We start from the raw sequence: 57,671 nt of genomic DNA on the forward strand, positions 1-57,671 counted from the left end.
ACACTTGTCAAAGTCCAAAGGCCAAAGGGAGAAGGACAATGACAGTCCCAAAGGTCAAAGCGCGAAGGTCCTTGGCCTTCTTCTCCCTTCTCCCTGCTCCTTCCGCCTTTGGGACTGTCCTTGTCCTTTTTCCCTTTACCCTTTGGACTTTGACGGTCTTGTGGGCACCATCACGCTCGCCATGAGGAGTCCCCCGGCGATCGCGACGGCCGTGAGGATCATCGTGAAGCCGGCGGTCACGCCGACGATGACGTTCTGGTCGAGCAGACTGGTAAGCGATCGGTAGCCGATGCTGCCGGGGAGCAGGAGCAGGAGCCCCGGCACGAGCGCCACCGATGCGGGGCCGTAGCCGCGTCTGTCGTACAGGTTCGCGAGCACGCCGACGACGAAGGCGCCGACCGAGGCGGCGATGGCCGGGGCGAACGAGAGCGCGGCGAGGCGCACCGTCGTGTAGCCGATCGCGCTCGACAGCCACAGCCACGGGAAGTCGCGCAGCCGCGCGCGCAGAAGGACGCCGAACGCCAGCGGTGCGACGCCGAGCGCGAGCGTGAGGCTCCATTCGGGCAGCCGTCGCGGCGCCAGCGAGCGCACCTCGCCGACGACCAGCTTGGCCACCTCGCCGCCGACGGCCACGCCGAACGCGATCGCGATGAAGACGAGGAACGCCCCGCTGAGTCGCGCGGTACCGGCGGCCAGGTGGCGGCGCGCCAGTTCCGTCATGGCCACCGTGACCGTGAGGCCGGGCAGCAATGCGACCACGCCGCCGAGCGTGGCCGTCGGGATCGACAGCCTGATGCCGCTCGTCGATGCCACGCAGTGGACGAGCAGCGACACGGCGAACGCCGCCACGAGCTCGAAGACGTGCGTGCCGTGCGGCAGCCTCCTTGACGCGAGCGAAATCGCACCGGTCAGCAGGCCCGCCACACCCGCGACAATGACTTCGTTGAGCCCCCCGGCCAGCACGCGACAGATCGCCGCCGATGACACGCCGTACGCCAGGATGCGCACGATCGGCTTCGAGATCGCGGGCATCGCCATGATCGCGTCGATGCGCGCCGATCCCTCGAGCACGCTGACCTGGCCGGCCTCGACCTCGCGCGCCACGGCATCGAGACGCGCGAGCTTGCCGAGGTCCACGTCGCCCGGATACACGCGAATGAGGTGCGTGCGCTGCCGTTCCTGCGCGCCGAACGCGGCGAAGATCGACGTCGGCGTGGTGAAGAAGGCGGCCTCGAGACCGAGCCGCTCGCACATCGCGAGGAGCGCGTGCTCGAGCGCGTCGGCAGACAGTCCGTACACGTGCAGCGCCCGACCCAGACGCAGCACGAACCCTACCGCTGCATCGTCTGTCACCGCCGGTGAAGTCGCCGTGTCGGTCATGGCTGCCGGGTGAACGCGCGGGCCGTCTCGATCGCGTCGCCCTCGACGATGTCGTCGATCGCGGAGGCATCGCCGACGATCGACCCGATGATCGTGTAGGCGAAGTCGAGGCGCGCGTTGTCGACGAGGTTGATGAAGATCTGGCCGTCGCCCGTGTCGGTACCGCGCGTGGAGATGCCGATGGTGCCGCGGACGTGGCTCAGGGTCGAGAACTCGTCGCGCGAGAATGCGTCAGCGCCTGCGTACTCGTTGGCCGACGGACTCCCGCCCTGCACGACGAAGCCGGGCTCCACGCGGTGGAACGTGAGGCCGTCCCACTGGCCTTCGCGCACCTGCGCGACAAAGCGCGCCACGGCTGCAGGAGCGTGAGTGCCATACAGGCGCAGCGTGAACGCGCGCCCGCCACGGAGACGCAGCGTGACTGTCGTCCTGTCGAGCGCATCGACGTCAGCGGCCGTCGGCACCGACACGCGCATCTCATGTGGCGGTCGCTGTGGTGGTCGTGCGCCGAGAAGCGTCGCCACGCGATCGACGACGAACGGATCGGCGTCCGCGAGATAGGGACGAAGCGTCGCGTCACGATCGGGATCGATCGCGGCAATCGCATCCACGAGCGCGACGCGCGGGTCGCGCGACGTCTCGCGATCCTGCGCGGTGATGCGTGCCAACGCTGCCCGCACCGCGGTCACCACCTTCGTCCCGCCCGTCGCGGACAGCATCGTCGCCGCTTCCAACACCAGCTGCCCGTCGTCGCTCGACAGCGCGGCGATTGCGGCCTCCGTCGCGCCAGGCAATCCGGCCTCGCGCCATGCGACGAGCGCCGCATGCCGCACATTGACGTGCGCGTCATCGGCCAGGCGCGTGATGACGTCGGCCTGCTTCGCGATCCCCGCAGCACGTGCCGCGTACATGCGCACCTGCCACGTCGCGTCGTCTGCCGCGCGCGCGATGAACTGCCGCGCGCGTGCGGCATCCGTCTTCGCGAGCGCGACGAGCGCATGCGCCCGCTCATGCCATTCGTCGCCGTGCCGAGTGTCCGGTTGCCGTTTGCCGGTTGCCGGTTGTCGACTGTCTTCGAATACACCGACTCCATTCAGACGTGTCGTACACGCGTCTGTGCACGCGTGCGCATCGCCGAGCGCGTCGATGGCGGCGAGTCGGATGTTGACGTGCGAGTCACCAAGCGCGGCTGTCGCGATCTCCGGCAGAGCGGCGCCGAAGCGCGACACGACGGCATGCCGCACGATGACGGCCGGATCATCGAGCAGCCGACCAACGGGCTGACTTGTCCGCCGAAGCCGGTTCGATCCATCTGGCGCCCCTGCCGCGCGCCGACTGTCCGGTTGCCGGTTGCCCGTTGCCGGTTGCCGGCGAGAGACCGCCATCACTCCCAGCCTTCTGACCTGCGCGTCTGGATCCGCCAGGGCGAGGTCGCCCTGCGCCGTCGACACGGCGTCGAGCGCGACGAGTCCGGAGACGGCAAGGCGCCTGATGCGCGCGCGCAGCAGATCCTCCCCGGCCCCACGCACGTCTGCCGGCGTGTACATCGACGCGAGCAGCGCCACGAGATCGGGCGCGTCGGCCTTGACGCGCGCGCTGCGCCGTGCGAGGGCCTCCGCACCCCGGGCGATGCCGAGGCCGACGAGAGCGGGCGGCCGGCCGTCCACGGCGAGTCGCGCGGCGAGGGACTGGAGCGCGCGCGCGGCCGAGGGGATGTCGGCGGCGTCGAACGGAAGACGGCCGTACTCCTCGGCGAGCGCCGCGCAGACGAGGATGTCGGTCTCGCGCGTCAATGCGTCGGCGAGCGCGCGCGATGCCGGCGCGAGTGCTGCGGGTTCGCCGGACCCGATGCTGGCGACGGCGAACGCGGCCTCGCGACGCACGTCCAGTGAGAGCGCGGTGAGTGCCGCGATCGCGAGCGGGAGGAACTCGGCGCGTCGGGTGCGGCCGATCGCGCGCAACGCGCGCACGCGGATGTCTGGAGCGTCGCTCGCGAGCGCCGCGTCGATCGTGGCGCGCTGTTCCGGCGTCGTGATGCGCGCGTTGTCGGCGCGCAGGATGGCCGTGTGCGGATCGGTGGATGTCGTCTGGGCCTGACTGCTCCCGAGCCCGGCCGCCATCGCCAGTGCCACGAGCAGTGCGCTACGGCGTGGCGGCGAAGGCATGACGGTCCTCGTCGGCCATGCGGTAACGGGCCGAGTATTCGAGCATCTGCGTCGCGAGGTCGAGCGGGTAGCTGACCGTGACGTCGACGATGGCGCCCGCGTCGTCGAGGACGGGGGTGAGGCGCGGCATGACCAAGCCGGTGTACGACGGCAGGTCGAGCCGATCCACGCGCGCGACGACTTCATCGCGCAGCGCCGGATCGAAGTGGATGCCGTACGCCTCGAAGAGCGCGACGGCCTCGTCGTACCGTCCTTCGGACTTGATGCGCTGCACGAGCGCGAGCATCCGTCCGACGCCTTCGTGGAACGCCTCGACGTCGACCACCACGTAGTACGTGCGCTCGTTGCGCGTGCGCCGTTCGATGGCGGAGGTGTGCGCCATCAGCCAGTGCACGATCGCCTGGCGATTGCGCATGTGGTCCTCTTCGAGGTGCGAGCCCTTGCGCACGCGGCGCAACTGCACGAGCGCGTTGCGTGCGTACGCCTCGAACTCGGCGCGCACCACGTCGGCATGGTGCTCGGCCTCGACGAGCCCCAGCTCCACCATCACGGGATCGGCCACGAAGTACAGCGCCACGAGATCGGACCGCGTTTCTTCGAGCGTCGAATACTGCTCGCGCAGCACGCTGTGCGGCGATCCGACGCCGGGCGCCATCCTGCCCGAGCCATGTCCGATCACTTCGTGCAGGCTCGTCGTCAGTTCACCGGCAAGCGCCTGCCAGCGACGCGATCGATCGCGCTCCTCCTCCGACCAGCAGAACTCCTCGCGCAGGCTTTCCGGCTGCGACTGCTCGTACGCGTGGGCGACGTTGGCCAGCGACACGGATTTGCTGCCGTACACCTCGCGGATCGCCTCGTCGTTCGGCAGGTTGATTCCGATGGCCGTCATCGGCCCCGCGTCGCCGCACTCCACGATCACGTCGATCGCGCGTGCCGACACGCCGACGACATCGGTGCGCCTGTACGCGACGTCGTACGGCATGTGCTCTTCGAACCATGCCGCGTGCGACGCGATGCGCCTGATGTCGGTCGTCTTCGCGCGGTTCTCGTGAAAGACGATGCCTTCCCAGGCGCCCTTGTGGCCGCGGGCGTCGAGATAGACCTCGATGAAACCGTTGATCGTGTCGATGGCCGAATCGGCGTCGGCCACCCACGCGATGTCGTATGCGCGCCGGTCTTCTTCCTCACCAGTCTCGTAGAAGCGGATGAGGGCGTCGAGCGCGGCGGCCGTTGCGCGCGGCGCCACGTCGCGCGCCGCGCGGAGGTGATGCACCACGCGCGCGAGGGTCGCACCATAGCGCCCGCCCACGCGGTAGACCTCTTCGCGAAGCTGGCCGTTGTCGTCCTTGACCAGGCGCGAATTCAGGACGTAGCGCTCGTCGAAGCCGTCGAGATCCGCCGATGCGACGTTGGCGTAGAGGTTGTTCGCGCTGGCGTCGAGGATGTCCTCGCCGGGGGCCGGGGTCTTGCTCGTGACCATCGGCCGATACGTCTCGTCCAGGAAATCGCGTTCGTCGAGCGGTCTGGCCCGGAGGGCCGACCCTGCCACCTCGAGGGCGTGGCGCCATTGGTCGGGCGTGATCTCCAGGACGAACTTGCGCGACGTGATGTGTTCGTACGGACCCGAGTTGATCCAGAACAGCTTCGTGTAGCGCGCGATGGCGTCGGCGACGTGGGCGGGAAGCGCATCGCGCTGCCGGTACAACGCCTCGATCGTGTCGCGCATCGCGAGCGCGTGCTCGTAGCGCTGGTCGTAGTAGATGTCACGTCCGGCGAGCGCGGCCTCGTACAGGTGCCACGCGAGCCGCTTGTCCTCGATCGCGAGATCGGCGAACGCGTCGACGTACAACTGCACGACGGCGGCCGGGCCAACGCGCTCGAGCAGGTACGTCCTGTTGCTCATGACCGTCCCTTCGCGCCGAGCGACACACGCTCGCGGTGCTGCGGGATGTGCACGGACCACCCGAGCTGTCCGCGGATCTCCGTGGCGAGCACTTCCATCGCGTCGAGCTCCCCGTGGACGAGGAACGTCTGCGCGGGCGGACGCGTGAAGCCGCGCAGCCATCGCAGGATCTCCTGCTGATCGGCGTGCGCAGACATCTGGTCGTTCTTCACGATTCGCGCGGCGACGGGCACTTGCTCGCCGTGGATGCGGACAGTCGTGGCGCCGTCGACCAGCGTCCTGCCGCGCGTGCCGGCGGCCTGGTAGCCGACGAACATGACGCTGTTGCGCGCGTCGGGGAGGATCTGCTTCAGGTGATGGAGCACGCGCCCGCCGGTCGCCATCCCGCTCGCCGAGATGATGATGCTCGGCGCGTCGGACCGCGTGAGCGCCTTGGACTCCTCGGCGTCGCGGATCACGTGCAGGCGGCGCACGTCGAACATCGGCCTGTGCGGGGCGTCGACCATGTCGGGATCGAGCTCCTGCGGCCGGTTCTCGTAGAACTCGAGCGCCTGTGCGGCCATCGGGCTGTCGACGTAGACGGGCACCGAGGGGATGCGACGGGCCTTCTCGAGCCGTTCGAGCCAGTACAGCACTTCCTCGACGCGGCCGATTGCGAACGAGGGGATGACGACGCGACCGCCGCGTTCGACTGTGTCGTTCACCACGCGCGCCAGTTCGGCGCCACCATCGTCGGCACCGTGCGTCCTGTTGCCGTAGGTGGATTCGAGCAGCAGGACGTCGGCCTCGGCAACGGGCGCCGGATCGGGCAGCACGGGGCGGTCGTAGCGTCCGAGATCGCCGCCGAACAGGATCGTCTTCGGGGCGTCGGCGAGCGTGACGCGCGCGAAGGCGGATCCGAGGAGGTGACCCGCACCGATGAACTCCAGCGTGACGCCCGGCGCAACGGGGACCGGTACGCCGTACGACACGGGCTGGAGGTGCATGAGGGCCTTGCGGGCCTCGTCTTCGGTGAAGAGCGGCAGCGCGGGATGGTGCTTCGAGTAGCCGTGCTTGTTGGCCTGGCGCGCGTCCTCTTCCTGGATGCGCCCGGCGTCGGGCAGGACGAGCGAACACAGCTCGCTCGTACCCGGCGTACAGAAGATGCGGCCGGTGTAACCGCTGGCGACCAGCTTCGGCAGCCAGCCGCAGTGATCGAGGTGTGCGTGGGTGAGGATGACCGCGTCGATGTCGGTGGCGGTCACGCCGAGCTCGTGCCAGTTGCGTTCGCGGAGGGCCTTCAGGCCCTGGAACATGCCGCAGTCGACGAGCACGCGACGGCCATCTGTCGTGCGCAGGAGGTGTCTGGAGCCGGTGACGGTGCGGGCGGCCCCGAGGAAGGTGATGTCGCTCATGTAAGGCAGTTCGAGGGCGAAAGTGCCCGTATTCTATACTTCGCGAGGAGGAGTGAGCAGTGATGCACGTTCGTATTGCGGGAGCGGTGGTCGGCCTGCTGGCCATGGCCGGCAGCGCGTCGGCAGACGTCAAGATGGTCACCCAGATGTCCGGCAGGATGATGGGCCGGAGCGTGTCCGGCGAAACCATCACGTACGTCAAGGGGAACAGGATGCGAACCGACCAGGTGATGGGCGGCGCGCAGCTCTCCACGATCATGAACGTGGATTCCGGTGAGTTGATCAGCATCAACCACAAGAACAAGGAAGCCGAGATCTGGAACGTCGTCCAGCTCTCGAAGACCATGAATGCCGCCGGCATCACGGCCGACGGCGTCGACGTCTCCATCACGCCGAACTCGCAGTCCAAGGAGATTGCGGGCTACAAGGCCACCGGCTACGACATGCGCGTGGCGGTGACCTCGGCGATGGGCGGCGTGCAGGGCATGACGATGACGGTGACGATCACAGGGCCGTCGTTCCTGTCCAGCGCCGCACCCGGTGCGCAGGACTACGCGGCGTTCTACGCGGCAGCAGCCGAGAGGGGCTTCTTCTTCGGCGATCCGCGCGCGGCCAAGGCGCAGCCCGGCAACGCGAAGGGCATGATGGAGCTCTATCGCGCGATGGCCGAGAAGGGCGTCCCGCTGGAGTCGCAGCAGACGGTCAAGCTGTCGGGCGACGGCCCGATGGCGGGCATCCTCGCCAAGACGGGTGGCAGCGAGATCACGAGCACCGTGAGCAGCATCTCCGATGCCCCGCTGGCCGACGACCTGTTCGCGGTGCCGGCGGGCTACAAGGTCAAGCGACAGCAGTAGGCGCGCCCTCCGACGTGACATCTTTCGCCGAGGCCCTGCGCGGGCCCTCGTCCGTCTACGCCGTCGAGCTCAGGCCGCCCCGCGCGGAGTTGAGCGCGGCGGCCGGGATGGACGCGTGGATCGACACCTACCACGCCGTCCGTCGCCTCGTGCGGCACGGCCATCACGTGTGCCTCACCGACAGCGCCGTCGGCGCGCAGGAAGAGGACAACCTGCGCCACCTCGTCCTCAATCTCGGAGACGATGTGCCGCGCGGGCACGTGGTGCCGTTCCTCACGTCGAAGCACACGCTGCAGTACTGCCTGACGTACGCCGATCGCGCGCACCTGCACGGGTTCCCGTCGCTGGTCGTCCTTGGCGGCGACAAGACGGTGGGGATCCCGCGCAGCGTCGAGCACGCATGGCAACTGCGCGCGGCGATTCGTCAGCGCCAGCCGTCGTTGCTGCTCGGCGGCTGGGCGAATCCGCATCGCCATCCCGAGCGCCAGGTGGACTTCCTCTCGGCGCCGGAGTTCACGGGTGAGTACTACCTGACGCAGGTGGCCACGCACCATCAGGTGGCCGACGTCGAGCGATTCCTGAACGAGGCCGCGCGCCGCGGCGTGACGATCCCCGGCGTGTTCGGCGTCTTCTACTACCGCAGCGCCCGCCGCCGCACGCTCGACATGCTCGCCGGGTTCATGCCCGTCCCTGTCGACGCCCTCGTCGAGGAGTTCGCCGGCGGCGCCACCCCCGAAGCCGTCTGCGCCCGCACCATCCGCACCCTCCTCGCCGCCGGCGTGCAGCACTTCTACATCAGCAACCTTCCACTTACGGATACAGACACGGTACTGCACCGCATACTGGACCTCAGTCAAAGTCCAAAGGGCAAAGGGTAACGGACAAGGACAGTCACAAAGGGCAAAGGGCAAAGGATCAAAGGGCAAGACGCAAGAGCCAAAGTGGTCGCTACCCCTTCGCGCGGAGGCCTTTGCCGTCCTCCTTCCTCCTTGCCGCTTCCGCCTTTTTCGCTGCCCTTGTCCGTTACCCTTTGGACTTTTGACTTGTCACCAATCGACCACCGACCCGTCTTCTTCGTCGTAGGTCTCCGGGTTGCGCCAGTCGTGGCCGATCTTGTCCTTCATCTGCTCCTTGTCCAGCTCGATGCCGAGTCCAGGCCCTCTGGGCAGGTCGACGTAACCGTTCTTCACGACGAACGGCGTCTTCAGGTAGCCCTCGCCGAGGCTCACCTGCTCCTGGCACGTGAAGTTGGGAATCGCTGCGGCGAGCTGGACGCCGGCCGCGAGCGAGATCGGGCCGAGCGGGTTGTGTGGTGCGATCGATGCGTAGTGGGCCTCGGCCATCCCGGCGATCAGCCGGCACTCGGTGATGCCGCCCGCGTGACAGAGATCGGGCTGCAGGATGACGGCGGCCTGCTTCTCAAGGATCTCGCGGAAGCCCCACTTGGTGAAGATGCGCTCGCCGGTGGCGATCGGCAGGTGCGTTCCGCGGGCGATGTCGACCATCGCGTCGAGGTACTGGCAGTTGACCGGCTCCTCGACGAACATCGGGCTGTATGGCTCGATCGCCTTGATGAGGAGTTTTGCCGTGGCGGGGCTGATGGCGCCATGGAAGTCGATGCCGATGTCGCAGTCGTCGCCGACCACCGCGCGCAGCTCGGCGAAGTTGTCGGCCGACTTCTTCACGAAGTCCGGCGTCTCGACGTAGCGCGACCAGCCGCGTCCGGATGGGCCGCGTCGGCTCAGGTACGGACCCGTCTTGAACGCGGTGAAGCCCTGCGCCTTCTGTTGCTTCACGGCGTCGATGGTGCGGGCGTGCGCGTAGACGCGGACGCGATCGCGGGTCGGACCGCCGAGTAACTCGTACACGGGCACGCCGAGCGCCTTGCCCTTGATGTCCCAGAGCGCCATGTCGATGCCCGACAGCGCGCTCGTCAGGATCGGGCCGCCACGGTAGAAGGCATGCCGGTAGATCGCCTGCCAGTGATGCACGACGCGACGGGCGTCCTTGCCGATGAGATACGGCTCGATCTCCTTGACCGCCGCCGCACAGGTCAGCGCCCGCCCCTCGGTGAGCGGCTCGCCCAGTCCGACGATGCCCTCGTCTGTGTGAACCTCGAGGAACAGCCACCGCGGCTTGACCAGATACGTCTCGAGTCTCGTGATGCGGATGCTGCCCTCGAGCGGTTCCTCCACGGATTCTGTGGGCGGCGGTGTGGCGGGATACGGATCCGACGTCCGGGGTCGGGTCTGACCATCAGCCAGCGCCGGAGCGGCGACAGCCGCCGCCCCCATGGCCCCGAACACGTCACGCAGAAACGAGCGGCGATCAGACATGGTGACTCCTGTCAAAGTCCAAAGTCCAAAGGGTAACGGACAAGGGCAGCGAAAAAGGCGGAAGCGGCAAGAAGGAAGGTGAACGGCAAAGGCCTCCGCGCGCAAGGCTGACGGCCTCTTCGCTTTCGCGTCTTGCCCTTTGATCCTTTGCGCTTTGACCTTTGTGACTGTCCTTGTCCGTTACCCTTTGCCCTTTGGACTTTTCACAGGCAGTTCCCACAACTCAGCGCTGCCTGTGACCCGTGTTGCTCCGGAGGCGCTGAGCCATCTGCGGAGGGCGTCTGGCTGGGCCGTTGTTGGCCAGGCGTCGGGGTGGATGACCATGTGGGTCACGCCTCTTTCGCGCAGGGCGTCCATCGTCGCGTCGGCGTCGGACGGGTTGGCCGTGCCGGCGGCGAGACGGTCGGGGAACTCGCGCAGGCGCATGTCGAAGGCGAGGAAGCCGGGCGGCATGTCGCCGCTGTAGCCGTTCACGCGCGCGCGCCAGTGGCCGATCGAGAGGTATTGCCACCACACTTCGTACGGCAGCGATCCGAACGGCAGATCGATCAGGACGGCATCGGCAGGGAGCGCGGCGATCGCTCGTGCGAGTGGATGCTCGGCGGGTCGCGGCGGGAGCACCGCGGCGATCGGCCGGAGTGGCGCGGCGTCGATGCGCGTGTTGATCGGGATCGGGGCCGGCCAGCTCTCCGCCATGAACGCCACTGCCAGCACGCCCGTCGCGAGTGCGCCGTGCCGGCGGCGCATCAGGGCGTGGGCGGCGAGTCCGCCGATCACGGCGAGCGCGAGTGCGGTCACCATCGCGATGCGTGGCGGCACGCGCAGGCCGTCGGCGCCGGGGACGTACGCGTACACGAACGCGTAGAGCGACGGCCAGTGACGCGCCACGCGCCCGCCGATGTGCACGATCGGACCGAACGAGAGCCACACCGTCGCCGCGGCCAGCGCGATCATGAGGAACAGCGGCTGCTGCGGGTCGTCTCGTGCGACGCCGCGCGCCCGCGGCGAGGCCGCGAGGAGCACGCCCAGCGACAGCGCTAACCCGACGATGAGCCGCGTGCCATCCGTGATGCTGATCGTGATCGGCCCCACGTAGACGCGCTGCTGACCGGCAAAGAGCGCCAACGCGATCGCGACGACGTGCCCGGCGGCGAGCAGCGCGGCGACGACGGCCACGCTGCGCCGCACACGTCGGGCCCCGGGCTTCCGCGGACTGGAGGCCAGGGGCTTCAGCCCCTGGCTCACGACGACGCCAGGCGATGGCAGCGCCATGCGTCTGTCGCGGATCGCGAGAAGCGCGGCGATCGCCACAAGCAGCACCGGCACCGCGCCCGGAAACAGATCCCCCTCCGGCCGGACCATCGTCTGGAGACGCGTGCCCCAGAGCCGGAGCTGGCCGTTGGCGGTGAGCCAGGCGTACGTGTCGGCGCTGTACTCCACCACGGCGGCGAGCGGGCGCGAGGGTTGTCCGAGGCGACGCACCTGCACGTAGGGGTAGAGGAACGGGAGCGTGAGTCCGACGCCTACCGCGGCGGCGATCGCCGGGCCGAGCCATGCGCGCGCGTCGCGCAGGCGATGGCGCAGCCACGCCTGCGCCGCGACGTACGGCGGCAGCCAGAGCGCGGCGTACACGAGGAAGTACCCGTTGGAGAGGTTCTGCGCCGCCAGGGCGAGACCGGCGAGCACGGCGTGGCACCAGCGGCCCCGCTCCCACCACTCGTGCAATCCCCACAGCACGAACGGGAACCACTGCGACGAGAGGACCTGCAGGTGTGGCCCCTGGTTCACGCGATACAGCGCGAATCCGTAGAGCAGTCCCGCGACGATTGCCGCCCGGCCATTGCGCGTGAGGCTGCGCACGAGCAGATACGCGCCGAGTGCAGACAGGACGAACGTCGAGAGGAACAGCAGGTTATAGGTCAGCAGAATGTTACCTGTCAGCGCGTACACGGGCGCGCCCTGCACGGCCTGCGCCACGAGCAGTTCCGACTGGCCGAGCGCGTACGGCGACGGATGGAAGATGTTGGCGTGCCACCAGTCCGACAGCGCCGCGACGTCGCCGTGCAGCACGCGGCCCGCCTGGTGGAAGTGCCACGCGAGGATCCACGCGTTGAGGAGCGGATCGCCGAAGTCCCACGGGACGTCGCGCGTCAGCCCCGTCGCGAGGGGCCACGTCCACGCGACCGTGACGAGGACGAAGAGGAGCGCGGCGCCGAGCGGGCCGGGGCCTGTCGCGCGGGTGACGCCTGTGCCCCCCGCGCGCGTCACGCGGTGCGGCCGGCCAGGAACTCGCCCGTGTACTCGGCCACCAGGTCGTAGATGCGATGGAGTTCGGCGGGTTGCGCCAGGAACACCACACGGAACGCGCCGATCGCGGGGTCGGTGCCGAAGCCGGATCCGAACACCGTGAGCACGCCCGTGGCGCGCAGCAGGCCGAGCACGTAGTCCTGGTCGGTCCTGCCCGGTGGCAGTGCCACCTGCGGCATCGCGTAGAACGCCCCTTCCGGACGCACGCACGTCATGCCTGGGATCGCGTTGAGCCGTTCGGTGGTGATGTCGGCCCGCTCGCGGAGACCGTCGCGCAGCGCCACCTGGAACGTCCTGTCGCCGCGCAGGGCCGCCGTCACGCCGTACTGCATGGGGCCCGGACTGCACAGCCGGCCGTCTGCGAGCTTGCGCAGGCCGGCGAGCAACGGATCGAGGCGGGCGGTGCGTCCCACGGCCATCCACCCCGCGCGCCAGCCTGGTGCCAGGTACGCCTTGGACAGCGAGGAGTAGGAGATGACGGCCGCGTCCGGATCGATGAGGCCGATCGGCGGCACGGGCCCGTCGTACGCGAGATCGCCGTAGACCTCGTCGGCGATGAACAACAGGCCGTGGCGTTCGGAGAACTCCACCAGCGCCCGTCGCACGTCGTACGGATAGACGGCGCCCGTGGGGTTGTTGGGATCGATGACGACGAGCGCGCGGGTGCGCGGGGTGACGAGCGTGGCGAGGTGATCGAGGTCTGGCAGCCAGCTGCGCGACGGGTCGGTGCGGTAGTACCGTTCCACGGCACCGAGCTTGGCGATCACGGCCGTGTACAGGGGATATGTCGGCGTGGGGACGAGCACCTCGTCGCCCGGGTTGAGCAGTGCGGTGAGGGTGAGCTCGATGCCTTCCGACGTGCCCGAGGTGATGAGCACGCGATCGGGATCGACGTCGAGGCCCCGGCGCGTGAAGTCATCGGCCACCGCGACGCGCGCCTCGGCGATGCCCGGCGAGGGCGTGTAGCCGTTGTGCTGGTCGCGCATGGCCCTCGCGACGGCCTCGACCAGGTGCGGCGGCGTCTCGAACCCGAAGGGGATCGGGTCGCCGATGTTCAGGTACGCCACCTTCCGCCCGGTCGCCTCCACCTTCCTGGCCTCGACCACGATGTTACGGATCGCGTAGCTGAACCCGTTGACGCGGTCAGCGACAGGCAGGGGCGTGCTCGTGTGCGCCATCGCTGGATTGTAGAGCCCCACCCGTCCTCCTCGCCACGAGCACGTGTAGGGAAGAGGTTCGTCGGCCCGTGCGGGGTGGCCCCGTCCGACGCCACTCGCGCCCGGGCAGGATTCCCGTGGCGATGCTGGCCCTACAGCTTCCGGCTGAGTTGGACGACAAAGAGAGGAAGTCCCGGGTCTACCCGCGATCCGCGTAAGTCCTACACGGTTGGGGCGGTATTTACACGATTTCGCTCATCAGTAGGGTCCGGTTCGGGTGGAAATGGCCGAAAATGAGTGTTCTGGACAGGACAACCGGGCTGGCAGGGATCTTGATGAAGGGAAGGTCGTGATGCGGAGGTCGTGGGTGGTGGCCGGTCTCGTGGGTGCATTCGCCGTGTTGTCGGCGGGGGTACCGGTGCACGGACACGGGCAGGACCCGGTGCCGACGTTCCGCAGCGGCGTGAGCCTGGTCTCGGTCAACGCCGTCGTGAAGGACCGCAAGGGCCGGCCCGTGCGCAACCTCACGCGCGACGACTTCCAGATCCTCGAGAACGGCACGACCCGGCCGATCGTCGACTTCGGGGTCTCCGATCAGGGTCCCGTCTCGTTCGGCGTCCTGATCGATCAGAGCGGCAGCATGAAGCTGTCCAACAACCTCGACTCGGCCCGTGAGGTCATCCGCCACCTGCTGGCGTGGTTCGACCCGGGCAAGGACGAGGTCGCGCTCTTCGCGTTCGACAAGGCGCTCCACGAAGTGCAGCCCTTCACGACGAGCAGCGCCGAGATCGCCGACGCACTTCCGAAACTCTCCGCTTACGGGACGACCGCGTTGTACGACGCGATCGCGCGGACGGCGGAGCGGCTGGAGACGCGGCCGTCCCCCCGCCGCGCCGTCATCGTCGTCACGGACGGCATCGACACGGCGAGCAACCTGTCGATAGCCGACGTGTCCGGGATTGCGAGCGCGATCGACGTGCCGGTGTACGTGGTGGTGGTCACGACGCCGACCAACCATCCGATGCGCGGCATCGCCATCAGGAACGCCGGCGAGCCGATCACGACGCCGCTCGGGAACCTGTCGGCCTGGACCGGCGGAGACATGCTCATCACGTCCACGCCCGCCGAGACGAGTCTCGCGGCGCGCCGCCTCGTCGTCGAGTTGCGGCACCAGTATCTGTTGGCCTTCGAGTCGTCCACGCGCGCGGGATGGCACCGGGTAGCGGTGCGCACTCGTAATCCCGAACTGCTCGTTCGGGCGCGCTCCGGGTATTTCGCCCAGCCGTCATCCAACGGCGATTGATTGTCACTTGTTCATTCGGGAGGAGTCACACCATGTTCCAGCGTGCCCTGATTGCCCTGACCGTCGGCGCGTTCGCCATCACCGGTTCGGCATGCGCCACCAAGAAGTACGTCAACACGCGGGTCGGAGAAGTCGACGGCAAGGTCACCACGCTGTCGGGTGACGTCGAGCGCAACCAGCAGCGCATCAACGAGGTCGACGCCAAGGCCGGCGCAGCGGGCGACGCGGCTCGCGCGGCCGACGCCAGGGCCGGTGCCGCGGGTGAAGCGGCCGGTGCCGCACGCGCCTCGGCCGACGCCGCGGGTGCCAAGGCCGACGCCCTCGACAAGGCCGGCCGTCGCCTCGTGTACGAGGTCGTGCTGAGCGAAGCCAAGGGCGGTTTCAAGTTCGGCGGCGCACAACTGCCAGACGATGCCAAGGCCGCGCTCGACAAGGTGATCACGGACCTGCAGGCCGATCCCAAGGCCGTGTTCTTCGAGATCGAGGGGCACACCGACAGCGTCGGCTCCACCAGGGCCAACGAAGCGCTCGGCCTGAAGCGCGCCGAGGCGGTGAAGCGCTACCTGTACGAGACGCACCAGGTGCCACTGCACAAGATCAACGTGATCTCGTACGGCGAGGACAAGCCGGTGGGCAACAACAAGACCAAGGCCGGCCGTGCCGAGAACCGCCGCGTCGTCCTGCGCATGTTGTCGTAGCACGAAGACAAACGGGCCGTCGTCCTCCGTCCTGCACTCGTTAACAACGTAAAATCTGCGGGCTGCCGCGTCCAGACGCGTACGTCGGGTGCTAGATTCTGACGATGCCTCGAGGGGTACGTGCGTGGGCGCCCGTGGTGCTGGCCGGCGTGCTGGCCGCGCTGTTGCTCTCGCTTGCGTGGCTGCAGTGGCGATGGCTCGGCCAGATCAGCGCCGATCAGCGCGAGCGCATGCAGACAAACCTGCGTGCGCAGGTCACGCAGTTCACGCAGGATTTCGATCGCGAGTTGACGCGCGCGTACGTGTGGCTGCAGGCCGACCGCGGCGTCACGCCCGGCGTGACGCCGCCGCTCGATTCCGTGGGGCATTTCCAGCGCTGGTTCGCGTCGGCGCCGCACCCCGGTCTCGTTGACCGGATCTACGTCGCCTCGCTGTCGCACGATGGCCATGCCGGTCGACCCGCGTCGTTGGACGTGCAGCGCTACGACCGCGAGCGTGAAGCGCTCGAGCCTGTCGGAACCGACGTGCCGCCCGCGCTCGCAGCCATCCTCGACACCCTGACGACACTCCCCACCGACGGATCCGAGCGTGGTCCCGACCGCGGCCCGGGCCCGTTCGTGCCGCCCATCGCCGCCGGCGGGACCGCGCTCGTCATCGCGCGTCCGCCCGTGCCCATCGTGAACGCGGGCGGGGCGATCGTGTTCTCGCGCGAGCGACGGCCGTGGGACTACACGATCGTGTTGCTCGACACGGCGTTCATCCGCGAGTCGTTCCTGCCGGACGTCCTCGCCCGCCACTTCAGCGAGGCGACCCACACGCCGTATCGTGTCTCCATCGTCGATCGCGTCAGCGGCGCGCCGGTGTTCTGCTCGGACCACGACGCCGCACGCTGCGCGATAGCGTCGCCCGATGCGTCCGAGGTCTTCTTCGACGTGCGGACGCGCGAGTTCAACCGCTTCGTGGTCGACGATCGCCGCGGCACGCAGGTCCGTGCGAATGCGGCCGACGCGGGACGACAGACGCTCGGGCCCGGAGGGCCGACCCTGCCACCGCATGCGGAGGGGCCCGGAGGGACGGCGCCACCCAAGCAGGGCGTGTCGGTCACCGTCCGGCGTGGTGGTCCCGAGGGCGAGCCACGACGGCCCGATCGCGAGCCGCTGTGGCGCGCCGATTTCGCGCACCGGGCCGGGTCACTCGAAGCCGCAGTCGCGTCGACGCGCCGGCGCAACCTGTTCGTGAGTTCGAGCGTGATTCTGCTGCTCGGTGCCAGCATCGGGATGCTGGTCGTGTCGAGCGCGCGCGCGCGCACGCTCGCCGCGCAGCAGATGGAGTTCGTGGCGGGCGTCTCGCACGAACTGCGCACGCCGCTGGCCGTCATCAGGTCTGCGGCGGAGAACCTGGCCGACGGCGTCGTGGCAGACACCGCGCAGGTGCAGCGGTACGGACAGCTGATCGCTGACGAGGGGCGGCGGCTGACCGAGATGGTGGAGCAGGTGATGGAGTTCGCGGGCTTCGAGGCGGGTCGTTCGCTCGACCTGCGACCGGCCCTCGCGGCGGACGTCGCGCGGGCGGCCATCGACGCATCGGGCCCGCTGCTGGCGGAGACCGACGCGCAGGTCGACGTCGAGGCCCCCGAGACGCCGCTGTTCGTGCAGGCCGACCACGCTGCGCTCGCGCGGTCGGTGCAGAACCTGATCGCCAACGCCGTGAAGTACGGCGGCACCGACAGGTGGGTCGGCGTGCGCGTGGCGCCCGTCGACGCGCGGACGGTGGCGATCGCCGTGTCGGACCACGGGCCCGGCATCCCCGAGACGGAACTGGCGCGCATCTTCGAGCCGTTCTACAGGGGACAGCACGCGCTCGACGGACAGATACACGGCAGCGGCCTCGGCCTGAGTCTCGTGGACCGCATCGTGCGACAGCACGGCGGACGCGTGCAGGTGCAGAGCACGCCGCGCGGCACGACGTTCACGCTGCTGCTGCCATCTGCACCCGACCTCGCTGCGACGGCCGCAGTGGAGGAGAGTGTCGCGCGCGTCGACACGCGGCTCGAAGGGCGCGGACACGCCTCGTGAACGAGCCCGCCCGCATCCTGCTCGTCGAGGACGAACCCGGCCTGCAGCTCACGCTCTCCGATCGGCTGCGCCGCGAGGGCTATCACGTCGAGACGGCCGGCGACGGCGCGACGGGCCTCGACAAGGCGGCGTCGGGCGAGTTCGATCTCGTGCTGCTCGACGTGATGCTGCCGCGCAAGAACGGGTTCGACGTGCTGCGCGACCTGCGTCAGCGCGGCGTCGAGACGCCCGTCATCATGCTCACGGCGCGCGGGCAGGTGGTGGACACGGTGGTGGGGCTCAAGCTCGGCGCCGACGACTACCTGTCAAAGCCGTTCGAGATGATGGAGCTGCTCGCGCGCGTCGAGGCGCGCCTGCGCCGTCGGTCCACGCCGCCGGCCGTCACGCCCGCCAGCGAAGGACACGAGTTCGGGGACGTCCGCGTGGACTACCGCAGTGCGGAGGTCTTCAGAGGGGCCGATCGCGTGGAGCTCTCGGCGCGCGAGTACCAGCTGCTGCGATACCTGATCGAGCACCGCAACGAGGTCGTCTCACGCGATCAGCTGCTCAACGAGGTGTGGGGCTACAACGCGATGCCGTCGACGCGCACCGTCGACGTCCACGTGGCCTGGCTCAGGCAGAAGATCGAGCCCAATCCCCGCCATCCCCAGTTCCTCCTGACCGTCCACGGCCTGGGCTACCGCTTCGTCGGCTGACGGACGGGACAGCGGGCCGGGCCCGGTGCCTACGCCGTTGCCGGCAGACCGCGCTCCAGAATCCGCTCCATCGTCGTCGCGAACGTGTCGACTTCCTCGAGAGTCGTATAGACGTTCGGCGTTACGCGGATGCCTTCGAACTCGGGGTGCTTGATGGGCGTCACGATGATGCGGTGGTCCGCGTAGAGGTGGGCGGCGAGGCGGGCGGGGTCGACGCCAGGCGTGCCGAGATTGCCGATGGCGCCGCTCTGCGCCGGGTCGAAGCTCGTGTGGATGGTGGTGCCGGGATGATCCGCGAGCCGACGCATCCAGCGGTCGCGCAGGTACCGCAGCCGCGCGACCTTCCGTTGGACGCCGATGGTCTGGTGGAACACGCGCGCTTCGGCCACCGCGTTGTGATTGGCGGCCGGATGCGTGCCGATCTCCTCGAACTTGCGGATGTCGCGCGCCTTCGACGCGGCGGCCGGCGTGAGCGGCCAGAGTGACTCGATTCGCTCGCGGCGCGCGTAGAGGAAGCCGGTGCCGATGGGGGCCAGCAGCCACTTGTGGAGGCTGGTGCCGTAGTAGTCGCAGCCGAGGTCGCTGATTTCGAAGGGGAAGTGCCCGAAAGCGTGCGCGCCATCCACGATCGTCTGGACGCCGCGCGCCCTGGCGATGCGACAGATGTCGGCGACAGGGAAGATCTGACCCGTCAAATTGGTTATGTGACAGAAGTGGAGGACCTTCGTCTTCGGCCCGATGGCGCTGGTGAGCCGCTGGGTGAGGTCGTCCATGGACGGCGGCGGCACGGGGAACGTGACCTTCTTCAGCGAGATGCCGTCGCGGCGGACGCGCTGTTCCCACGTATCGAGCATGCGGCCGTAGTCCTGGGTGGTGGTCACCACCTCGTCGCCCGGCCGAAGGTCGATGCCGAGCTGAGCGATCTGCAGCGCCTCGCTCGCGTTACGGGTGATCGCCAGCTCTTCGGGGTCGCAGCCCGCGTCGAGCGCCAGACCCTGCCTGACGCGTTCGAGGTTGGGCTCCTGCTCCTGCCACATGTTGAACACGGGCGCCTGGTTGGCGTGGTCGAGGTAGCGCTTGAGCGCCTCGTGCACCACGCGCGGGCTCGGACAGACACCGCCGTTGTTCAGGTTGATGACGGTGCGATCGAGCGTGAACCCGAGCTGCACCTCGCGCCAGAAATCCTCGTCTGCCGCAACGTCGGCTGCCGTTCGTCCGCGCACCTGCTCGGCCGCGCGCGCCATCAGCGCCAGCCCGTCGCTCGTGAGCGCCGCCGCCACGACGGTCCCCGTCGATCCAAGCCGTGAAAGAAACGCACGCCGCGACGTCATGAGCCCGACTCCTGAAGGAATGGGGGGAGTCTAACATGCCGGCAGCCGGTTGCCGGACTATGCCATGATCCCCTGATGTCCCCGCCCGATCCATCAGTCCGACGTTGGGCGTGGGCGGCGTTCATTGCGGTCTGCATTTTCTGGGGTACAACCTATCTTGGCATCAAGATCGCCCTCGAGACTGTTCCGCCGTTCCTGCTCGGGGGGATGCGCTTCACGCTGGCGGGGTCGGTACTGGCGATCGCACTGCGGTTCCTGGGCCATCAGTGGCCTGACTTCAGGCGCGCACCAACATTTCTGGCTATTGGCCTAGCGATGCTTGGCTTCGGGAACGGCGGCGTGGTGTGGGCCGAGCAGTTCATGGCCAGCGGGCTCGTGGCCATCCTCGTGGCGTCGACGCCCTTCTGGATGGTCGGCATCGAGGCCATCGCCGGCGGCGATCGCCTGACGCGCCGCACCATCGGCGGTCTGCTCGTGGGCTTCGGCGGCATCCTGCTCCTCGTGTGGCCCGATCTCACGCACGCGCTCACCGAGACAACGGGGCGGACGTGGGTCGGCGGTCTCATCGCCACGCAGCTGGCGGGTATCGGCTGGGCTGTCGGTTCCACGATCTCCAAGCAGCGCCTGCGCGACGTGGACCCGCTCGTTGCCTCGGCGTTCCAGATGCTGGCCGGCGGCCTCCTGATGCTCGTCGTCGGCGGGAGCCTCGGGGAGTTCGGCCGCCTGGCGTGGTCGGGCCGCACCATCGCCGCCGTCGTGTACCTGTTCTTCGCAGGCAGCCTCATCGGCTTCGTCGCGTACACGTACGCCCTGCGCCATCTGCCCATCTCGGTCGTGTCGCTGTACCCCTACGTCAACCCGATCGTCGCGGTCCTCCTGGGGACGTGGATCCTGCACGAGCCCCTCACCTGGCGTATCGCCGCCGCCATCGCCGTCATCCTCACGGGGTCGGCGATCGTGTCGCGCGGGCCAAAGGCCGGGCACCGGTCACCGGGCACCGGGCACCGGATCGAGCGGACGGCCTCGGAGAACGGCGCGCCCCGAGAAGGTCGGGAGTGCCACGATGCAGGGAGTGTCGGCGGCTGAAGCCTCGGGGGCCCCGGAGTTCCTGCGCATCTTTGCTACCGTCCCTTTCGGTGCCCGGTGCCCGGTGCCCGGTGCCCGGTTGCCCGATACTGTCGCTGATGGCCCCCACCGCTCTCATCACAGGCGGCGCCCGCATGGGCGCGACGATGGCGCGGGCGTTGGCGGCGCGCGGGAGCGATGTCGCGCTGTCGTATTCGCGGTCAGCCAGTGCGATCGATGCGGCTGTCGGCGACGTCGTCGCGCTGGGCCGGCGCGGGTGCGCGTTCGCGGCCGACCTGCGCGATGCCGAGGCCTGCCGGTCGCTCGTCGAGCGCGCGACGTCCTGGGGCGGCGGGCTGGACGTCCTGGTCTGCCTCGCCTCGATCTTCGAACGCGTGCCGCTCGACGACCTCACGCCGGCCATCTGGCGTGAGCATCTTGCCGTCGACCTGGACGCGTCGTTCCACTGCGCGAACGCCGCGGCGACGGTCATGCGCCAGCGCGGCGCGGGGCACATCATCCTGTGCAGCGACTGGGTGGCCGCGAGCGCCCGCCCGCGCTACACCGGCTACGTTCCCTACTACGTCGCCAAGTCCGCCATCGTCGCGCTCACCGAGGCGCTGGCGCTCGAGCTCGCGCCGCACGGAATCCAGGTGAACGCCATCGCCCCGGGCCCCATCCTCCCCGCGGTCGGCGCCACCGATGCGATGCAGGCCGCTACGATGGCGGCCACTCCAGTGGGTCACTGGGGCGGCCCCGACGCCCTGACGCACGCCGTGATCGCGCTGCTCGACCAGGAGTGGGTCACCGGCCAGGTCGTCCGCGTCGACGGTGGCCGGCACCTCGCGTAGGGATTTCAGAATCGCGGGATTTCAGGGACTCGACGGCGGACAGGAACGGCAGAGCCGGACGTCGGTCGAGTTTACGAATACGGCAGAGTTATGGATGGCAGCCTGCGCGAGTCGAGCGCTGTAAGGCGCGGGCCGTGAGCCACTTGAGTGCCAACGACGCCTCGGACTCAGCCGTGGCACGGCGTATGCAATTTGGCGGCCACGCGAGAGCTGCTCGAGGTTGTCGAGGGCAGTCGACTCGTTTTTCCCGGAGGAGAATCGATGAGAAAGATTGCTCTCGCGGCAGCCATGGCGCTGTCGCTCACAGCGAGCGCCGCCTATGCCGGCCCGATCGTGCCCGCCCAGAGTGGCCCGGGCAACGACGTCATTGGCGATGGGGTGTGGGGATACCTCAACGCGAACGTCTACCTCGCTGGCGGCCCGGCCTACGCAGACGTGACCTATGTCGGCAAGGAAGCCGGCAACACCAACACGTTCTCGTTGACGGGGGCTAGCGGTTCGGTCAACTACAGCACCGCCAGCACGGGCGTGGGCACGACGACGAATGTCCTGCTCAATAGCGGGCTGATCAACTTCTCGTTCACGACGAACAATCCCGCTGCCACCGTATTCAACGGGGCGAACGTTCTGCCAAGCAGCGGCGGGATCAACTTCTTCGTCACCTTCCAGTTGCCCGGCAATCCGACGTCCGGTCAGGAGATCTGGCTCGCGCTGGATGATCAGGGTGCTCCCGACGACAACCACGACGATATGGTCATCAAGATCAAACTCACGAACGGGGGATCATTCTCCGTGCCCGACGGTGGGGCGACGCTCTCGCTGCTCGGCGGGGCGCTGATGGGCCTCGGCTACCTGCGTCGCAGGCTCAGCCTCTAAGACGGGTCGTCACCACGCGTGACACGAAAAGGGCCGGAGTCATTCCGGCCCTTTTCGCGTTCGGGAAGCGCAGGGTCCAGCGTTTCACGCGCTCGGGAGCGCTTCGATGAACTCGACCATCTTCTTGCGCGTGGCATCGTCGGGCAGCGAGCCGCGGCCGCCGGCGAGGTTGTCCAGCACGTTCTTGGCCTGACTCGTGGCAGGCGTGACGCACGTCACGGCCGGGTGGGCCGCCACGTACTTCAGGAAGAACTGCCCCCACGTTTGCGCGCCCACGGCCTGCGCCCAGTCGGGCACCTGACGATCGCCCACGCGCTTGAAGAGGCGCGTCCTGCCGAACGGCACGTACACCAACACGCCGATCTTGCGCTCCTGCGCGAGCGGCAGGATCGACGACTCGACGTCGCGGTTATCGATCGCGTAGTCGACGCCGATGAAGTCGAGCGGCTCGTTGCGCATCACCGTCTGGAGCTCGGCGTACTGCGACTTGTTGGTGGACGTGACGCCGATGTAGCGCACGCGCCCTTCCTTCTTCAATTCCTTCAGGATGCCGAGTTGTACCGGCACGTCGCCGAGGTTGTGGACCTGGATCAGGTCGACCTTCGGCTTCTTCAGCTTCGCGAACGACGCCTCGATCTGCGCGCGCGCGGCCGCCGGATCGGCACCGCCACCGCCGCGTCCCGCGACGTTGACCTTCGTGGCCCAGAACACCTTGCTCGTGATGCCGAGTTCGCCGGCGATGCGTCCGGCCACCTCCTCCGATGCGCCGTAGCTCGGTGCGGTGTCGAACACCGTTCCGCCCTGGTCGGTGAACGCCTTCAGCACCTCACGCAGCGCCGTCACGTCCTCGCTGCGCGCCACCTGTGAGAACGTCGCCGAACTTCCGAGTCCGACGATGGGGATGGCCTCGCCCGAAGAGGGGATGGCACGGGTGATGAGGGGCTGCTGAGCCAGAAGAAGCGCACGGTCGAACGCCAGCGCTGCGCCAGCGGCTCCGGCCGTGAGGGTGAGCCATTCGCGTCGAGTGATCATGGGTGGAATCCTCCAGCATGTCCGACGACGCCGCCCGCCGCAGCGTTGCAGGGAGCCTGGCGCGCCGGATCCCCGTCTCGCCGAAGCGCCGCAGGCGCCAAGGCGGTGCCCGGTGCCCGGATCAGAATGCCGTGAGGACCCAGACCCACGGGATCAGGGCCGCGCAGACGTAGAGGAGGGTCAGCGCGGCGACGATCTTGTGGACGTGGGTGAGGTGGAGCACCATCCCGAACCCGGCGGCGGCGAGCTTGGCCGAGGCGAGGGCGGGGCCTTCTCCCATCGACGCCATCAGCGACGCGAGCAGCGGATTGCCCTCGATGTCGGGGCCGTGGACCGCGATGCCCCAGTAGGTGAACGCCGCGTCGAGCGCCTGCGCGACGAAGAACGCGAGAATGGCGATCTCGCCCTTCGACAGGCTGCGGGAGTGGAACTTGCGGAGCAACGTCGCCATGGGGTCGCCTCGGAGCCGCGGGGCTCCAGCCCGTGGGAGTTCAAGTCCGATGCCGGTCGCGCCGCGCGGAAAACCTCGGGAAATCTCTCGCCGATGCCAGCCGTGCGCCAGACCCGCACACGCACACGCGCGCACAGTGTGCCACACGTGCGCACAGAGGGATCGGCAACGGGCAACCGGCAACCCGGCAACCCGGCAACCGGATCAGATGTCGCGACGGCGCGCCGCGCGGAAGCGGATTGCCGCCATAGCTGACCGGTTGCCGGTTGCCGGGTTGCCGGTTGCCGGGTTGCCGGTTGCCGGGTTGCCGGTTGCCGGTTGCCGGTTGCCGGTTACTCTGTGTGCATGCGCCTCGACCCGCTCGCCTACCTTGGTGACCAACTCGACGACCTCAAGGCTCAAGGGCTCTACCGCCACCTGCGCGTGCTCGAGAGCGAGGCGCGGTCCACCTCCGTCTACGACGGCCGTTCTGTCGTCAACCTGTCGTCCAACAACTACCTCGGCCTCACGACGCACCCGAAGTTGAAGGAGAAGGCCATCCGGGCCACCGAGGAGTTCGGCGTGGGGTCGGGCGCCGTGCGCACCATCTCGGGGACGATGGCGATGCACGTGGAGCTCGAGCGTCGGCTCGCCGAGTTCAAGCAGACCGAAGCCGTCGTCGTCTTCCAGAGCGGGTTCACGTCGAACGCGGGCACGGTCGCGTCGATCCTCACGCGCGACGACGCGATCGTTTCCGACGAACTGAACCACGCGAGCATCATCGACGGCGCGCGCCTCAGTCGTGCGACGATCAAGGTCTTCCCGCACGCCGACGCCGACGCCGCACGCCGCATCCTCGGCGAGTTGCCGTCCGGTCAGCGTAAGCTTCTCATTACCGACGGCGTCTTCAGCATGGACGGCGATCTCGGTCCGCTGCCCGCGCTCTGCGAAGCGGCCGAAGCCTACGGCGCGATCATGATGGTCGACGATGCGCACGCGAGCGGCGTGTTCGGGCGCAACGGGCGCGGCACCGTGGATCACTTCGGGATGCACGGCCGCGTGGACATCCAGGTAGGCACGCTCTCGAAGGCCATCGGATCGCTCGGCGGCTACGTGGCCGGCAACAGGAACCTGATCGAGTTCCTGCACCATCGCGCGCGGCCGTTCCTGTTCTCGACGTCGCACCCGCCGTCGGTGACGGCCACCTGTCTCGCGGCGCTCGACCTGCTGCTCGAAGAGCCGGAGATCATCGATCGCCTCTGGGACAACACGCGGTTCTTCAAGGCCGGACTTCGGGAGCTCGGGTTCGACACCGGCATCAGCGAAAGCCCGATCACGCCGGTGATGATCGGCGAGGGCGCCAAGGCGATGCAGTTCTCGGATCGCCTGTTCGACGAGGGCGTGTTCGCGATGGGGATCGCCTTCCCGACCGTGGCGCGCGACAAGGCGCGCGTGCGCACGATCGTCTCGGCGGCGCACTCGCGCGAGGAACTCCAGTTCGCGCTCGACGTCTTCGGCAAGGTGGGCCGGGAGATGGGGATTATCTAGATCGGCAACCGGCAACCGGCAACCGGCAACCGGCAGCGGGCGCCGGGCAGCGGGCAGCGGGCAGCGGATCGGATGGGTCGACAGGCTGGGCAATGGGATGGGCAGGAGAACGTCGAAGGACGGCACGCGCGGGTTGGGCGATCGGGCGCGGGCGCTCGTCGACGACTACACGCGCGACCTGACGGCGCGCGATCTGCAGCGCGTGTTCACGCGGGAAACGCGCGACATGGTCGCGTTCTTCACGCAGGGCACCGATCAGGCAGGGACCACGCAGCGCGATCTGCTGCGCCATCCGATCCGGCACGCCCGCCGGTTCTTCCACGCGTTCGCGATGCGGCTGACGGCCGCGCGCCGCGCCCTGTACGCCGCGGCCGTCATCCTCTTCGCGCTCGGCATCTTCGACGGGTTCACACCCGACTCCGGTGAGCCGATCTGGGCATCCGGCGTCGTCAAGCTGCTGCTGGCATTCGGGCTGATCCACCTGGTCCTGCTGCTGGAGGTGGCCGATCGCCTCACGCTGAAGCACGAGCTGACAGTCGCGCGCGACATCCAGCGCGCGATGCTGCCGGCCGGTACGCTCACGTCGGGGTCGCTCGAGGCGCACGGCGAGACGCGGCCCGCCAACACCGTCGGCGGCGACTTCTACGACATCCTCTCCCGGGCCGACGGCCGTTTGCTGCTGGTGCTCGGCGACGTGGCGGGCAAGGGCACGCCCGCGGCGCTGCTGATGGCGTTGTTCCTCGCCATGACGCGCACGCTGCTCGACGAGGCGCTCTCGCCCGCCGCGCTCGCGCTGCGGCTCAACGACCAGTTGCTGCGCCACGCCCCGCGTTCGCGCTTCATCACGGCGGTCATCGCGCTGTGCGATCCGCAGACGGGCGAGGTGCGGTACGTGAACGCCGGGCAGAACCCGCCGATGGTCAGGCGCGCGTCCGGCGGGATCGAATGGCTGGCGCCGACGGGCATGGCGCTCGGCCTCTCGCGCAGGGCCGCGTACGAGGAGGCCGTCATCACGTTGGCGCCGGGTGATCTCCTGCTGGCCTACAGCGACGGCATCACCGAGGCTGCCTCGCCGTCGGGCGAGCCGTTCGACGAAGCGGGCCTGCGCACGCTGGCGAATCATCTTGCCGGCCTCCGCGCCGGGCTCGTCGCCCGCCGCGTGATCGACGAGGTCGCCGCTCACACGGATGACTCGGCCCTGTTCGACGACCTCACCGTGCTGGTCTGCCAGCGGACGAGGTGACAGCCAGCGGCAACCGGCAATGGGCAACCGGCAGCCGGTCCGGCAGCTGCACCTGAAGGGGCACTGTCATTCCGCATTCGTCATTCGGCATTACCCTGTCCCTGCATGCGGCGCTGCGTGCTGATCCTCATCGTCGCGCTTTTCGGGTGGGCGTCGCCCGCGGCGGCGCAGCCTGTCGACCCGGTCACGGCGCTCGTGGTGCGTGCCGAGCAGGTGCTCGGGCCGGGGAATGATGCGGACGCGATTCGCGCGTTGTTCGCGCCCACTGCCGACGCCGGGCAGGTGGACGCGTTCGTGGCCGACGCCCCGCGCGCAACCACCACGCGGGCTGTGGTGCGCGAGCGCGACAGGCAGGACCTCCAGGGCGGCCTCACGCGCGTCATTGTCGACACGTTGATCGAGACAGCGGCCGTCGCGCGCGTCTCGACGTGGCGCCTCGACATCGCCGGAGCACCGGACGAGACGCGGGTCATCCAGTCGGCCGAGCGCCTCAGCGTCGTCGATGGTCTCGCGCGTCTGGCGCTGTCGGACCGTCAGTTCGCCGTCCGCAACCTGCGCATCTCTGGCGAGGATCTCGACATCGTCATCCCATCGGGCACGGCGTTCGTTGCGGAAGTGCACGGGCTGCCGACAGCCATCGTGGTACTCGGCAACGGCGAGGTGACGTTCGCCCCGGCGCCAGACTCCGAGAAGGGCCAGTTGACGCTGCTGACCGGACACGACGCGCTCCGCGCACGCGTGTCGCGCCTGTTCCTGCGCGTGAATCCCGCCGACCTCACGCAGCGCGTCACCATGAACGCGCTCGAGCCGATGGCCACCGACCGCACGCAGCTCGAACGCGCGCGCAAGCTGTTCACCGAGCAGGTGGGCCTGTCGTACAGCCTCGACCTGAGCGATCTCAGTCGCGAGACGTGGAACCTCGTACCGCCCATCGGCGACGTGCTGATCGACATGGATCTGGCGCGCTTCGGCCTGCTGTCCTACGCGCGCAGCGGCGGTGAGCCCGAGGACATCACGCTCTTCGACCGCAAGCGACGCAAGAACCTGTCGGTCTACACCTCACTGCGCAACCTCCGGGCCCGCGACGCCCTTCGCTACGACGATGCGGAGCGGCTGGAGTATGTGGTGACGCATTACAACGTCGACGTGTCGTTCGACCCCTCGCGCCTGTGGCTCGAGGGGCGCGCGGACCTCGACATGCGCATCACCGCGCTTGCGGCGCAGACGATCACCTTGCGCCTGGCCGAGCCGCTGGTGGTGCGTGCCGTCACCTCGGACGAGCACGGCCGGCTGCTCGCCCTCCGCGTCCGTGGCCAGAACAACATCGTCGTCAATCTGCCGGATTCGGTGAGGCAGGGGCAGACGCTGCGTCTCCGCGTGGCGTATGGCGGGCGCCTGCCGCCGATCACGCCCGAGCGCGAGACCATCGGCGCGACGCAGGACCAGGTGATGATGGAGATGCCCATCGAGCCGGAGCCCCGGTTCGTGTACAGCCATCGCGCGTACTGGTATCCGCAGAGCAGCGTGTCCACGTTTGCCACCGCGCGCATCCGCGTCACGGTGCCCGGCGAGTTCACGGTGATCGGCAGCGGCGTTCCCGAGGCGCCGACACCCGTCACGAGCCCGGACGGCCGCGTTCGGCGGGCCTTTGCCTTCTCGGCCGGCCAACCTGTCCGCTATCTCTCGATCGCCGTGAGTCGGTTCGTGCGCGCCGCGACGACGCAGGTGACAAGGCAGGCACAGCCACAACCGGCAACCGGCAACGGGCAACCGGCAACCGGACCACGCCTGTCGCGTCTCGGCAATGGCGTGTTTCACGAGACGACTGACGTCGAGGTGTGGAGTCAGCCGCGTCAGACGTCCCGCGCGCGTGGCCTGTTGGAGACGACCGTCGACATCCTGCGCTTCTACGGCGATCTGGTGGACGACCTGCCGTTCCCGTCGTTCAGGCTCGTGCTTGCGGAGGACCGCCTCCCCGGCGGACACAGCCCCGCGTACTTCGCGCTGCTGCACCAGCCCATGCCGGGCACGCCGTTCACGTGGGGGCGCGATCCCGTCTCGTTCGGCGACTTCCCGCAGTTCTTCCTGGCGCACGAACTCGCGCACCAGTTCTGGGGGCAGGCGGTTGCCGGGGAGAACTACCACGAGCAGTGGATCAGCGAAGGCTTCGCGCAATATTTTGCGCTGCTGTACGCGCAGAAGGTACGACCGGGGTCGGCGGTGACCCGCGTCATGCGGCAGATGTACAGGTCCGCCGTGGAGGCGAGCGACGAGGGGGCGATCTGGCTCGGGTACCGGATCGGGCACCTGAAGGGCGAGAGCCGCGTCTTCAGGGCGACCGTCTACAACAAGAGCGCGTTGGTGCTGCACATGCTGCAGCGGTCGATGGGCGAAGCGGCGTTCGCGCGCGGACTCCAGCGGTTCTACGGCCAGAGTCGTTTCAGGCGTGTGGGGACCGACGACCTGCGCGTGGCGATGGAAGCGGAAGGCGGGCAGCCGCTCGGACGCTTCTTCGACGGGTGGGTCTACGGCAGGGACATCCCCACGCTCCGGTATGCCTGGGACCTGGCCGACGATGCGGCAGCAGGCGCACCGGGCTCGGCCGTCGTCAGGCTGAGGCTGGTGCAGGGACCGCACATCCACGACATTCCCGTGACGGCGACCATCATCTACGCCGACGGCCGGACCGAGGACGTGGTGGTGGTGAGCCGCGAGGCGTCCACCGAGGTGCGCATCCCCGTCAGCGGGCGCGTACGCGAGGTGCGCCTCAACGAGGACTACGGCGCACTGGTGAAAACGGAGCGGATGCGCTCGTCGGCCGGCCCCGCTCTGCTATGATCCGCCCTTGCGGGCGCTCCCGCGCACGGGCCGGGCAAGCCCGGCCCCTACACCTCGAGGTACAGGGGGTGCGCTCGGCCATGGCGGGACGCAGCAGGGACTTTTCAGGGCATATTCCGGGATTCTATGGAGACAGTCACCCTCACCATCGACGGCCGCGAGGTCACCGTCGCCAAAGGCACGTCGGTGCTGCAGGCCTCGATCGAGAGCGGGATCGACGTGCCGTACTACTGCTACCACCCGGGCCTCGGCGTGGATGGCAGTTGCCGCGTCTGTCTCGTGAAGATCGAGAAGATGCCGAAGCTGCAGGTGTCGTGTTCGATCACGGCCACCGACGGCATGGTCGTGTCCACGCAGGCGGAATACGTGGTCAAGGCGCGCGCCGGCGTGTTCGAGTTCCTGCTGCTGAACCATCCGCTCGACTGCCCCGTGTGCGACAAGGGTGGCGAGTGCCCGCTGCAGGACTTCTCGTACACCTTCGGTCCTGACGAGAGCCGCAACCAGTTCCCGCGCCGCGTGTTCGACGGCGAGGGCGTGAAGGCCGACGTCGATTTCGGTCCGACGCTGATGCTGAACCGGAACCGCTGCATCATGTGCACGCGCTGCATCAGGTTCATGCGCGAGATCGACGGCGATCCGCAGATCGGCATCCTCACGCGCGGCAACTCCAGCGAGATCGCGACGTTCGAGGAGCAGGGTGTCCATTCGCTCCTGTCGGGCAACCTGATGGACGTGTGTCCCGTGGGCGCCATCACGACGCGCGACTACCGCTTCAAGTCGCGGCCGTGGGACAACCCGAGCGCCGTCGACACCATCTGCACGTCGTGCGAGAAGGGCTGCAACACGACCGCATGGCTGCGCGCCAAGCCCGAGTGGGCCCAGGGCGCCACGCTCGCGCGCTTCACGCCGCGCTACAACCCCGACGTCAACCAGTACTGGATGTGCGACAGGGGCCGCTTCGACTACCACTGGATCGAGAGTGAGCAACGACTTACGCGTCCGATCCTCGCCGACGCGCAGGGCTTGCAGGCGACGGCCACGTGGAACCAGACGCTCGATCGCCTGCGCGACGTGCTTGCCGAGGCCGACGGCAGCGTGCGGTTCCTGCTGTCTGCGCACGCGAGCCACGAGGAACTGTTCGTCTTCGCGAAGCTCGGACAGGCACTGCTCGGCGACGCCGCGCAGGACGCGTTCGACGTGACCTGGACGTCCAGTCACAAGCCGCAGTCGCCGAACACGAAGTTCCCGATCGGCGCGGTCGACGCGCCCAACGTCGCGGGTGCGCGCATCCTCGGGCTGACGGGCGTCACGGGTGAGACGCCGGATCTCGCGTCGCTGACGCGTGCCGTCGACGCGGGTGGCGTGAAGGTGCTGTACGTCTTCGCGCCCGGTCCCGAGTGGTCGCTGGGCGACACGTCGTGGATCGTCGAGGCGCGCAAGGCAGGCCGCATCGGGACGCTGGTGGTGCAGGGCGTGCTGATGACGCCGCTTGCCGCCGCCGCGGACGTGGTGCTGCCGGGCGCGGCCTTCATCGAGAAGGACGCGTCGTACACCAACGACCAGGGCCGCCTCCAGTTCACCACGCGCGCGTTCCCGCCGCCGGGTGAGGCCATCGAAGATACGGCGCTCGTGCTGAAGATCGCGCGGGCGGTGGGGCACGACACGGGATACGACTCGTCGGCTGCCGTACGCGTGGCCATTGGCACCACGCTGCCCGACGAGCCAGGGCTCGCGGGGATCGGTACCGCCACGTTCGGCGAGGCACGCGCGGCGAAGCACTGGCTGCAGTCGAGCAACGCTTCCGAGCGCGTCAAGTGGGACACGCTCTTCCAGGACCTGCCCCCGGTGAAGTTCGCCGACATGCTCAAGCCGAAGCCGGCAGGGGACGTGATCCCGCTCCGCAAGGTGGACTGAGCGGGACTCTCCCTGATTTCGCTCATCGTCAACCCTGCTTCCGGGCCCGTGACGCGCGGGCTGGCGCGCGCGGACCGCGTGCGATTCGTGAGCGATCTGTTGCGCACGCTCGGAGCGGCTGACGTGCGGGCGACGGCGACGACGGCCACCGGCGACGCCACGCGCGCGGCGCGGGACGCGCGTGACGCGGGTGCGGATCGCGTGATCGTCTGGGGTGGCGACGGCACGCTGAACGAAGTCGCGTCGGTGCTGGTCGGCAGTCGCGTGCCGATCGGGATCGTGGCTGGCGGTTCGGGCAATGGTGTCGCGCGCGGCCTCGGCCTGCCGCTCGACGTGACAGCCGCCGTCACGGTGGCGATGACGGGTTCGCCGCGCGACATCGACACGGGCCTGGTCGATGGCCGCACGTTTCTCAACCTTGCCGGAATGGGACTGGACGCCGCCGTGGCGCAGCGCGTCAACACGGCCAACACGCGGCGCGGCCTGGGCCCGTACGTGTCGTCGATCCTCCACGAGTGGCGGACGTTCGAGTCGCAGCGCTTCAGTCTCCAACTCGATGACGCTCCGAGCGTGGAGGTCCACGCGCACGTCGTCGCTGTGTGCAACGGTCAGCAGTATGGCCATGGTGCCCGCATCGCTCCAGATGCGGCATTCGACGATGGATGGCTGGATGTTGTGGCGGTGCCGCCCATCACCACGATGCGGATCGTGCGTCATGGGTGGCGGCTGTTCCACGGAACGCTCACCCGCGTGCCCGGCGTGTTCGCGGGCCGCGCGCGTCGCGTGACGATCGCGCAGGAGCGTCCCCTCGCGTTGCATCTCGATGGCGAAGTCATCGCCCCCGCACGCACGCGCACGTTCGAGGTCCGCCCCCACAGCCTGCGTGTGCTCGTACCGGCATGATCAATGCCGCCATGCCGCGATGCCGCGATGCCAGGGGCCAGGCTCGGAGAGCCCTACCATCCCGTCGGTTGCCGGTTGCCGGTTGCCGGTTGCCGGTTGCCGGTTGCCCGGTTGCCGGTTGCCCGTTGCCCGTTTGCCGGTTGCCGGTTGCCCGTTTGCCGGTTGCCGGTTGTCGGTTGCCGGTTCCCGTTTGCCCGGTGCCCGGTGCCCGGTGCCCGGTTTATATTAGCCACCGCATGCTGTCTGGCGACGAGCGGGACTTGCGCGGGGTGGAGTTGACGGCATGACGCGGACGTCGGTGCGGGTCGTGCTGGTCCTGTTGCTGCTCGTTGGCGTGGGTGTGGCGGCGTGGCAGTCGTACGTGCTCGAGACGCGGCGTCTCGCCGGCCAGCGACAGGAGCAGTCGCTCGATGGACTCCGCACGCAGGTGCTGCACGCGATCGACGACACGCGGACCGCACAGCAGGCCTATCTCGCACAGGGGCAGGGGCTCGATTTCTGGGAGGCGAAGTTCGCCGAAGCGATGGCGGACCTCACGCAGGGCCTCGCGGCGTTCCGCACGCAGGCTGCCGGACAACCCGCCGCGACCGAGGCGCTGGATGCCGCCGATCGTGCGCTGAAGGTCTACGAAGGCGTCGACAGGCGCATCCGCAGTTTCGTGGTGAACAAGGCGGAACTGATGGCCGCCGACGCGGTGTACGAGGACGGCATCAAGACCGCGGGCGTGATGCGCGCGAGCGTCGAACAGGCGCACGCGGCGCTCGCCGGACCGCTCCGCATGGGCGGCGACGAGCGTCGCCTCCAGTACATCCTGGCCGGCGCGGCAGCCGCCGCGGGCATCCTCGTGTCGCTGTTGCTGCTGCCGACAGGCCGTCGGGACGAGCCCGAGGTCGAACTGCATGCACCCGCGAACTCCCTGCACCTGCACGATCGGACGACTCGTGTGGACCCCGCGCCCGTGGATGCCACAGACACGATACGGCCGGCTGTCGCCGCCCCGGGACACAAGCCCCACATGACGGCCGGGCGCGGAGAGCCGCTCCTGCCTACAGCTGCAGATGGCAGGGCCGGCTCTCCGAGCCCGGCCACTACCGCGGCGCCGCGCATCGACGTGCATTCCGAGATGCCCACGCCGGTGCCTGCGGCGGCCGAGGAGAGTACGCGCCGCGGCGGACGTCCTCTTGCAGACGATGCGCTCGATGCGACGGCGAAGGTGTGTACGGACCTGGCGCGCGTGAAGGATGCCGACCAACTGCGCGACGCGCTCGGCAGGGCCGCACGTCTGCTCGATGCGTCGGGCGTGATCGTGTGGGTCACCGACGGCGGTGGCAAGGCGCTCAAGCCGCTCCTGACGTACGGCTATCCCGAAGAGGCCCTCCGGCGCATCCCGACGCTGCCGCGCGATCAGGACAATGCGACAGCCGCCGCCTGGCGCGATGCGGTGACGCAGGTGGTCGACGCCACCGAGACGGCTCCCGGGGCGATTGCCGTCCCGCTGATCGTGCCGCAGGGATGCGTGGGCGTGCTGGCCGCCGAGATCCGGCACGGTCGAGAGGCCGACTCCGCGACGCGCGCCCTCGCGCAGATCGTCGCCGCGCAGTTGGCGGTATTGCTCCCGACCGAAACCGTGTAGAGAAACAGAGCCGGCTCTCCGAGCCTGACCCTCCCGTTACGACCGGTTGCCTGTTGCCGGTTGCCTGTTGCCGGTGCTGGCCCTTGCGCACGGCTTCGGGGCGGTCCCGTTCGAGGCGCAGTCGAGCACCGGTTTGATCACGACGCGCAGCGGACCGACGTCGCGTCGCGCGACGGGGGGCGGCGGGGGCACGGGCAGACTCACGTCCGTGGCCGAGATGCTGCTGTCGCGGAACGGCAGCGTGAGGGGTGTTGCGGCGTGCGTCACGGTCGCCGCCGCCAGCACGCACGCGGAGACACCCAGACACACGACAGTCATGAGCACGGCCACCTCCTCGGATAACGGATTCGAGCGATACCGCTACTAGACGTGCCGGCGGAGGCCGTGGTTCGGCCTCCGTGCCCTCATGCCACGAAGCGCTGGCGCCGAGTGACGATTCGCTCGCCAGACGTGTTGGATGGCGTCTCCAGCGTGACGGTGATGGTCTGCGCCTGGCGGTTTCGCACGATCCCGACGGCGACGGTCTTGCCATCCTCCGCATCGCGCAGATGATTCGCGACGTCGCCGGCGTTCTTCACGGGCGTCCCATTGACGGTCGTGATCACGTCGCCAGCCTGGATTCCCGCTCTGGCGGCTGCCGATGCGTCGGCGACGTGTGACACCAGCGCGCCCTCCTTCACCCCGAAGTACGCGGCGAGCTGTTCTTCGAGCGGCTGGAGCGTGACGCCGAGCCGGCCGCGTGCGACGCGGATCCGCAGGCCGTCGGGCGCGTTCCTGAAGACGAATGGCTGGACGTCCCTGCCGGGGCCGATCTCGCGCCGGCGCTCCAGTTCCATCACGCGGCCCGGTTCGCGACGGAAGCTCAGCGTTCCCGCGGCCGGGGCCTCCGGTGTGATCGAGACGGTGTGTCGGTTCGTGCCCCTGACGTAGGCGATGGGAAGCGCCCGGCCGTCGGGCGACTCGCCGATCACGCGCGACAACTGACGGGCGCTCCTGATCCTCTCGCCGTCGACCGACACGATCACGTCCTTCGCGAGCAGACCTGCCTTTGCGGCCGCCGAACCGGCGGCCACCTCGCTCACCAACGCGCCCGTCACGCCGTCGAGCCCCGCGGCCTTCGCTTCCTCGGCCGTCACATCGCGTGTGCTCACGCCAAGCCTGGGACGGCCACCCAGTGCGAACTCCTGCGCGAGGTCGCGCATCTCGAGAGCCTGGGTGGCGAGCACCTCGACGTCGATGTCCTTCACGGCTTCCTCGGCCGCCCGCGTGGCCCGCTCGACGATGCGCTCGACGTCGACGATCCGCTCACGGTCCTCGCTCGTCGTCCGGGTGCCTGGCGCGTCCTGCCCGTACAGCGTCGGGCTTACGACGAATCCGCCGCTGATGACGATGGCTGCGGCTGCCACATTGGCCAACCAGAATCTGCTCTGCATTGTCGAACTCCTCCTTGGGACACCACGAATCACCTCGAGACCGCCACGTGCGCGGGTGGCGCCGGACGGGGCCGCCCCGCCCGCGCGCAGGCGCGTCTCCCGTACGAGTGCGTTTCGCGCCGAGGACGGGTGGGGCTGTCCGGCGACAGGACCCGCGCTGCGCCTCCGCAGACTCGGCTACGTGAGACGGTGGCGTGGGCCTGAAGGTTGACGAGGGCGGATTACACTTGTGACGGGCTGGCCGCTCGCCGCCCGTATCGGGCCGCGTCAGGAGAGATCACGTTGAGTCACGAAGGGCAGACCGTGTCGCCGGAGACACGAAAGCGACAGATCCTCGCCGAGGCCGAAGCCGCGGGCGTGAAGTTCCTGCGGCTGCAGTTCACCGACATCCTCGGCGTGATCAAGAACGTCGAGGTGCCAGACCGGCAGTTCGCCGCCGCGCTCGACGGGCACGTGATGTTCGACGGCGCGTCGATCGAAGGGTTCGTGCGCATCGAGGAATCGGACATGTTCCTCACGCCCGACCTGTCCACGTTTCGCATCTTCCCCTGGATCGATCCGTCTGGCGAGAAGGTCGCGCGCATCATCTGCGACATCACCAACCCCGACGGCACGCCGTTCACGGGCTGTCCCCGCCAGACCCTCAAGCGTGCCATCGAACAGGCCAGGTCGCGCGGCTACACCCTCAGCGCCGGCCCCGAAGCCGAGTTCTTCCTCTTCCAGACGCGAGACGACGAGCCCACCACCGAGACGCACGACGCCGCGGGTTACTTCGATCTCACGCCCGTCGATCAGGGCGAGGACGTCCGCCGCCAGATCGTCCTGATGCTGGAGCAGATGGGCTTCGAGGTCGAAGCCTCGCACCACGAAGCCGCGTGGGGACAGCACGAGATCGACTTCCGTCATGACGACGTGCTCACGGCCGCCGACAACGTGAGCACGTTCAGGTTCGTGGTCAAGAACGTGGCGCGCCGCAACGGCGTGCACGCGACGTTCATGCCCAAGCCGGTGTACGGCGTGAACGGGTCGGGCATGCACACGCACCAGTCGCTCATGCGCGACGGCGTCAACGTGTTCCACGACCCCGACGGCCCCTTCGCGCTGAGCCGCGTCTGCATGAACTACATCGGCGGCCTGCTCCAGCACGCCGAGGCGTTCTGCGCGATCACCAATCCGCTCGTCAACTCGTACAAGCGGCTCGTGCCCGGCTTCGAAGCGCCCACCCACATCGCGTGGTCCGAGCGCAATCGCAGCCCGCTCATCCGCATCCCCGCGCCGCGCGGCGCGGCCACGCGCATCGAGCTGCGCATGCCGGATCCCTCGTGCAACCCGTACCTCGCGTTCGCCGCGATGCTGCGCGCGGGTCTGGACGGCATCGACAACAACCTCGACCCCGGCGCGCCCGTCAGCAAGAACATCTACAAGATGTCGCACCGCGAGCGCCGATCGCTGCGCATCGACGAGCTGCCGCCGAACCTCGACGCCGCGCTCGACCAGCTCGAACGGAGCGCGTTGATGCGCGACACGCTCGGCGACCACATCTTCGAGGCCTTCCTCGAAGCCAAGCGCCGCGAGTGGTTCGAGTATCTCCAGCAGGTCAGCGCCTGGGAAATCGCGCGCTACCTGAAGGTCTACTGACCGCCTGCCGATGTAGCAGGCATGGATGGCATGCACGTACTGCTGGCAGACGATGACGAGTCGGTCGCGATGGTGGCGCGGCTGGGTCTACGCCGTGCGGGCCATACCGTGACGCTGGTCGAAGACGGCGCGTTGGCGCTCGCGGCCGCGCGCGAGGGGCGATACGACGCCGTCGTGCTCGACTGGAGCATGCCCGGCATGGACGGTATCGACGTGTGCCGCCACCTGATGGCCGACGCGTCGTGGACGCGTGTGCCGATCGTGTTCCTCACGGCCGCCACGCACGCCGGTGCCGCAGAGGAGGCTCGTGCCGCCGGTGCCGCCGGCATCGTCGCCAAGCCGTTCGATCCGATGACGGTGGGCGAGGCGATCAGCCGGCTGGTCTCCGCCGCGCCGTGACGCCCCCGCCCGCGCGGCGCCTAGGCCACGGCCGCTTCGAGTAAGCGGATACTTCCCTTCTCCGAATCGACTTCGGCCTGTGCACCGATGGGCACGATGAACTGCCTGTCGATGTGGCCGATCTGCGCGCCTTCCCACGCCGGCACGTTCAACGGCTTCAGGTAGTGGTCGAGGATGTCGCCGATGGTCAGCGATCCGTAGCTGCCTTCGCCAGGCGTGCACCTGGTGCAGCGGCCGAAGATCACGGCCTTCACCTGCGACAGGATGCCCGCGAGTTTCAGCTGCGCGAACATCCGATCCACGCGATAGGGCGCTTCCTGCACGTCTTCGAGGAACAGGATTGCGCCGGTGAAGTCGGGCAGCAGTCCCGATCCGATGATGGTCGTCAGCACCGTGAGGTTGCCGCCGACCAGGCGTCCGCTCGCGCGGCCGGCGACGATCGTCCGGATCCGGTTCTCCACGGGCACGAGGCGATCGCCTGCCGCGAGCGGGTTGGTCATCGTCACGGCCTCGCCCTGCATGAGGACGCGACGGAACCAGTCGACGTTGAAGCGGTTCCACTGCGAGGACCCGTTCATGCCGTGGAAGGTGATGAAGCCGCCCTTCGCGAACACGGGCAGCAGGAGCGCGGTGACGTCGCTGTAGCCGAGCAGGATCTTCGGATTGCGCGCGATGACGTCGAGATCCAGGTGCGGGAGCAGGCGCGCGCAGCCCCAGCCGCCACGCAGCGCATGCACGGCGTCGACGTCGGGATCGGTGAACATCTCCATCACGTCTGCCGCGCGATCCTCGTCGCGTCCGGCGAGATAGCCGTGCCGATCGAGCAGGTGCCTGCCGAGCTTCGCCTTCAATCCGAGCACCGCGAGCGACTCGACCACGATGTCGACGTCGATCGGATCCCACGTGGCCGACGCCGGGTCGACGACACCGACGATGCTGCCGGGGCGAAGGCGGCGGGGTTTGATGATGGCGCGGGGTTGCGCGGCGGCGGTGGTCATCGACAGCCCTGCCACGGCGGCCGGGGCCACGAGCGTGTGATGCAGGAACGCGCGACGCGTGTTCGGCATGCGCGAGATAGTACCCTGCTCGCGTGTCTGCGCGTCCCGGATCGTCGCGAATCGTCACGCTGGCCGAATGGCCCATCGTCGGGCTGTGCTTCGCGGTGCTGACCGTCGTCGCGTTCTGGCCGCTGCCCGTGCAGTGGCTGACGCACACGCACGCACACCACGACGCGTTGTTCAACATGTGGCGGCTGTCGTGGATCGCCGAGGCGCTCGCGACGCAGCCGTCGCGGCTGTTCGATCCCCCGATCTTCCATCCGGCGACGCGCGTGCTGGCGTTCTCGGATGCCGTACTGTTGCAGGGCCTCGTTGCGGCCCCGTGGCTGGCCGCGGGATTCGCCGTCCTGCCCGTCTCCAACATCGTCCTGCTCCTCGGTCCGTGGATGTCGGCGATGGGGACGTATCTGCTGGTTCGCGACATGCTGCGCGCGTCGGCGGGCGCGGAGTCGGCGACGCGATGGACCGACGCGCGCGTCGTCTATCCGGCGCTCGTGGCGGGAGCGGTGTTCGGCTTCCTGCCGTATCGGGTGGAGCACCTGATGCACCTCGAACTGCAGTGGTCGCAGTGGATGCCGCTCACGTGCTGGGCGTTGCTGCGCACGCTGCGCGACGGGCGCATCAGGGATGGCGTGCTGACGGCCGGCTTCGTGCTCGCACAGTTCCTCAGCTGCATCTACTACGGCATCTTCCTGGTGCTGGCGCTCGCGCTCGTGGCGCCGCTGCTGTTGCTCGCCAGGGAGCGGGCACGCCTCGGCGCGATCGCGCGCGCGCTGGCGATCGGGGCGGTCGTCTGCGCGGGGCCGCTCGTGGCCTACAGCGCGCCGTATCGCGCGAATCAGGAATCGCTCGGCGGACGCGGCACCGAAGAAATCGACACGTGGAGCGCCACGCCGGCGAGCTTCATCGCGGCGCCGCCGGACAACCGTCTGTATGGCGGCACCGCGGAGTGGGGCAGCGGGGAACGTCGGCTCTGGCCCGGCGCGATCGCGATCGTGCTGGCTCTCGCGGGCGCGTGGAGTGCACGTCGTATCGCGGCGACGAGGATGTTCGCGGCGATGCTGATGCTGACGTCGGCGCTGGCGATGGGCACGCACACGCCCGTGTATCGCGTGGTGCTGGCGATCGTGCCGGCGCTGAACGGACTGCGCGCGCCGGCGCGGTTCGGGATGGTCGCGGCGCTTGCGCTCGCCGTGCTGGCGGGCCTTGGTGCGGCATACGTCGTGGCGCGCGTGGCGCGCGGCTGGCGGAGACATGCCGTCGGCGCGGCGTTGCTCGCGTGTCTCGCCGTGGAGTACGCGTCGGTGGTGGGGCCGCTGTACCAGTGGATGCAGCGCACGCCCGTGTACGCGATGTGGCTCCGCGGACAGCCGTCGGGCACAGTCGTCGATCTCCCGATCGCGCGGGCGCACGCGCTGCCGCAGCATGAAGCGGAGTGGAGTTTCTACGGCCGCACGCACGGTCATCCGCTGGCCAACGGCTACAGCGGCTACTACCCGCGGGCATATCTCGCGCTGCTCGGGACGATGATCAGGTTCCCGAACGCGGAGAGCCTCGACGCCCTCCGCGCGCGTGACGTCCGCTACGTCGTGGTCCACGAAGATCGCTACGAACCCGCGGACCTGATCGACTTCGACGCTCGCCTCCGTGCGACGCCGGGCATCCGGTTGGTCGGCCGTTTCCCGGACCCGACATACCCCGCGGCGATCTACGAGATCGACGTGCCGAATGTCGAATGACGAATGACACGGGCCGGGCTTGCCCGGCCCGTGAGGGCGCTACTGCTGCTGGCGGCGTTCGGCCTCCCGCAACTCCGCGAGGGCGCGACCGAGGTTGCGGATCTGTTCGCCGTACTGGGCCCAGTCGCCGGCGCGCTGGGCGTCCATCGCGCGACGGTAGTACGTGTCGGCCTGCTGCACGAGCGTGCGCATCTCCGGCGTCATGGCCGGCGTCGGCGTGCCGGGCGTCGGGGCCGTGCCTGACGACTGCGTGCCGGTGCCCGCCGGAGTCGTCGTGCCCGGCGCGTCGCCACCGGCCGGCGTCTGCCTGAGCATCGCGGCCATCGACGCGGCATCGAGCGGCGGCGTTGGCGGCGGCGTCGATCCATCGGCCGGGAACAGGCGGTCGAGCGCCTTGCTCAGCGTCTCTGCCATCACGATCCGATCCTGGTGCGCGACGATGACGCGATTGAGCTCGGGGATCTGTCCACCGGACGCGCGGAGATAGAGCGGACGGATGTAGATGAGCGACTCCTCGATCGGGATCACCAGCAGCGTGCCCTGGATCACCTGCGAGCCCTGCTGGTTCCACAACGTGATCTGCGGGGCGATCGCCTGATCCTGGTTGATGCGCGCCACCACCTGTCGCGGGCCGAACACCACTTTCTGCTTCGGGAACTGGAAGACCGCGAGCTTCCCGTAGTGTTCACCGTCGCTGCGCGCGATCATCCACGCGGCGAGGTTGTCCTTCTGCCGTGGCGTGAACGGGAGCATCTGGATGAACTCGGCGCCGCGCTCCCCGGGGAGCTTCATGATCGTGTAGTACGGCTCCATGCGCACGGGCCTGTCGCCGCTGTCGATCGACGGGATCTCCCACTGGTCTTCCTTGTTGTAGAAGACCGCCGCGCCCTGCATGTGGTATGTCGCGAACATCGCGGCCTGCACGGCGAAGATGTCCTGCGGATAGCGCAGGCGTTGCCGCAGCGCGGCAGGCATGTCGTCGAGCGGCTGGAGCAGGCCGGGGAAGATGCGGCCGTACGTCTGCGCGATGGGGTCGGACGGGTCCACGAGGTAGAAGCGCGTGGTGCCGTTGTAGGCGTCGATGACGACCTTGATCGAGTTCCTGATGTAGTTGATGGAGTTGTTGGACACCGACGTGTTGGCCGCCGACGCGATCGCGCTCGCGTAGGGGTAGCGGCTGCTCGTGGTGTAGGCGTCCTGGATCCAGAAGAGCCGACCGTCGGCGATCGCGAGGTACGGGTCCTGATCGTAGGTGAGGAACGGGGCGATCTTGCGCACGCGTTCGCTGATGCGGCGGTAGTAGATGACGCGGCTGTCGGGCCTGAGGTCGTCCGAGAGCAGCGCCTTGCCGGAGCCGAACCGGATCGCGAACATCAGCTTGCGCCAGAGCGTCCCGATGTCCACGCCGCCCGTGCCGCCGTATTCGGTGAAGACGTTGTCGTCGCCAGACGGGTAATGGAATTCTTTCGTGTTCGTGCGCACGAACACGTGGTCGTTCGAGAGCTCGCCGAAGTAGATCGACGGCTCGGTCACCGTGAGATCCACCGTCGATTCCGGCGGCAGATTCTTGATGAACAGGATCGGCAGGCCCTCGGGCGTGACCTCGTTGACGGGGCCGAGCGTGAGGCCGTAGCCGTGCGTGAACGTCAGCTGTTCGTTGATCCACGTCCGGTTGGGCAGGCTGTCGGAGTTCAGCTCGCGTGCAGACAGCATGATCTGCCGGTACCGGCCGTTGATCGTGTAGCGATCGTTGTCCACCGACACGAAGTCGTAGTACGTGCGGATCTCCTGGATCTGCGAGAACGTGTCGAGCAGCGGCTGGTGATCCCACAGCGGCACGTTGTCGATGGTGTCGGTGTTGCGATCGAGGTCGGCGCGCGTGAGCGTCGCGTCGCCGGAGAGCTGGCGCTCCTCCACGGCGTCGAGCCCGAACGCCTTCCGCGTGGCGGCGATGTTGTGCTGGATGAACGGCGTCTCGCGCACCTGCTCGTTGGGCGCCACGTAGAAGCGCTGCACCGTGGTGGCGTACACCGTGCCGCCGAGCGAGGCGAGCATGTACCCGCCCACGGCCAGCGCGATGGGCCATTGGCGCGCGCTGAACGCCTGGATGACGGCGAGCACCGCCCCCGCGAGGCCGACGCCGGCCAGGATGCGCAGCGCGGGGATGCGCGCGTGCACGTCGGTGTACGACGGTCCCGTGAAGAGCCCCGAGGGCTCGAACAGCCGCTGCGGAATCTCGAGCCAGTCGCCCATCGCGAGCGCGACGAGGAAGAGTCCCACCAGCAGCGACAGGTGGCGGCGCGTGCTCTCGGTGATGAACACGCCGCGGTCCATGCGCAGGCCGAGGTTGCCCGCCAGCGCGTACGCCACGGCCGTCGTGACGAGCGTGAGCAGGGCGATCGCGAACAGCAGCCGTTGCGCGAGCGAGAGGAACGGCCACTGGAACAGGTAGAACGACACGTCGCGCCCGAGCACCGGGTCTGCCTGTCCGAACGGCACGGCCTGCGTGTACGCGAGATAGCTGCTCCATCCCGACGAGGCGTAGCCGGCCAGGAGCAGCGCGAGCAGGCCGGAGATCAGCCACACCACCGGCCGCAGGCGACGCGGCTGCAGGGAGATCGTCCGCGGACCTTCGGGTGTGACCACCACGATGTTGCGCAGCGGCACAGCGCTCAGCGCGACGAAGAAGTTGAATGCGAGAAAGGCACCGGCCAGCACGAACACGACGCTCCCCATCGCCGACCGCGTCGTCAGCGACTTGAGGAAGACGGCGCGATAGCCGACCTCGCCGAACCACAACCAGTCTGTATAGAACTCCGCGAACGACGGAATCGCCATCAACAGGAACACGGCGAGGGCGATGAGCGGTGCGCGGGAGACGTCTCGGAGAGCCATGGGAATCGGCCTATTGTAGGGTGTCTTCCCGTGGTCCCGGTCGCGCGACGTGCCAGACGTCGTGCGTCAGTCCCGCGTGCAGGACGGCTCCGCGCCGGAGCATGCCCACCCTGCGCGCCACTCGCTGCGACGGGCCGTTCTCCGGCCTGATCAGGGCCACGATCCGGAGAGCGTCGGTGTGACGCCACGCGAGCCGGATGCAGGCACCCGCGGCCTCGGTGGCGTAGCCCTGTCCCCACGCCTCGCGACGGAAGTGGTACCCGAGTTCGAGGTGGGTGGCGCCGCCGAACGTGCGGATTTGCAGGCCGCAGTCGCCGAGAAAGGCCGACGAGGCCCCCTCGTCGCGCAGCACCGCGAGCAGGCCGGTGCCATGCTCGCGGTACCGATCCATCGTCCGCCAGAGCCACTGCGACGCTTCGGTCCGCGTCATCACGCGAGGGAAGTAGCGCATGACGACAGGGTCGGCCAGCATGGCCGCGAGGTCGTCGAGGTGCGCCGGCACGAGCGGTACGAGCCGCAACCGCGCCGTCAGAAGCGGCACGTGCTCGTGCAGGCGGAGTGGAAATGTCAGCGCGGGCCCCGCGCCAGGGACTCGAGGTAGGCCAGGCCCGCCGGGACGTTCCTGTCCGGATCGTGCGACTCCTCCTCGATGATGTGCCACTGCACCGACGTGCCGCGGGCGGCTTCGACGGCGCCCTTCACGTCGACTTCGCCCGTCCCGAGCGCCACGCTGCTGTCGTCGGGGGCGCGGCCCGTGAAGTCCTTCTTCGTGCCCTTCTTCATGTCCTTCATGTGCGTGAGCACGAACCGATCCGGATACTGCTTCAGCAGCGCGACGGGACTGGCACCGCCGTGGTGCGCCCAGAAGATGTCGAGCTCGAACTTGACGTTCTTCGGATCGGTCTGCGCCACGATCGTGTCGAACAGGGTCCGGGTCGGCGTGCCGGGCGCGAACTCGAATCCATGCGCGTGGTAGAAGAACTGCAGGCCCTTCGCTGCCGCGTGCGTACCCGCCGCGTTGAACGCCGCGATGGCCGCCTTCGCGTCATCCGAATCGAAGGTCCCCTCGTGCGGGAACCACGCGTTGCCCACGTACTGCACGCCGAAGAACTTCGCATCGTCAAGGACCGCGGCCGAGTCCGTGGGGCTGGCGAGGAGCTTGATGTCGGTGTGCATCGAGACGGGCGTGAGGCCGGCCTTCGTGAGTTCGTCCTTGAACTGCTCGCGCGAGAGGCCGTAGGTGCCGGCCAGTTCCACGAAGGTGAACCCCATGCCCTTGATCTTGGCGAGCGTGGCGGGCACGCCGTTGGTCTTGAAGCTCTCGCGGAAGCTGTAGAGCTGAAGGGCGACGGGATTCCTGTACAGCGGGGCCTGCGCCGCATGGGCGACCGCGCCGGCCGCCGGCAGCGGCGTCTCAGGGGCGAGCGCGCCGGCGCCCGCGAGTGCGGTGGCGACGATGGCGACGAGTACGGAGTGACCGAGACGCATGTGATGAGCTCCTTGTGGCGAGAACACGACGAGTATATCGACTGCGATGTGCCGGCATCGGGTATGCTCGTGCGCGAATCCTGCAGATGTCCTGTCGCGGCGCTGATACCTGCGAGCAAGGACCATTGGCCCGCACGTCGGGCCCCTGTGTGAAATGGGAGGCACGATGAACGATGTGAACGAGACCCTCGACGCCGCCAGCCCGGTCGTCGCAGACGTGGCGACTGCCGCCGTCCCCGAGGCGCCGCCGGCACCTCCTGCGGAGCCGGCAGCCCCGGCGCCGGTTCCGGCCCCCGCAGCGAAGGCGGCCCGGCCGCGCAAGCGGGCCGTGAAGAAGGCCGCGAAACCGGCGAAGAAGGCCGCGCCCGTGAGGAAGGCGGCGAAGAAGGCCGCGAAGAAGGCCGCAACGAAGGCGCCGCGTACGCTCAAGCAGGCGGCCAGGGCCGCGAAGAAGGCCGTGCGTACGGCACGCAAGGCCGCGGGCAAGGCCGTCGGGTCTGCGAAGAAGGCCGCCAGGCGCGCGGCGACCACCGCGTCGCGCCTCGCGAAGAAGGCCGTCCGCGCAGTGAAGAAGGCCGCACCGAAGAAAGCGGCGAAGAAAGCCGTGAAGAAGGTCGCGCGGAAGAAGCGCTGACCCGCGTGTCATAGCGGGTCGTATGACAGGCGCAGTCCTTGGCTGCGCCTGTCGTGCATGGCACCATCCTCCTCGTACATCCGGAGTGGCGCGGCAACGCGCCCGGCAACCCCGGCAACACGCCAGGGTGCCCCGATGTCCGGGACCGTCCCGACATCGATGTGGCGACAGCACGAACGCTGTCGCAAGCGCGTGTTCCATGCCTCGCCGGCATGGCGGCTGCTCCGGACCGTTCTCGTTCGAGGAGCCGTCATGTGTCTTGATCCCCGCCCCGAGTTCCTGTCGCGCGCCGCTCGTTCCGCTCGTCGTCTCACGCGTCGTGCGCCGTCGTTCGGGGCCCAGCTGTTTGCCGGTGGCTTGCCCGCGTCAGCGCCGGTCGTGCGCGCGCCCGCGCTCTGGGCGCTCGACGCGCTGGCCGGCGACGATGAGCTCGTTGCGCGTGGCTGGATCGTGCTGAGCCGCGAAGCGTAAGCCACGGGCAACGGTCCGGCGTCGGACGCCGGCCGGGACGACCTGCTACGATCCACGGGTGAGTACCCACCCCGAACCCGAGACCACGATGGGCTTTGCCGCCCTCGGCTTGTCTCCGGCCCTGGTCTCGGCGGTTTCCGCCCTCGGCTACGAAGAACCCACCCCCATCCAGCGCGAGGCCATCCCCGTGCTGCTCGATGGCAGCGACGTGCTCGGCATGGCCGGCACCGGCACGGGCAAGACGGCCGCCTTCGCGCTGCCGATGATCGAGATGCTCGCGCGCAAGGGGCCGAAGAGCCTGGCGCCGCGCGGTCTCGTGCTCGTCCCCACGCGCGAGCTCGCGATGCAGGTGGCCGAGGCCCTGCACAAGTACGCGCGAGGCACGACGCTCGCCGTCGCGCCGCTCTACGGCGGTGCGCCGATGGACGTGCAGATCCGCGCGCTTCGCCGCGGCGTCTCGATCGTGGTCGCCACGCCGGGCCGCGCTCTCGACCATCTGCGCCGCCACACGCTCGACCTGCGCGCGCTGCAGGTCGTCGTCCTCGACGAGGCCGACGAGATGATCGACATGGGCTTTGCCGACGACATCGAGGCGATCCTCGCCAACGCACCGGAAGAGCGGCAGACGGCGCTCTTCGCCGCGACGATGGCACCGCGCCTGGAGTCGATCGCGGCCACGCACCTCACCGACCCCGTTCGTGTGGCGATCGCGAAGGAGAAGCGGGCGCCGGGCAAGCTGCCGCGCATCAGACAGGTGGCCTACCTCGTGCCGCGCATGCAGAAGACGGCGGCGCTCGGGCGCGTGCTCGACGTGGAGACGCCGTCTTCGGCCATCGTGTTCTGCCGCACGCGCACGGAGGTGGACGAGCTCACCGACACGCTCGCGGCGCACGGCTACAGCGCCAAGGCGCTGCACGGCGGGATGGAGCAGAAGGCGCGCGATCGCGTCATGCAGTTGTTCCGCAGCGGGCAGGCGGACGTCCTCGTGGCCACCGACGTCGCCGCGCGCGGGCTCGACATCGATCACGTCTCCCACGTGGTCAACTACGACCTGCCGATGACGCCGGAGGTGTACGTCCATCGCATCGGACGCACGGGACGCGCCGGCAGGGAAGGCATGGCGATCGCGCTCGTGGATCCGCGGCAGCACAGGGCGCTGCGGCAGATCGAAGCCACGACGCGGCAGAAGATCGAGATCCTGCAGGTACCCACCGAAGCCGATCTGCAGGCGCGTCGTCTCGACACGACGCTGGCGGCGGTCCGCGCGCAGATCGTGGAAGGCGGTCTCGAACGGGCGCGGGAAGTCGTGGATCGCCTGGCGCAGGAGTTCGACGTCCTCGACGTTGCCGCGGCGGCGATCCGGCTGCTGCACGACGATGCGACCACGGGAGCCACAACGCCGCCGCGCGGGAAGGGCAAGAAAGCAGGTGGCGACGCATCCGCGCCCGAGGGGCCATCGCTCGATGAAGCTCTTGCCGAGGCCGCGCGTGCCGAGCGCCAGCGACCGCCTCGTCGCGAGGGTCCCTCGTCTGGAGGAGGCAAGTACCAGGCGAAGGCCGGTGCGCGTCAGGCAGGGAAAGGTCCGCGTGGCGCGTCCGGCCCGCGCACGTCGCTGCACCTGAACATCGGCAAGGAGGCGGGTCTGCGGCCGGCCGACCTGGTCGGCGCGATTGCCGGTGAAGCCGGCGTCGACAGCGGCGTCATCGGCGCCATCCGCATCACCGACACGTCGTCCACCGTCGACGTTCCCGCCGCCCTCGCCACGCGCATCATGATCTCCCTCCGCAACGCCAAGGTGCGCGGGCGAAGGGTCATGGTGAGGAAAGAACGGGAAACCGGCAACCGGCAATCGGCAACCGGCAACCGGTAGGGGCCGGGCAAGCCCGGCCCGCGAAGCCTCACGTTCAGGGGACGACCACCGTTCTGACGTCACGTGTGGTGGTGTTGCCGCTGAAGTCCTGTGCCCACACACGGACGGTGTATGGGCCCGGCGGGAGTGTCGTCGTGTCCCAGAAGCCCTGCGCGGCGACGCCGTTGTCGTATGTCGTCGTGACGACGTAGAGGAACTGCGTGCGCACGGCACCGTAGACGGGGATGCCGCTGCCATTGGCGTAGACGAGTCGCGGCGCGTCGGGGAACCGCGGCATCCTGTCGAACAGGATCGTCGAACGCGGCGGCGCGGCGCCCGCGACCGGCGTGCCCGTTGCGTCGATCACCTGATACCCGAGGCGACTGAGCCCGAGACGGCGATGCGCCTTGTTGCCGTCAGCCTGATCCCACGCGTCGACCACCACGCGGACGCGACCGCGCACCAGCACGGGTTCGAGCGGGGGCCGTCGCGTGAGGCGCCTCGCGCGGCCTCGCCCCACCACCGGACCCGGACGATCCGGGTTGAGCGGCTGCCAGCCCTCGTCGAAGAACCGCACGCCGCTCGCGGCGATCGTCGGTGCGATCGTGTCGCGGAACTGCAGCAGCCTGAAGCGCAGCGGATCGTGTTCCTCGCCCGGCCAGCCGACGTTCACGTGGACGTGGTTGAAGGCGTTCACGCTGCCGACCACGTCGCCGGTGGTGAAGCGCGCGCCACGCATCGCGCGCATGCGCACGAGCGCACCAGACGCGTCGTACACGGGCGCGAAGCGCAGGCGATCGAGGTTGGCGTCCCGCCGCATGCGGCCAACCCTGATGTGGACGTACGCGATGTCGCCCACGCGCACACCCTCGTTGAGCGTGCCGTACGCGAAGGCCGACAGCGGACTGCCGACGACGCCGTCGCGGATGGCGCGCACCGGCGTGCCCTGTTCCTCCCGCACGTCGAGTCCCGCGTGGAAGCGCTCCTGGCCCGCTTCTCCCCGCGCTTCACCGAACGTCCCCGCGACTTCGTGAGGGCCGTCCATCGGCGCCACGGGCCACAACAGCGGCGTCCGTGCGAACGCGGCCGTGTCGAACGTCGGTGCCGCGCGTGGCGACTCCGGCGTCGGGATGTCGATGGTCGTCCACGGCCAGTGGCGTACGGGCGGCGCGTCCGGATGCACGCGCATGACCGTACGCACGAGCGCATTGCCGGCATCGGCGACAAGCAGGTGCGTGGATGCTGACGTCTCGTCATGGCGCACAGCGATGGACGACGAGCGCCTGAACCGCGCCTGGTCACCGACACCGTCGGCGAAACCCGGCTGGCCTCCCGCGATCGTGCGTGCGGTGCCAGCGCCATCGACGATGATCACGCGCCCGGCCTCGTCAGCGATGTAGACGTCGTGCGACAGTCCGCCTTCCCCGACGGTCCTGGAATCCTCTACGGAGCGAACGGGTCCCAGCCCGTTCGACGGTATCGTCACGCCGATCGGGCGCACGAGCGTGATGTCCGGCGTGGCGAGTGTCGACACGGTGCCGTCGGGAGCGACGATGCGCACGGCGCCGTTGGCCATGTCGGCGACGAGGATGCGACCCTGCGCGTCGACGGCAACGCCCGTCGGGGTATCGAACCTGGCGATCGACGCCGGTCCGTCGACGTATCCCGCCGATCGAGGTCCGGTTGCCGGCACACCCTCGGCATCGTCGCCACCGGCGATCGTGCGCACGGACCCGTCGGGATCGATCGCGCGAATCCTGTCGTTGTAGGTGTCGGCGACGATGATGCGGCCGTCCGCATCGACGGCGATGCCGAGCGGCCCGCGGAATCGCGCGTCTGCGGCGGCGCCGTCCACGTAGCCCGGCACCCCGTTGCCGGCCAGCGTCGTCACGGTGCCATCCGGCGCGATCCGTCTGATGGCGTGGTTGCCGGTGTCTGCCACGACGAGTGAGCCGTCTGGCGCGATCGCGATCCCCGACGGCGTTGCGAAGCGCGCCTCGCCACCGCGTCCGTCCGCGAAGCCGCGTGTGCTCCCGGCAAGCGTCGTCATGCGTCCGCGCGCGTCGATGCGATGGATGCGATCGGACGTCCCCGCGTCGCTGACGAAGATCGAGCCGTCGGCGGCCACGGCGATCCCGAACGGCTCGCTGAAGCGTCCATCGATCGGCAGCACCTTCACGGCGCCGACCCACGGTCCCACGTCAACCGGTTCCCGTGTCCACCACCACGCCCCTCCCATCCCGATGGCAGCAGCGAGTATCAACAGCAGTGCGAGTGGTCCGGGCCTCTTCACCGATCTCAAGACAATGCAGTGTAAACGGCCGGCAACCGGCAACCGGCAACCCGGCAATGGGCAACCGCTCATCCAGCGATGGGTGATCGAGGGCCGCCCGGCGTCGGCGTCTTCGGTTGCCGATTGCCGGTTGCCGGTTGCCGGCACATGGCGCATCCTTCAGGAATGCGACACGCGGCTCTTGCGCTCATCTGTGTGGTCGTCTCCTGCAGCGGTGCGTTCGCGCAGGCAGGGGCACCCTCGCTCATCACGCCGTCGCAGCTCGAGCCGATGCTCGGCGATCCCGCACTCGTTCTGCTGCACGTGGGCGACAAGGCGGGATACGACGCCGAGCACCTGCCGGGGGCCAGACACGTCGAAGTGCGCGCGGTCTCCGCCGCACCGCAGGACGGCGGCTTGACGACGCAGTTGCCGGAGCCGGACGTCCTCGAGTCGCAGCTCGAAGTCCTCGGCATCAGCAATACCTCGCGCATCGTCCTCTACATGGCGAAGGATGCCGTCGCGCCCGTCACGCGCATCGTGTTCACGCTCGACTACGCGGGACTCGGCGGACAGACGATGGTGCTCGATGGAGGGCTGCCCGCGTGGAAGGCGGCGGGCAAACAGGTGACGGCCGACGTTCCGCCTGCACCCGTCCCTGGCACGCTCACGCTGCGTCTCCAGCCCGAACGCGTGGCGGATCTGCCGTGGGTCCAGGCGCACGCGGGCAAGCAGGGCACCGTCGTGCTCGACGCGCGACTGACCGAGTTCTACACGGGTGACAGCGACAACAACGGGCGCATCCCGCGTCCCGGTCACGTTCCCGGTGCAGTGAGTGCGCCGTATCCCGCGTTCCTGCGTCCGGATGGCACGTTCAAGTCGCGCGAGGAACTCGACGCGATGCTCAAGGCCGCGGGTGCCACGCCCGGCGGGACCGTCGCCACCTATTGCCACGTCGGCCAGACGGCGACGGTGCCGTATTTCGCGGCCCGCGTCCTCGGTTACGACGCCCGCGTGTTCGACGGGTCCTACGAAGAATGGGCCCGCACGTCGAACGTCCCGGTGAAGACAGGCCCCACCCCGTAGGGAACGAGCGGGCCTACGAGTCGACCAATACCAGGGTCGGCACGCCATCGACTGCGGCGCACACGATGGCGTGCTGCGCGCAGCGTTGCGCGATCGCGACGGCCGTCGATGCGTCGAGACCGAGCACGAGCAGGCTGGGCTCTGGTGGCCACGCGCCTGACGGGTCGACGCCGGCACCTCGAAGCCACCGCCACCCGCCCGCGGACAGCGTGCGCTCGAGCGCGGCCATCGCAGCCTCGTTCCGTGCACGCGGCGTCGGTTCGCTGCGCGGATTCCACGCGGTGATGAACGCCGAACATGTCACGCCGAAGGCGCCGTGGCATGCGACGAGCGCCGCCGACGGCGTATCGACGCGCAGCACGAACGCGTACCCACCATCGTCGACGCGATAGTCGGTGCGGCGATATGCCGCGATCAGGTCGGCGTCAGGCGAGGTCATGCCCGGCCGATCGCAGGACGCCGAGAAATCGCTCCGTCGCCTCGATCCAGCGGACGACTTCCTCGCGCGTGGGCTGCAGTTCGTACGGATGGTGATGACATGCGCGGCTCAACAGACACCACGTGACGTAGCCTTCGCTCGCCGCGCCCACGTCCACGTACAGCCGCAACGCCAGGAACTGCCCGCGCGCCGAGGCGTCGACCATGGACCTCGCACGCCGCATCCAGAATTCGTCGAGCGAGAGCTCGATGGCCTGCCGTGCCAGTACCGCCGCGCCTCGACCCCACCAGTACGCGAGCGCCCAGTCGTCGCTGTCGACGAGCGTGCGGCTGTGCGCGAGCAGGGCTGTCGCGGCCGTCGTCACGACATGTGCCCTCGGCCCCGGAGCAGCTTCACCAGGGCATCGGTGCCGTCGATCAGTGCCTGCAACTCGCCCGTGTAGTCGCCGTGCGCGCCATCGAGGCACGCGCGGAACGTCGTCTTGTACGCAGGGCTGCGTCCCTGCGTCAGCGCGGACTCCACTTCGCCGCCGCGATCGGCATCGTCCATCAACGCCAGTGCCATCAGCTTGCGGAGTCCGATGGCCGACGTGAGCGCGTCCTCGACGTCGGCGTGACGATCGCCGCGTGCGAGTCGTCTGGCCCGCACCACTTCGTGGCAGGCCGCCTCGAGTGCGGATCGGCAGAAGTTCGGCACGAGACGCAGCTTGATCGCGTCGGGCATCTGCTCGGTCCGCGTCACGGCCACCGCATCATCCATGAGCATCTGCACGGGGCCGTGCGTGCGACGGATATCGACGATGGAGCGGGCCTTGCGGGTGATGTCGACGAACGTGGCGCTGATGGCGAGACGGCGCACGGCTTCGGGCAGCCGGTCATCGTGCGTGAAGACAATCACCTGATGCGTGCGCGCCACGTTGCCGAGCACGCGCGCGAGGCCCTCCACTTTCGACGGGTCGAGGGCCTGCACGGGATCGTCGATCAGCACGAACCCGAACGGCGTATCCGGCATCGTCGCGCGTGGGAGGAAGAGGCTGAGCGCGAGGCTGTTGAGCTCGCCCTGCGACATCACGCTCAGGGCCTTCGCGCCGTCGCCGTCGACCTTCACTTCGAGCTCGACGGCGCGGCGCGTGCGCGTGCCGACGACCTTGACGGCGCACAGCTCGACGTTGCTCTGCATGCGTAGCGTGGCCCAGTACTCGCGCGCCCTGTCTTCGATGGGCGCGAAGCGCTCGGCCCGGATCGTGACGATCTCGTCGCGCAGCCACGCGGCGGCCTTCTGCAGGTGCTTGCGCGCTTCGGCGGACGCCTGCGCCCTGACGGCGAGAGGCAGCCAGTCGCGCACCTTGTTCGCAACGGGACGCCAGATGTCCTCGCGCCTCACGAGCTCGGCCCGCGCGGCGGCGACGACAGGTGCGAGTCGATCGGCGATGGCACGCACGCCGTTCTCGATGCGGAGCGCAAGCGTCTCCGGGGCTTCGTCGGCGACGGGTGTCGCGAACGCGCGCCATGCGTCGAGCAGGCCCGCCGTGTCGATGCCCGCTGGTGCGGCGTCTGCAAGCGCGCGTGGAGGCGCGGCACAGAACTGCAACGCGCGGGCTCGTGCCCGCTTCAATTCCTCCGCGGCAGTCTTCGCGTCGGAGGCGTCGGCGCGCAGCTTCGTCGAGACGTCGGTTGTACGCGCGCGCCAGTCGTCGTGGATCACGCCGGGCGTGTCGCACACCGGACACGCGTTGTCCCGAGTCGAGACCGTGAATGCGAGTGCGGCATCGAGGAGCTCGGCGAGCTGCAGCGATCGGCCGGCGCTCAGTTCGGCGAGGCGACGGCTCTCGGCGTCGGCGCGGCGCAGCGCGTCGGCAAGGACGTGCGCCGTGTCGGCGCTCGGCGCGGTAAGCGTCGCCAGCGCCTTCAAGGCTGTCGAGTCCGTGTCGGCAGCGTCGTCGTACGTCACGAGCGCGTCGATCGCGGCCGTGTCCCACGTGCGTGCGCCGAGGAGCGCGATGACCTCTGCGAGACGCGCGTCGCTTGCGTGCGTCGCCACGTCGGACGCGAATGCGATCGCCTCCTTCGCGACCGCCTTGGCGTCGTCGTGCTTCTTCTCACGATCCGTTACCGCGTTCTTCACGCGCGTGCGCACCGTTTCGTACTCGTCCAGGCCGAGCCCGCGAACCAGCGCATCGTGCAGTTGCGAGTTCGCGTCGAACATGTCGCCGAGCTGCGAATAGGCGAGGAACGGAGGGTACTCGGTGGCGGCGCCGAGCCAACCCGTGTCGGCGATGGGCACCGTGGCGTCTGGCAGCTTCACGACCGTCTCGCCACTCGCCAGCGTGGCTTCATGGCCCCACTTGCGCGAGAAGGTCACGTGCCCGAGGCCTTCGACGGTCACCTCGGCGGCGATCAGCGGCGGGTTGGGTTCGTGCCGGTTGCGCCACCCTTCGCTGGCGACGGGCGTCGTGAACCGGGAGCAGGTGTTGGTGAAGAGCAGCTCTGCCGCTTCGGCAAAGCTGCTCTTGCCGGATCCGTTGCGGCCGCTGACCACCGTCAGTCCGGGCCCCTCGTTCAGCTTGAGCGCGCGCTCCGGCCCGATGCCCCTGAACGCCCTGACGCTGATCGACTTCAGGTACGCGCGCGACACGGGCGGCGACGGTTCGCCGCGGCTCTCTCTCGCGTGCCGCGTCTCGGCCCCCTCGTCGATCGCCGCCGCGAGTGCCTCATCGCCTTCGCAGGCATACGCGATGTACGTCGCGAACGGCTCCGTGTCCTTCCCGGCATCAGCAAGGCGTTGCAGCAGGTCATCCTGAATGGAAGGCATTGGAAGAGAGGATCATACCGACGTCGACGCAGGGGCTAAAGAAGCTGTGGGGAAATGGCGGGTCTTGTGCGGGCGCGGGTCCTGTCGCCGGACAGCCCCGCCCGTCCTCGGCGCGACAAGCGCTTGTACGGGAGACGCGCCTGCGCGCGGGCGGGGCGGCCCCGTCCGGCGCCACCCGCGCCGAGACGCCATTCTCTTCACAGACTCTTCAATCCGTTCTGGCACGGCGCGCGCCACGCAGCATGCTTTCGTCGCGGCGTAGTGACCGGGCTTGCTCGGCCCGTTTCTCCCTAACCGTTCGCTCAGCGCAACTTCTGTCTGGGAACCTGGAGTACGTGTGAGGGCGGGGTTGACAAGGTGGAAAACGTGAGCCGTGTACGACGGGCCCCCGCCCTCACAAGACCCGCGTTCTCTTTACAGACCCTTCAGCCCGTTCGACCACGCGGCGTGCCAGTGAGCCACGGGTTGAAACCCTTGGCCTCCATACAGAAGATGGTCTCCTTCGGCAGTTGGTCACCATCCTTGGATGGCAGGACACTCTGCGGGCGGCGATCACTGACTGCCGGACGACTTGTCCGCCGTAGCCCGAAGGGCGAAGGTGGAAGTCCGGCAGCTACGTGCGGCGGAGCCGACCGGTGCTTGGTGCTCGGTGCCCGGTGCCCGGTGGTCTGCCGCGCCGTAGCGCGTCAGCGCGGAGGCGGGCCCGGTGGCCGGATCAGTACGGATACAACCTCGCCACCTCCTCCGGTGAGGCGTTGGCGTGACGGAGGTGCGCGATCGGGCCGGGATCCTGGGTGGCCAGGGTGTCGATGCAGCGAGCGGCGGCGTTCGTGTCGGCGCGCGCGAGCGCCTCGTCGAGATCGGCAAGGGTGAGGTTACGCGATGCGAGCGGGTCGCCGCCATCCGCGGCCTGTTCCAGCAACGCCCGGCAGGCAGTGCCGGCCCAGCGGCTGGCGGACCAGCGCACGTGATCGGGAAGCGTGACGTCGGCGGCCATGCGAGCGGCGTTGTCGCGCGCCGACGAGTCGCCGGGATCCAGTAGCAGTCGTCCGCGCACGAGCGCGAGCTCCACATAGCGCGGCCCCAGCCCGCGATAGCCGCCCGACCCCAGCATGCGATCGTGGAACGCCTCGGCTCGCGCCAGCGACTCGCGATCGCGCAGGGCGCCTGCCAACCGCGCCCACTCCGATAGCGGATAAGCGACGTCCGCGTCCGCGTAGATGTCGGCGAACGCTCGCGCAAGCTGCTCCTGGGCAACCAGTGCGTCAGGCGCCCGTCCTGTCACCGTGTGAAGCCGCGCGAGCGCGCCACGCAGGCGCAACTCCGCCGGAGACGACTCCTCAATCGCGCGATCGAGGAGCGCCTCAGCGGCGTGCTGCACGACGTGCGCGTCGGGCGTGGCCGTGTCCGCACACTGCTGGACGAGATGCGCCACGACGTGCACCCGCACCATGCGCGGCCGTGCGGTCAGCCAGCCGGCAGGCGGCATGGCGATCGTCCCTGCGTTCACGGCATGACGCGTGGCGACCGCGTGCGCGAACGAGAGCGCGTAGCGTGCGTCCGGCGTGATGTCGGTCCAGCGGTCGAGCGCGATCCGCGCGCCCCGCCGGACGGGAGCCCAGTCGACGAGCGCGTCGCTGCCCAGCAGCGCCAGCCTGAAGAAACTCGCCGTGAGCGCGTCTCGCCGCTCGGGATCGGCCGCCGCGTCGACCAGCAGGGCCGACAGCCGATCGCCGAAGGCCTCTTCCACCGCCTGCGCGGCATGCGCCACGGGCACGACGCGCAGGCGCGACCGTGCGTAAGCCGAAGCTTCCTCGTACTGGCTGGTCGCCACGATGAGCCGTGTGACGTGCGGCGCCATGCGTACGATCCCGGCGATCTTCTGTTCGAGCCCACCGACGGGACCGACGTGTCCCGCGGCATCGACGGACGCAGACGCGATGACGTCGCCCGGCAACGCGCAGTGCAGCACGTCCGACGCGAGTCCGAGCACGAACGCGAGTCCGAACGACGGGCCATCGATGGGCGCGTGCAGATCCGGCACGCCGGGCGCATTGCGCACCGACGCCATGTACGCGATCGACGGCGGAGTCGATGTCGCGTCGTGCATGCTGTGCCAGAGCACGGGCAGTCCGCGTGGCAGCGCGAGGCCGGCGTCGCGCCACGACGCTCGCAGTGCAGGTCCGAGCGCAGGCCCGTGTTCGACGCTGTCCGTCGCGTGCCCGCGTGAGACGTGCCAGAGGACCACCGTGTCGTGCTGCACGGTCACGGCCGCCGTGGATCCGACAGCCGGCTCCGGCATCGGTCCACGCGCGGCGATGATGCGCGCCACGTCGGCCTCGCGCGGCCAGCACCACGGGCCGGCCGCCCAGGCCTCGTCGGCGACGTGCGGGCGCAACCAGGACATCAGAAGTAGTGTGCGTCGAAGTCGGTGCTGCCCCACCACGCCGCGGGATCGCCCAGCGCCACGCGTCGCAGCCGCTCATCGTCTGCGGCGATTGCGGCATGGAGGTTGATGCGGATCGCGCGGCCCGTCCTGTCGGCAGATTCGAGCGCCGCGTCGAGACGGTCGACGGCACCCGCTTCGTGCAGCAGCACGCGCACGCTCTCGATGTCGTCGCGCCGATGGCAGAGTCGACGCCAGCTGACCGACGCTTCAGAGAGATCGGCAGACAGCGTGTCGAACAGATCCGTGAGATCGTCGCCGAGCGCTTCGGCGCGCCGGACGGCCTGCTGTTCGAGCGCGCGGATCGACGCGGTGTCGAGCGTGCGCGCCCAGCGGCGTGGCGCCAGTTCCGCGTCGCTGACGAGATCCTGCAGGCGTCCGCTCGCGATGAGCGCGGCGACGTCCGCAGCGTCTGGCTCGCACAGGCGTGCGAGCTGGCCCGCGAGCGACGTGCGCGCCCAGGCGTCGGCGGCGAGTGCCTGCCCCAGTTGTTCCTGCATCCACGCGTCGTGTGTGTTCACCGTCCACTCCTCGACCGGAGGACCGGCCCACGCATACACCGGACGCAGCAGCAGGGCGCCTGCGTCGCGCCAGCCGACGACGAGCGGCGTGCCGCTCGCTGTCTCGATGAGGAAGCGCCCCGGCTGCTGGAGCGCGACGCGCGCGATGCCGGCGGCATCTGCCGCTTCGGCCTCACGCGCCCGCAAATCCGGCCGCACCTGGAACGCTGCTGCTCCTCGTGCGATGACGCGCAGCTGCGCGACTGCCGCGTCGAGTTCGATCCGCATGCCGAGCGCGTCCATCACCGGGCTGTGCGCCGGCAACAGCACCGACGGTGCGCCGGGCGTGCTCCCGAGCGCCGCGTGCGGCGAGAGGGTCGGCATCGCCAGGTGCTCGATCGGGCCGAGCATCTCGGGCCCGATGCCCATCGCGCGCAACTCCTCGTGCATCTCCGGTGCGGTGTTCATGATCCGTACTCCACGTCGGTCGCCGCGTCGCGTCTGTCGACACGCGGTGCGAACACCTCCGCCGCCACTCGCCGGACTTCGTGCTCGAGCTCGGGGCGGACCGCCGCGTGTACC

General features: G+C 69.0%; 45 protein-coding genes and 1 riboswitch (1 of these 46 running past the window's edge). Of the genes, 22 read left to right on the plus strand and 23 right to left on the minus strand.

Annotated features, from left to right (window positions below; genetic code table 11):
* Positions 1–135: 135 nt before the first annotated feature.
* Genes IT182_10450 through IT182_10465 form a run of 4 tightly spaced genes read right to left on the minus strand, consistent with a single transcriptional unit; the run spans position 136 to position 6,842 of the window.
* Positions 136–1,380 carry a threonine/serine exporter family protein gene (locus IT182_10450; GenBank protein ID MCC6163752.1) on the minus strand — a complete coding sequence of 415 codons (1,245 nt, stop codon included), beginning with the start codon at positions 1,378–1,380 and terminating at the stop codon, positions 136–138.
* On the minus strand, positions 1,377–3,545 hold the full coding sequence (locus IT182_10455; GenBank protein ID MCC6163753.1) for a peptidylprolyl isomerase: 2,169 nt from the start codon (positions 3,543–3,545) through the stop codon (positions 1,377–1,379). The genes IT182_10450 and IT182_10455 overlap by 4 nt, the downstream gene beginning before the upstream one ends.
* The gene (locus IT182_10460; GenBank protein MCC6163754.1) at positions 3,523–5,448 is read right to left on the minus strand and encodes a peptidase M49; all 1,926 of its coding nucleotides are present in this window, start codon (positions 5,446–5,448) and stop codon (positions 3,523–3,525) included. The genes IT182_10455 and IT182_10460 overlap by 23 nt, the downstream gene beginning before the upstream one ends.
* Positions 5,445–6,842 (minus strand): MBL fold metallo-hydrolase, encoded by a 1,398-nt coding sequence (locus IT182_10465; GenBank protein ID MCC6163755.1) that lies wholly within the window; start codon positions 6,840–6,842, stop codon positions 5,445–5,447. Before IT182_10465 ends, IT182_10460 begins: the two co-directional genes overlap by 4 nt.
* 62 nt (positions 6,843–6,904) lie before the next feature.
* On the opposite strand from IT182_10465, the gene IT182_10470 reads away from it, so the two are divergent.
* On the plus strand, positions 6,905–7,696 hold the full coding sequence (locus tag IT182_10470; protein ID MCC6163756.1) for a hypothetical protein: 792 nt from the start codon (positions 6,905–6,907) through the stop codon (positions 7,694–7,696).
* A gap of 14 nt (positions 7,697–7,710) precedes the next feature.
* Positions 7,711–8,574 (plus strand): hypothetical protein, encoded by an 864-nt coding sequence (locus IT182_10475; protein ID MCC6163757.1) that lies wholly within the window; start codon positions 7,711–7,713, stop codon positions 8,572–8,574.
* 168 nt (positions 8,575–8,742) lie between these two features.
* On the opposite strand, the gene dgoD is transcribed toward IT182_10475, so the two are convergent.
* From dgoD to IT182_10490, 3 genes are all read right to left on the minus strand, one after another.
* Positions 8,743–9,990, minus strand: coding sequence for a galactonate dehydratase (gene dgoD, locus IT182_10480; GenBank protein ID MCC6163758.1), 1,248 nt, complete (start codon positions 9,988–9,990; stop codon positions 8,743–8,745).
* Between the two features lie 222 nt (positions 9,991–10,212).
* Complete coding sequence (locus IT182_10485; protein MCC6163759.1) at positions 10,213–12,300, minus strand: hypothetical protein; 2,088 nt, start codon at positions 12,298–12,300, stop codon at positions 10,213–10,215.
* Positions 12,297–13,517, minus strand: coding sequence for an aminotransferase class I/II-fold pyridoxal phosphate-dependent enzyme (locus tag IT182_10490; protein ID MCC6163760.1), 1,221 nt, complete (start codon positions 13,515–13,517; stop codon positions 12,297–12,299). Before IT182_10490 ends, IT182_10485 begins: the two co-directional genes overlap by 4 nt.
* 331 nt (positions 13,518–13,848) lie before the next feature.
* Here IT182_10490 and IT182_10495 point away from each other — a divergent pair, with 331 nt between their 5' ends.
* The 4 genes from IT182_10495 to IT182_10510 all read left to right on the plus strand — a co-directional run bounded on the left by IT182_10495 (position 13,849) and on the right by IT182_10510 (position 18,267).
* The gene (locus IT182_10495; GenBank protein ID MCC6163761.1) at positions 13,849–14,799 is read left to right on the plus strand and encodes a VWA domain-containing protein; all 951 of its coding nucleotides are present in this window, start codon (positions 13,849–13,851) and stop codon (positions 14,797–14,799) included.
* 32 nt (positions 14,800–14,831) lie between these two features.
* Positions 14,832–15,497, plus strand: coding sequence for an OmpA family protein (locus IT182_10500; GenBank protein ID MCC6163762.1), 666 nt, complete (start codon positions 14,832–14,834; stop codon positions 15,495–15,497).
* A gap of 104 nt (positions 15,498–15,601) precedes the next feature.
* Positions 15,602–17,572 (plus strand): HAMP domain-containing histidine kinase, encoded by a 1,971-nt coding sequence (locus IT182_10505; GenBank protein MCC6163763.1) that lies wholly within the window; start codon positions 15,602–15,604, stop codon positions 17,570–17,572.
* Positions 17,569–18,267 carry a response regulator transcription factor gene (locus tag IT182_10510; GenBank protein MCC6163764.1) on the plus strand — a complete coding sequence of 233 codons (699 nt, stop codon included), beginning with the start codon at positions 17,569–17,571 and terminating at the stop codon, positions 18,265–18,267. Before IT182_10505 ends, IT182_10510 begins: the two co-directional genes overlap by 4 nt.
* A 29-nt stretch (positions 18,268–18,296) precedes the next feature.
* On the opposite strand, the gene IT182_10515 is transcribed toward IT182_10510, so the two are convergent.
* Positions 18,297–19,511: an aminotransferase class V-fold PLP-dependent enzyme gene (locus IT182_10515; protein MCC6163765.1), complete on the minus strand. Its 1,215-nt coding sequence runs from the start codon at positions 19,509–19,511 to the stop codon at positions 18,297–18,299.
* A gap of 162 nt (positions 19,512–19,673) precedes the next feature.
* On the opposite strand from IT182_10515, the gene IT182_10520 reads away from it, so the two are divergent.
* From IT182_10520 to IT182_10530, 3 genes are all read left to right on the plus strand, one after another.
* Positions 19,674–20,684 carry an EamA family transporter gene (locus IT182_10520; GenBank protein MCC6163766.1) on the plus strand — a complete coding sequence of 337 codons (1,011 nt, stop codon included), beginning with the start codon at positions 19,674–19,676 and terminating at the stop codon, positions 20,682–20,684.
* A gap of 98 nt (positions 20,685–20,782) precedes the next feature.
* A complete protein-coding gene (locus IT182_10525) occupies positions 20,783–21,514 on the plus strand; it encodes an SDR family oxidoreductase (protein ID MCC6163767.1) in 732 nt (243 codons plus the stop codon).
* 261 nt (positions 21,515–21,775) lie between these two features.
* Positions 21,776–22,390, plus strand: coding sequence for a VPDSG-CTERM sorting domain-containing protein (locus IT182_10530; protein MCC6163768.1), 615 nt, complete (start codon positions 21,776–21,778; stop codon positions 22,388–22,390).
* Between the two features lie 84 nt (positions 22,391–22,474).
* Here IT182_10530 and IT182_10535 read toward each other — a convergent pair whose 3' ends face one another.
* Both IT182_10535 and IT182_10540 read right to left on the minus strand, forming a co-directional pair.
* On the minus strand, positions 22,475–23,422 hold the full coding sequence (locus IT182_10535) for an aldo/keto reductase (protein ID MCC6163769.1): 948 nt from the start codon (positions 23,420–23,422) through the stop codon (positions 22,475–22,477).
* A 121-nt stretch (positions 23,423–23,543) separates the two neighbouring features.
* Positions 23,544–23,873: a hypothetical protein gene (locus tag IT182_10540; GenBank protein MCC6163770.1), complete on the minus strand. Its 330-nt coding sequence runs from the start codon at positions 23,871–23,873 to the stop codon at positions 23,544–23,546.
* A gap of 345 nt (positions 23,874–24,218) precedes the next feature.
* On the opposite strand from IT182_10540, the gene IT182_10545 reads away from it, so the two are divergent.
* From IT182_10545 to IT182_10570, 6 genes are all read left to right on the plus strand, one after another.
* Positions 24,219–25,400, plus strand: coding sequence for a glycine C-acetyltransferase (locus IT182_10545; GenBank protein ID MCC6163771.1), 1,182 nt, complete (start codon positions 24,219–24,221; stop codon positions 25,398–25,400).
* Between the two features lie 97 nt (positions 25,401–25,497).
* On the plus strand, positions 25,498–26,643 hold the full coding sequence (locus IT182_10550) for a PP2C family protein-serine/threonine phosphatase (protein MCC6163772.1): 1,146 nt from the start codon (positions 25,498–25,500) through the stop codon (positions 26,641–26,643).
* Between the two features lie 105 nt (positions 26,644–26,748).
* Positions 26,749–29,481 (plus strand): hypothetical protein, encoded by a 2,733-nt coding sequence (locus IT182_10555; protein MCC6163773.1) that lies wholly within the window; start codon positions 26,749–26,751, stop codon positions 29,479–29,481.
* Between the two features lie 126 nt (positions 29,482–29,607).
* Positions 29,608–31,395, plus strand: coding sequence for a (2Fe-2S)-binding protein (locus IT182_10560; protein MCC6163774.1), 1,788 nt, complete (start codon positions 29,608–29,610; stop codon positions 31,393–31,395).
* Positions 31,396–31,443: 48 nt separating this feature from the next.
* Positions 31,444–32,298, plus strand: a complete 855-nt coding sequence (locus tag IT182_10565) for a YegS/Rv2252/BmrU family lipid kinase (protein MCC6163775.1) — start codon at positions 31,444–31,446, stop codon at positions 32,296–32,298.
* 283 nt (positions 32,299–32,581) lie between these two features.
* On the plus strand, positions 32,582–33,931 hold the full coding sequence (locus IT182_10570; GenBank protein ID MCC6163776.1) for a GAF domain-containing protein: 1,350 nt from the start codon (positions 32,582–32,584) through the stop codon (positions 33,929–33,931).
* A 36-nt stretch (positions 33,932–33,967) separates the two neighbouring features.
* Here IT182_10570 and IT182_10575 read toward each other — a convergent pair whose 3' ends face one another.
* Together IT182_10575 and IT182_10580 are read right to left on the minus strand one after the other, a co-directional pair.
* On the minus strand, positions 33,968–34,255 hold the full coding sequence (locus tag IT182_10575) for a hypothetical protein (protein MCC6163777.1): 288 nt from the start codon (positions 34,253–34,255) through the stop codon (positions 33,968–33,970).
* A gap of 80 nt (positions 34,256–34,335) precedes the next feature.
* Complete coding sequence (locus tag IT182_10580; GenBank protein ID MCC6163778.1) at positions 34,336–35,364, minus strand: PDZ domain-containing protein; 1,029 nt, start codon at positions 35,362–35,364, stop codon at positions 34,336–34,338.
* A 303-nt stretch (positions 35,365–35,667) separates the two neighbouring features.
* Here IT182_10580 and glnA point away from each other — a divergent pair, with 303 nt between their 5' ends.
* Both glnA and IT182_10590 read left to right on the plus strand, forming a co-directional pair.
* Positions 35,668–37,002, plus strand: a complete 1,335-nt coding sequence (glnA, locus tag IT182_10585; protein MCC6163779.1) for a type I glutamate--ammonia ligase — start codon at positions 35,668–35,670, stop codon at positions 37,000–37,002.
* 21 nt (positions 37,003–37,023) lie between these two features.
* On the plus strand, positions 37,024–37,401 hold the full coding sequence (locus IT182_10590) for a response regulator (protein MCC6163780.1): 378 nt from the start codon (positions 37,024–37,026) through the stop codon (positions 37,399–37,401).
* A 20-nt stretch (positions 37,402–37,421) separates the two neighbouring features.
* On the opposite strand, the gene IT182_10595 is transcribed toward IT182_10590, so the two are convergent.
* Entirely contained in the window at positions 37,422–38,468 is a 1,047-nt protein-coding gene (locus IT182_10595; GenBank protein MCC6163781.1) for an LD-carboxypeptidase, read from the minus strand.
* Positions 38,469–38,491: 23 nt separating this feature from the next.
* On the opposite strand from IT182_10595, the gene IT182_10600 reads away from it, so the two are divergent.
* Complete coding sequence (locus IT182_10600; GenBank protein ID MCC6163782.1) at positions 38,492–40,198, plus strand: hypothetical protein; 1,707 nt, start codon at positions 38,492–38,494, stop codon at positions 40,196–40,198.
* A 39-nt stretch (positions 40,199–40,237) separates the two neighbouring features.
* Here IT182_10600 and IT182_10605 read toward each other — a convergent pair whose 3' ends face one another.
* The 3 genes from IT182_10605 to IT182_10615 are packed head-to-tail and all read right to left on the minus strand — an operon-like array spanning position 40,238 to position 44,581.
* Positions 40,238–43,093, minus strand: coding sequence for a UPF0182 family protein (locus tag IT182_10605; GenBank protein ID MCC6163783.1), 2,856 nt, complete (start codon positions 43,091–43,093; stop codon positions 40,238–40,240).
* Between the two features lie 10 nt (positions 43,094–43,103).
* Positions 43,104–43,634 carry a GNAT family N-acetyltransferase gene (locus IT182_10610; protein MCC6163784.1) on the minus strand — a complete coding sequence of 177 codons (531 nt, stop codon included), beginning with the start codon at positions 43,632–43,634 and terminating at the stop codon, positions 43,104–43,106.
* A gap of 26 nt (positions 43,635–43,660) precedes the next feature.
* The gene (locus IT182_10615) at positions 43,661–44,581 is read right to left on the minus strand and encodes a sugar phosphate isomerase/epimerase (protein MCC6163785.1); all 921 of its coding nucleotides are present in this window, start codon (positions 44,579–44,581) and stop codon (positions 43,661–43,663) included.
* 166 nt (positions 44,582–44,747) lie between these two features.
* Here IT182_10615 and IT182_10620 point away from each other — a divergent pair, with 166 nt between their 5' ends.
* The 3 genes from IT182_10620 to IT182_10630 all read left to right on the plus strand — a co-directional run bounded on the left by IT182_10620 (position 44,748) and on the right by IT182_10630 (position 47,556).
* Positions 44,748–45,215: a hypothetical protein gene (locus IT182_10620; GenBank protein ID MCC6163786.1), complete on the plus strand. Its 468-nt coding sequence runs from the start codon at positions 44,748–44,750 to the stop codon at positions 45,213–45,215.
* A gap of 71 nt (positions 45,216–45,286) precedes the next feature.
* Positions 45,287–45,417, plus strand: a riboswitch (SAM riboswitch).
* 50 nt (positions 45,418–45,467) lie between these two features.
* Positions 45,468–45,686: a hypothetical protein gene (locus tag IT182_10625; protein ID MCC6163787.1), complete on the plus strand. Its 219-nt coding sequence runs from the start codon at positions 45,468–45,470 to the stop codon at positions 45,684–45,686.
* A gap of 88 nt (positions 45,687–45,774) precedes the next feature.
* The gene (locus IT182_10630; protein MCC6163788.1) at positions 45,775–47,556 is read left to right on the plus strand and encodes a DEAD/DEAH box helicase; all 1,782 of its coding nucleotides are present in this window, start codon (positions 45,775–45,777) and stop codon (positions 47,554–47,556) included.
* A 34-nt stretch (positions 47,557–47,590) separates the two neighbouring features.
* On the opposite strand, the gene IT182_10635 is transcribed toward IT182_10630, so the two are convergent.
* A complete protein-coding gene (locus IT182_10635; GenBank protein MCC6163789.1) occupies positions 47,591–49,837 on the minus strand; it encodes a gluconolaconase in 2,247 nt (748 codons plus the stop codon).
* Positions 49,838–49,993: 156 nt separating this feature from the next.
* Here IT182_10635 and IT182_10640 point away from each other — a divergent pair, with 156 nt between their 5' ends.
* Positions 49,994–50,893: a sulfurtransferase gene (locus IT182_10640; GenBank protein ID MCC6163790.1), complete on the plus strand. Its 900-nt coding sequence runs from the start codon at positions 49,994–49,996 to the stop codon at positions 50,891–50,893.
* A gap of 13 nt (positions 50,894–50,906) precedes the next feature.
* Here the strand turns inward: IT182_10640 and IT182_10645 are convergent, their stop codons facing one another.
* The 6 genes from IT182_10645 to IT182_10670 all read right to left on the minus strand — a co-directional run.
* Positions 50,907–51,332 (minus strand): DUF3293 domain-containing protein, encoded by a 426-nt coding sequence (locus tag IT182_10645; protein ID MCC6163791.1) that lies wholly within the window; start codon positions 51,330–51,332, stop codon positions 50,907–50,909.
* Entirely contained in the window at positions 51,319–51,696 is a 378-nt protein-coding gene (locus IT182_10650) for a hypothetical protein (protein ID MCC6163792.1), read from the minus strand. Before IT182_10650 ends, IT182_10645 begins: the two co-directional genes overlap by 14 nt.
* The gene (locus tag IT182_10655; GenBank protein ID MCC6163793.1) at positions 51,693–54,143 is read right to left on the minus strand and encodes an AAA family ATPase; all 2,451 of its coding nucleotides are present in this window, start codon (positions 54,141–54,143) and stop codon (positions 51,693–51,695) included. The genes IT182_10650 and IT182_10655 overlap by 4 nt, the downstream gene beginning before the upstream one ends.
* A 715-nt stretch (positions 54,144–54,858) precedes the next feature.
* Positions 54,859–56,550, minus strand: a complete 1,692-nt coding sequence (locus IT182_10660) for a hypothetical protein (protein MCC6163794.1) — start codon at positions 56,548–56,550, stop codon at positions 54,859–54,861.
* Positions 56,550–57,557 carry a hypothetical protein gene (locus tag IT182_10665; GenBank protein MCC6163795.1) on the minus strand — a complete coding sequence of 336 codons (1,008 nt, stop codon included), beginning with the start codon at positions 57,555–57,557 and terminating at the stop codon, positions 56,550–56,552. Before IT182_10665 ends, IT182_10660 begins: the two co-directional genes overlap by 1 nt.
* A protein-coding gene (locus tag IT182_10670) for a hypothetical protein (GenBank protein ID MCC6163796.1) crosses the window boundary here: on the minus strand, positions 57,554–57,671 show its end. 689 nt of this gene lie beyond the right edge of the window; only the last 118 of its 807 coding nucleotides appear in the window; its start codon lies beyond the right edge, outside the window; the stop codon is at positions 57,554–57,556. Before IT182_10670 ends, IT182_10665 begins: the two co-directional genes overlap by 4 nt.

It is taken from the genome of Acidobacteriota bacterium, assembly GCA_020845575.1.
Taxonomy (GTDB): Bacteria; Acidobacteriota; Vicinamibacteria; order Vicinamibacterales; family Vicinamibacteraceae; genus Luteitalea.

Coding starts and splice junctions, on each gene's coding strand:
- IT182_10450 (MCC6163752.1), bottom strand. CDS start 1,380: ATGACCGACACGGCGACTTCACCGGCGGTGACAGACGATGCAGCGGTA.
- IT182_10455 (MCC6163753.1), bottom strand. CDS start 3,545: ATGCCTTCGCCGCCACGCCGTAGCGCACTGCTCGTGGCACTGGCGATG.
- IT182_10460 (MCC6163754.1), bottom strand. CDS start 5,448: ATGAGCAACAGGACGTACCTGCTCGAGCGCGTTGGCCCGGCCGCCGTC.
- IT182_10465 (MCC6163755.1), bottom strand. CDS start 6,842: ATGAGCGACATCACCTTCCTCGGGGCCGCCCGCACCGTCACCGGCTCC.
- IT182_10470 (MCC6163756.1), top strand. CDS start 6,905: ATGCACGTTCGTATTGCGGGAGCGGTGGTCGGCCTGCTGGCCATGGCC.
- dgoD (MCC6163758.1), bottom strand. CDS start 9,990: ATGGGGGCGGCGGCTGTCGCCGCTCCGGCGCTGGCTGATGGTCAGACC.
- IT182_10490 (MCC6163760.1), bottom strand. CDS start 13,517: ATGGCGCACACGAGCACGCCCCTGCCTGTCGCTGACCGCGTCAACGGG.
- IT182_10495 (MCC6163761.1), top strand. CDS start 13,849: ATGCGGAGGTCGTGGGTGGTGGCCGGTCTCGTGGGTGCATTCGCCGTG.
- IT182_10500 (MCC6163762.1), top strand. CDS start 14,832: ATGTTCCAGCGTGCCCTGATTGCCCTGACCGTCGGCGCGTTCGCCATC.
- IT182_10505 (MCC6163763.1), top strand. CDS start 15,602: ATGCCTCGAGGGGTACGTGCGTGGGCGCCCGTGGTGCTGGCCGGCGTG.
- IT182_10515 (MCC6163765.1), bottom strand. CDS start 19,511: ATGGCGCGCGCGGCCGAGCAGGTGCGCGGACGAACGGCAGCCGACGTT.
- IT182_10520 (MCC6163766.1), top strand. CDS start 19,674: ATGTCCCCGCCCGATCCATCAGTCCGACGTTGGGCGTGGGCGGCGTTC.
- IT182_10525 (MCC6163767.1), top strand. CDS start 20,783: ATGGCCCCCACCGCTCTCATCACAGGCGGCGCCCGCATGGGCGCGACG.
- IT182_10530 (MCC6163768.1), top strand. CDS start 21,776: ATGAGAAAGATTGCTCTCGCGGCAGCCATGGCGCTGTCGCTCACAGCG.
- IT182_10535 (MCC6163769.1), bottom strand. CDS start 23,422: ATGATCACTCGACGCGAATGGCTCACCCTCACGGCCGGAGCCGCTGGC.
- IT182_10540 (MCC6163770.1), bottom strand. CDS start 23,873: ATGGCGACGTTGCTCCGCAAGTTCCACTCCCGCAGCCTGTCGAAGGGC.
- IT182_10545 (MCC6163771.1), top strand. CDS start 24,219: ATGCGCCTCGACCCGCTCGCCTACCTTGGTGACCAACTCGACGACCTC.
- IT182_10550 (MCC6163772.1), top strand. CDS start 25,498: ATGGGCAGGAGAACGTCGAAGGACGGCACGCGCGGGTTGGGCGATCGG.
- IT182_10555 (MCC6163773.1), top strand. CDS start 26,749: ATGCGGCGCTGCGTGCTGATCCTCATCGTCGCGCTTTTCGGGTGGGCG.
- IT182_10560 (MCC6163774.1), top strand. CDS start 29,608: ATGGAGACAGTCACCCTCACCATCGACGGCCGCGAGGTCACCGTCGCC.
- IT182_10570 (MCC6163776.1), top strand. CDS start 32,582: ATGACGCGGACGTCGGTGCGGGTCGTGCTGGTCCTGTTGCTGCTCGTT.
- IT182_10580 (MCC6163778.1), bottom strand. CDS start 35,364: ATGCAGAGCAGATTCTGGTTGGCCAATGTGGCAGCCGCAGCCATCGTC.
- IT182_10590 (MCC6163780.1), top strand. CDS start 37,024: ATGGATGGCATGCACGTACTGCTGGCAGACGATGACGAGTCGGTCGCG.
- IT182_10595 (MCC6163781.1), bottom strand. CDS start 38,468: ATGCCGAACACGCGTCGCGCGTTCCTGCATCACACGCTCGTGGCCCCG.
- IT182_10605 (MCC6163783.1), bottom strand. CDS start 43,093: ATGGCTCTCCGAGACGTCTCCCGCGCACCGCTCATCGCCCTCGCCGTG.
- IT182_10615 (MCC6163785.1), bottom strand. CDS start 44,581: ATGCGTCTCGGTCACTCCGTACTCGTCGCCATCGTCGCCACCGCACTC.
- IT182_10620 (MCC6163786.1), top strand. CDS start 44,748: ATGAACGATGTGAACGAGACCCTCGACGCCGCCAGCCCGGTCGTCGCA.
- IT182_10625 (MCC6163787.1), top strand. CDS start 45,468: ATGTGTCTTGATCCCCGCCCCGAGTTCCTGTCGCGCGCCGCTCGTTCC.
- IT182_10630 (MCC6163788.1), top strand. CDS start 45,775: ATGGGCTTTGCCGCCCTCGGCTTGTCTCCGGCCCTGGTCTCGGCGGTT.
- IT182_10640 (MCC6163790.1), top strand. CDS start 49,994: ATGCGACACGCGGCTCTTGCGCTCATCTGTGTGGTCGTCTCCTGCAGC.
- IT182_10645 (MCC6163791.1), bottom strand. CDS start 51,332: ATGACCTCGCCTGACGCCGACCTGATCGCGGCATATCGCCGCACCGAC.
- IT182_10655 (MCC6163793.1), bottom strand. CDS start 54,143: ATGCCTTCCATTCAGGATGACCTGCTGCAACGCCTTGCTGATGCCGGG.
- IT182_10660 (MCC6163794.1), bottom strand. CDS start 56,550: ATGTCCTGGTTGCGCCCGCACGTCGCCGACGAGGCCTGGGCGGCCGGC.
- IT182_10665 (MCC6163795.1), bottom strand. CDS start 57,557: ATGAACACCGCACCGGAGATGCACGAGGAGTTGCGCGCGATGGGCATC.